The following is a 57,671-nucleotide window of genomic DNA, read 5'->3' as shown; positions in this document are numbered from 1 at the left end:
ATTTCCTGAAATCTTTCCAACTGATATTGCAGGGTTGCTATATTGATAAAACAGGCTGCATACCGCCGTATGGTTAGGTGGATTTCGGGGATTTGACTTAACACTTCCCCTTTTTTGATGGGAAGCCTTAATCCATTTACCCTAAGCTGATAGTAGCCTTCCAACACCTGTTCATCCGTAGTGATGGAGAAGGGGGGTAATTGAATGCCTAATTGGTAGGAGATGGTTTGTTCCACCCTTTGCTTGAGTTCTTCTCTGATCTTACCCTTGGCGGAGTTTTTAGTTACTTTAGGGATGATTATCTCTAAGTTCAATTCTTCCTTTTTCCCAACACAGGTTTCAAATATCCCCAATAGGTCAAAAATTGCACTGTCCCGTTGCTGATAGAGTTTTTTTATGGGATGACCATGCTTTATGCAAAATATTGCCAAACTCTTGAATTCCCAAAAGGAAAAGTGGGTCTTGGATTGCCAATCGGTATATAAAAGTCCCAGCAAGCCTGGTGTCAAAAAAGATTCCCTTTGTCTATGTATAGCCTCTGGAATCATTTCCTCCAGTCCTTCCAAGGTGAAGGTTTTTTGTTGGAGAAACCAATAAGGGAATTCCAATTCCGTCTCTTCCAATATGAGAGAAATTGGTGTTAGGGTATCCATTTTGGATTTTTGTTTGCTGTAGAAACCAACTTTTGGAATAGGCTTAATCGGCAGGGCCAGGTCTTTTGCCATGGATTCCAGAGTAGATGAAATCAAGGACTTAATGGCTTCCAGTTGTGTTTCTGATAACCCACTGCAAAGGGATCTGTCTAAAATTAATGAGACTTTAAGGGCAAGGCTCCCATTACTTTGATCCGGTTTGGGTGCTATTTTGGCTTTTACGGTACTCATGGGCTTCCTTTAATGATGGATTGGGGCAACATATCATTAGGCAAATCTGCCTGGGAATAGACCTTTACTTGGGGGAATTCGTTCAGCAATAGGCTCTTCACCAGAGGTCTGAGACCTTCCTCTTTCACGACAATGGAAGGGGAGTCCTTTCCATGAAGGGACTCCCTGACAGGTAGTATTACTGGTTCGTATTCAATCAGTGGCAGCGATAAGGCTTGTACTTGACTTTGAGTAGTTGTCATATTTAAAAGAGCAGTTTCCAACTCTTCAGAGAGGAGAAATCCTTCTTGAGGAAGAAAAACTTCCATCAAATGCTTTTGGATACTGGGGGACCTTCGCAATTTGTTTATAATTAGGGATAAATCAGCGTGGGAGTGGTGGGAAAGAAATATCTCAGAAAGCTCTTCCAGGTTGTTGATGGGGATATTCTCTGCCAAAAGTGCCCTACAGCATTCCCAGAATCTGTGCAGCATGGCAGGCTCGTCTGCAATCACCTTACAGGCACCTTTGGTAAATTGCCTGCATTTTCCAGCCAGGTCTTGAAAGGAGAAAACCTCAAGGAGATGCTGGCTTAAAAAGTGCTCAAGGTTGATCCTTAGATGGTCAAAGAGATTCATTAGCTGAAACCCTTTTTGGAAAAAGGCCTCTTCGTTTTCCTCAGGTATCCATAAGATGTTTTTCCCTCCGCAAGATTGTGGCTGAAGAGGCATATTCTTGATTTCTTCATGAGGAAGTTGGCTGTTGTTTTCCAGGAAGATGAATTTTTGTTGGGGGTATACTTGATAGAACCCCTCACGGATTTCATTTAACACCAGAAAATACCCGGTAGGATCTGCATGTTGAGAACCTGAATATCGAAAAAGGACGGAGGGGTAAGTGATACCCCAAAATTTATTAAAGTCTTCCCTGGATTTCCACAGCCCATCCGTCACTTCCTTTTTTAGGTTTTGGGAGTTTTCCTCTAGAATGAAGGCTTCCATGACAGGGTCAAACTCCACTACAAGGGGCGCAAACCGCTGACTTGAGCTCCATGTGTCCGCATTTTTGAGCAGGGTTAGCTGTTGCAACTCCCGATGAAAGGCTGCTGAGTCATATTTGGTATCCAAGCTCATGGCCTTTGAAAGTGACATTGCTGCCTTCTCCAAATAGGAATCATCTTCCTTTGCTTTCAATCGATAAGTTTCATAAAGACGAAAATGTAGCTCTGCATCATTACCGCAATAATCAACGGCCTGATTTAGGTAAAAAGCGGTATTTTCGATTTCATTCTTGTTTTTATAGTCAAGTCCAATTTCGAGAAGCACATTTGCCAGAAATCCGTTGAGGATAGGATTTAGATGTTCCTTGATTGCAATAGCATCCAAGATGGATTTTCTGGCCTTTGTCCATTTTCTCTTGTGGATATGCCAATAATAGCTGGCCATATGTAGGTTGAAGGGGTCTTTGTTTTCTTTTTTCTCAGGTTGGTTTACCTTGGTAAAATAGGCGATGGATTGTTCTAGAAATTGCTCCTGTCTGCTAATGACATAAAACCCTTTCAGGAGGTTTCCAAAACAATTGTCGGCCTTGTCCCGGTCAAGGGTAAAAAACCTTTCCCTAATGCTTTCCAGGAGCTTAGGTTCAAATCGCCTTTTTTCAAAAAAGTACCAATATAAGCTCAAAAAACCACCGTGGTCTACTTGGAGCCAGTAGTTTGTCAGTTGCTCAAACTGTTTTCTATAGGAGTGGAATTGCTCAAAATAATTACCTAAGGTGGGGCCTTCATGGTTCAGTGGCAAAAGCAGATAGTGTAAAACCTCCAGAGACTCGATTAAAAAAGTATCAACTTCAAGTAGTTGACTTCCCAAATTGGTTTCATGGTAAATTTCTATTATAGATTCCCATAGAACAGAAACATGTTTTGGGAGCGGGAATTGCTGGGTGTTATAATGGCTGATTAAAACCGGTATAAAGGTCATGTTGGCTTCCAGTAACCTGAATTTTTGGTTGCTGAGGTCTTTAATGGCCACTTCTATCCAAGTAGTTAAGAAAAGGTCAAAAGCTTTCTGGTCCTCTAATTGCTCTCGGATTTGACTGTGATTTTCTACCAAACCGGTGAAAAGGCGATAAAAGACACATTTAGAAAGAAGGTTGATTTGAGTGCTCAACAAAGGGTGTTCCTGAGGTATAACTTTTAGAAGGTGATCTCCTAGCGCCATTGCTTGGGAAAGAAGTTTCGGTTTATTGGAATAAGAAATTACTTTTAGCAATTCTACTATCACCTGAACGTCTTCCACATCCATTTTTTTCCAGGGGATTTGCTGAACTTTCCTCAATAGGTTTATCAAAGCAGGCCCATAGGCAATATTTTCCTCATAAAGTGCTGCGTTTTTACTATAGGCATAAATCTTTCGAAGGGGAAGAAGGAATTTTTGGTCAAACGCATGTTGATAGTCTCCCAAGCCAGAACACCAGGAGTCCAATTGTGCATCATATTCGGGGGTGAGGATATTTGGGTTTTGCCTTCGTAATTCCAAATACCGACCATATGCCCAATCCAATTCCGCTTGGATATTCCCCTCCTCTGTCTTGAACCATTCGTCTGCGGATTGGATGGCGGCCAGGGACCAGTTGGGAGCGAATTTTCTGGCTTTTTCCATGCATTGCCCTATTTCCTCCCATTGCCCTTTCCATCCCAAGGCATTTTGAAGGTTGTACCATGTTACTGCCATTTCGGGATGTAGTGCCCCCGCTTCCCTGTAGGATTGAATGGCGTAAAGCAGGAATTCCTCATCCCCATGAAAATGGAAATATCTAAGACAGGCATTTCCAAAATCGTTTAAGGCAAATGCGAGTGCAAAATTTCTTGTCTTTTCGGAAAAAACCCTGCCATTTTCTTCGGCTTTGGTGTTTGCAAATTTACGTACCCTGTCCTTATAGGCCTCGAACCTTTTGATCATTGCCCTATTGATATGGTCATAGTCGGACTGAAAGCTCCTGGATGCAACTGGAGGCATAAAGCTTCCCACCGAAGGGTCTATACCGGCCGCCTCAAGGTATCTTTCCCTGCAAAGATGAAATTCACCACGCTCCGCGGATATCCTTGCCAACCGAAAGTTCAGGTCTCCTATATAAGTTTCAGAATTTAAGGATTTTATCTCCGTGCCACTTATGAGTTTTTCCTCTACACTTTTCAATTTCCCATCGGGGTTTATCAACCAATTCAAATGCCCAATGACACCTATGGCTGCGATGTTACCTGCATTAAGATGCAATACCCTTTCATAGGCCTGGATAACCGTAGAGGCCCTATTGGTATCCAATTCATCTTTGCGACGAAATTCTTTTTCAAGCTCCTGGGCCAAAAACCACTGGGCCATCTGAAAGTCTGGGGCCAAGTCCACCACATGGTGGAAATGAACCAAGGACTTATGGGTATCCGGTTCCATCAGTCCCTTTGCCATCAAGTATAAAGGGTGCTGCCATAAAGAGGTGGGCATGGTAGCGGCAGCCCATGACAGCATTTCTGAGGATTTGTCGATAGCCCCTAAAAATCTATGGGCCAATGCGCAAACCACATAGGTCTCAAATAAGGTTTTTCGAGTGGCTTCCTGTTTTTTCTTGGGTGCTAATTGGTTTTTTTTATTTTTGGTGTCTGCTATCCCTTGTGCATTTTTCAGAAAACTTCTTTTGGACTTTTCCTTTATTCTGCTTGCCCTCATATGTACCTTTTCCATTACCTCTCTCACCCTATCCAAAAGTTCTGGTAAATCATAAAGAGGATTGGCAGATTGTCCGCTCAAGCTTGCCATTTGATTCCTGAAAATCCTATATTTGGCAAATCCCAAAACGGCATTGGACCAGGCTTGCAAGTGGGGCCGGGAATTGAAAAAGGTAAACCATTTCCCCCTTACTACCCTTGAGTGCCAGGGTAAATGGATTCCCATTTCCTGGTAGTGCAAAAGTGATTTTTGATATAGGCCTATGGATCTTTCATAGCCGTCTATGGTATTTGATCTTGCAAAATCCTCTGCCTCATGACAAAGAGCCATTGCCCTTAAATAGTGGGTGGGAAAGAGGTTGATCTTGTTGTTGATGTCCTCCTCGATTTGTACATAAATCATGGAAGCCACGGCAGAAAAAACCCGCTCCAGTAAGTGTTGGTAACCTGTTGGGGACAGTTGACCTTGATCTTCTAATGGAAACCTTATAGGTGCTACCAAACTTGCTGGTTTGCCCTCTGGTCCTATTCTCACCTTGGCCATTATTTGTAGATAATGCTGTTCATTTTCTCCTATTTTTAAGGCGTAATGACCGGAAATATGAATATGGGAAAATGCCCTTTTGGAAAATGCCGATTCTTTTTCTTCCTGTGCAGTTTCTAACAGGCTGAAGCGTCTTATGCGGTCATTGAGCATTTGCATAAGGTCGAAACGAAGCAACTCCTTGCAGTTTTTTAATCCCTCCGAGGCCAGGGTTTCTTCCATGTCCTCATTTAAGCAGTGGAAATCACCTATCCAAAAGGTATATCTAAAGGGTTCCTTGGATGCGCTTAGGGCTATACCCGTGTAATTGAGGCCTATATAGGTCAGTACCGCCCCTAGCATAAGCACCCATACCAGAATTTGTCCAGGCTGATTAAACCAAGTGGCCCATTCACCAAGTTCCACCCAGTTCAGGTCCCTGCCTTTTTCAACCACCATAAAAATCACCTGGAAAAATGCGGAAATCACCATAAGATAACCTGCCAGGTTGCCCTTTTCCCGGCGTTGTAGCAGCACCCTTTCCATTTCGGCAAGGGGTTCAAAGCTGTCACGGTCCCTTAAAAATTCCTTTAACTTTTTCACGTAAGCAAACAGGTTGCCCTGGCAGTGGCCTATTCTGGAAACCTTGCTAACCCTTTGTCTTCATCACCAATCCAAAAATGGTATTGTCAGGTGGTTTAAATTCTCCTAAAATTTAACAAAAAAATATGTTGTTCCAAATAATAGTAGGGAAAAACAGGAAAATAAAGAATAGATGGAACATCTATTTTCTTTCCCATTTGCAAATGCCCTTAAATCCAAATTCATCGTAATGGTTGAAGTATCCCCCGAAATAAATGGTGTCCTCATAAGGAAAAATGACTTCTACCCTGCTGTTTAACCCTTCCACAGTGCCATGCCACCGAGTTCCATCCCAAATGGCAATGTTTTGGGTGGCTTCGCCCCCTGCAGATGAAAAGCTTCCCCCCACCCAAAGTTCATCTTCATAGACAGCCAATGTTCTTCCAGCCACAGGGTGACCAGATGCTATTGGTAGAGTTGCCTCTAAGCCGTCTTTTATGGCCAGCCATTCGCTTCCATTCCATTTGGCAATATGGTTTACGGCTATGCCCCCAGCCTGTGTAAATATTCCTGTGGCATATAACTCATCCTTAAAAACCACCAGGTCATAAACCTTCCCTTGAATGCCATTTCCAAAAGAATCCCATCTGTAACCGTTCCAGGTAGCAATGTTATTGGCACTTTCTCCTCCTGCTTTTGAAAAGTTTCCTGCCACTACCAATTCACCTCTGTAAATCGTCATAGCCTGTGGGGGGCCATTAAGGCCTTGATCCAGCCTACGCCATCTTTTCCCATCCCAGCTAGCAATACGTTGGACCGGAAGATCCTGAGCACCTATCCCGGCGATGGTAAATGTTCCACCAGCGACCAGTTCTCCCTGATATATGCCCAGACATAATACAGACATATCTAGCCCATTTCCCACTTCATCCCAACTTGTCCCATTCCACTTGGCAAGGTTCAGAACCTGTTGATTAAAGAGTGATTGCATAAAATGACCTCCTACATATAAAGCCCCTTCATGTAAGAGCATTTGAGTGGTTTTATAATTAAATCCCGCCCCCAAGCCTCTCCATCTATTACTGTCATAAACTCCGATGTTATTTGCAAACTGTCCGTTTATAGAGGAAAATTCCCCAGACACCACAAATAGATTGTCCAAAACCTGCATGTCCCTGACTACGTGATTTACCACTCCCTTACCTAAATCCTCCAAAACCAGTTCATCAAAGGGGTTAATTATGGGTGCCTCAAGTTCTTCCTCCTCTTTGGGCTGCTCTAACACAGGTGTAATGGATGAAAAATCACCCTCCTCGCAACCCAAAAGGACCATCAAGACAAAGCCCGTCAGCGCGTTTTTTTTCATAGTTTTAAAAGTTGTAATAAAAATCAACCAGAAACATAATACATCAAAAAAGCAATAGGCGGATGCGGCGGAAAAACAGGTTAAGTGCTCTACGACAAGTTGCCAAAACCGACCCCTTTCCTAAAATGCCTTTTGGGGAATTAAAATAATCCGCATCAAATTTATCAAAAATAGTAATAAAAACACCTAGGTGTGAGTAAGAATTCTTAGTTTATCCGAGTTGGTTTGCTCCTTATTATTTAAACTAGTAACTTAATAGTTCTTGTTTGATTATTTTTGGGTGCAAGGCATTATCTCGCAATATTCTAAACTATTCGCTATGAATCCATATCCATTAATTAATCAACTCTGTACCTCAGCTTCAGTACTAAGTGTAATATGTATTGGATTTGCATGTGGAACCCGGGATGGGTCAGAAGTTGCTGGGCAAAAGGAATTTGTTTTGGAAAAGGTGGATTCCATCACCGTGCATAGGGAGACCGAACTAAGAATATTGGACTACCATTCCGATAAGCAGCAGTTTTTGGCAGTCGATATAGTGACAGAGGAGTTTTTGGTGATGGATGAGAGTGGGGAGGTGGTGGAAGAGGTCTACAGAAGGGGGGAAGGCCCCAATGAATACAACTCCGGGCTTTTGGCGGTAGGGTTTAACCAAGAAAATGATGGGTACCTCGCCCAAAGCTCCATAGAGCAAATCCGATTTGATGAAACCTGGGCGGTGAAGGAAAGAATCAGGTTCGCCTCTTATTCTAATATTGTCTTTTATAGTGGACCGAAGATGAAAGTACCATATTACCGGCTATCAAAGGACTCAGAACTGTATTTTTTTACCAATTTTTTCTCCGGTATTCCCAATGGGGTTGGAGGAGAGTTGGATGCTGACATTGCTGCAAATTTGATAGAACAATATAACCCTGATAAAGAGGATCTGGAATGGGTGATGCCCTATGATTTGGAACTACTTCCGGAACTCGAAGTGGATGAGAAACAAAAGGAAAGAAGGCCCACGCCTATTTTTGCCATGAATCAGGAAGAGGGAAAACTGCACCTTACTTTTGACCGCTCCAGGGAAGTGGGGATTTATGATCTAAATGAGGATTTTGCCTTAATCGAAAAGTTGAGCTTTTCCCACGATAGTTTTTCACCTTCCCAAAATGCCCAAAATATCGCTTTGTTTGAATTTGAAACAGAGACCTTTGGCATATTGTATTATAGTGGGCTTTCTGAGGCCGCCACCGCTACACGTAAGGATACCGATCCTGACTACTTCCCCTTTATGGATGCCACGCTTTATAGCCTCATCCTGCTTCATAAAGGCAATATGCAAGGGGAGGAAATCCCCTTTCCCCAAATCTGCGATCCCAGGGCAGAGATGCTGCCTTTGCCGGGAAAACGCTTATTGCTTCGGGAAAAATACAGGGGAGGTGTAGAGCCTGAACATTACAAGTACTTTATTTATGAATTGAAATCCAAGGGTTAAGATAGTCAAATTTAGCTTTGTGGCCGCACCAGACCAATTTTGTGAATTTCCTTTCTCGAGCATCAATTAAGAAGGATTTTTGCCAATTTTACCTGGGTTGGGGTTTGGCGGAAGGTTTATGGGATAACAAGATTTGCCACTGCCAAAACAACACGAAAATATTCAGTCATAACCAGGGGCTTCGCTATCACTACACCACTGCTTATTGTTGTTACGCCCTTTCAGGGCAGGGAAGGGCCTCAGGATGGATTTTCTATCCAATTCAACAGTCGTGTATCAGGATGTCTTATCGAAATACGGAGACCTTATAATTACGGTTTTTCGTATTGACGTATTCAAATCGATACATTTATTTATTACCTTTATACAGTGATATTCAACGGGTCAGCCTATGGAAAAGCAACCAGATAAAGATCAGGTAAAGGAGCCCTTCACGGATTATGGCACCTACACCTATGCGGATTACCTTTCTTGGGAGATAGATGAAATGGTAGAACTGATCCGCGGAAAGGTATTTCGGCAGGCAGCCGCACCCCGTGTGATCCATCGGCGGATTTCCGGGAAAATTTTCAATTCCTTGTACAATTTCCTGGAGGGTAAGCCATGTGAAGTATTCGCTGCACCCTTTGACGTTCGCCTACCCGTGGCTTCAAAGCGGCATGAGGACATTGACACCGTTGTTCAACCCGACCTTTGTGTGGTATGTGATCCTGAAAAGTTGGACGAATTGGGCTGCATGGGTTCGCCGGACTTAATTGTAGAAATACTTTCTCCCGGCAACAATAAAAAGGAACTAAAATTGAAATACGAGGTGTATGAGGCTTCCGGGGTAAGGGAATACTGGGTCATCCATCCCGATGAGCGAACGCTTTTAATCTATTTTTTGGATCAGGGACAATTCCGTGCGTCCCGTTTGTATACCCTGGGTGATAGAGTAAGTTCGCAAGCTGTACCGGGGTTTGAATTGGAGTTGGATAGTGTATTTGTTGGGTTATAATCTTTTTTCACGTTGGTAAATATGGAGACCTCTTAATTACGGTTTTTCGTATTGCCGTACTTAAATCGAGGTAGTTTCCTTATCTTTATACATTGATAATCAACGGTTCAACCTATGGAAAAAAACAAGGATAAAGAACAGGTAAAAGAGCCCTTCACGGATTATGGCACCTATACCTATGCAGATTACCTTAGCTGGCAAATAGATGAAATGGTGGAGTTGATCCGAGGAAAAGTGTTTAGACAGGCGGCCGCTGCGCCGAGACGTATTCATCAGGAAGTCTCGATGATATTGGCAAACAGGTTTTATGAATTTTTAAGAGGGAAACCTTGCAAAGTATATCCGGCACCCTTCGATGTCCGTCTTCCGGTAGCGTCAAGACGACATGAGGATATTGACACCGTCGTGCAGCCGGATCTTTGCGTGGTCTGTGACCCGGATAAGCTGGATGAGTTGGGTTGTGTAGGTGCGCCGGATTTGATTGTAGAAATCCTCTCCCCAGGAAACAATAAAAAAGAACTGCAGTTAAAATATGAGGTATATGAGGCGTCGGGAGTGAAGGAATACTGGGTTATCCATCCTGATGAGCGTACGTTACTTATTTATACCCTGGATGGGGGCAAATACCGTTCCTCTCGATTGTTCACCTTAGGGGATAGGGTAAGTTCCCAGGCCGTTCCGGGCTTTGAGCTGGAATTGGATGATGTTTTTGGGGAATATAGTTGACCCCGGTCTTATATCTCAAATTCTATTACCTCCTAAATACCCATACACGCTTTACTCCTTGAGATAATGGACCACGAGCACATGTCCCTCGTCCGCAAGATGCTCCTGTATGTTTTGTGGAATATCCGAAAGGTTTTTTTCCATCGCTAATACCTCAGGCATCATATGGGATACTATCCCCTTTTCATGCAGAACAGTAAGCGGGCGATAGATGTTTTTAAATGTGTAGTTGTCCATATCCAGGATTATGCTATTCAGCTTTCCTGATTTACGGGCAAACAGCCAAACTACTCCCTCGTTAAAAGTCGTAGAATACATACCAACAATGTAGTCTTCGGTAATTACTGGCCTTGAAAGGAGATAGCTATACCGCACCTTGTTTTGATAAGCCGACATTTTTTGAAAATCATAAAGTGCCTCAACGGGAGGTGACTCCTTTCCAAAGTCCAACTTAACCTGTTGCGTTAGATTACCCGTCTCTGAGAAAATGGAAAGGGTATCGCTAAAAGGTCTGTGATATAGGATTTCCGGGCCTTCGACATGAAAGTTACCGTAGGATAGCATAATTTGTTTTTCTTCCTCCGCGTAGGGAAAATGGTATTCAATAGGAAGAAATTCCGCATGGGTTTTGACCACTTTGTAAGAGGTAGTGTCTTGGATATTAGCTGAAAATAGCCAACCTCCATCTTTTAAGTGGACAAACGATATGGCAGGAAAGGAAAGATCGGACGTTTTCTGGAATTCCCCTTCGGAACTATAAAAAAAGAGGCGGCGTAAATCCCGGTCTAAAAAAACAACACTTCCATCTGAAAAAATATCAAAGTCAGTTGGCCTTCGCATCTTCCCTGGACCTTCTCCGATTTCTCCGATGCTTCGGATAAAGTTGCCTTCTCCGTCAAAAACAAGCAGTCCCTTGGTTTGGGAAAAAGTTTCCATCAGGTAAAAGTGTCCGTTTTTGGCAGATAGTTTTGCTATATCCGTGAAGTAAGCCTCAGGGTTATTGTCCAGTGCAATGAACCCGATGCTGTCGGTCAGTGCAGCGATATCTGCATTTTCCGCTTCCTCGAAGCGGAGCGGAAGTATAGGTTCTAAAGTGTCAATAGCGGTATTTTGACCGCAAGAAGTTAACAATCCAATAACGAGTAGGTATAAAAAAGCTTTCATAAAAATGAAGTTGGTAAATAGGATCTTATAGAAGTAAAGATGTGGTTTTTAACAATTTAAACCAAAGGATTCCTCTCGTTTGAGGATGCCATTTTTATCTAATAGCATATTACATGACAGTTTATTCATTAAAGATTATAGAGGTAGATTGACAATTGTCATTTTTAAATGACAATTTACACTTATATTTGTAATTTCAAAATGACAAAAATATGGATGTTTTGTATGCATTTCATGACAATTTACTTAAGCAGGTCGATGATCGCTTTTTTAGGTTTCTAATGCAATCGATCCATTGGGAGCAGCGAATGCTGGCTATTAAGGGGCCCAGAGGTGCAGGGAAAACTACCCTCATGTTACAATATATACGCTACCATCTCAAAAAGCCAAGGGAAAGGGTTTTGTATGTTACAGCAGACCACTATTGGTTTTATACCCACAATTTAGTCGAAACTGCGGATGAATTCTATAAAAATGGGGGGAGGTATTTATTTATCGATGAGGTGCATAAATATCCTAATTGGTCCAGAGAGCTGAAGAATATCTACGACGGATATCCTGATTTACGGGTGGTATTCTCATCATCTTCCGCACTGGACATTTACCGGGGTGAATCGGATCTAAGTAGACGGGTTATTGTCTATGAATTGCCGGGACTATCCTTCAGGGAATATTTGAATTTGGAGAAGGGCATGAAGATTACCGCTATTTCATGGAGCGAACTAGTAGATAGTCCCAACGATATTGCTTCGGAAATTGTACGACAGGTTCAGCCCTTGCCTATATTTAAGGACTATCTAAAATATGGCTACTTTCCTTTTTTCAGGGAGGGTAATCCTGATGATATACCTGTTCGTTTGAGTCAGACTATAAATACAGTGGTGGATACAGACTTGGCATTAATCCAAGGCTATAGCCCGGGTATGGCGTTTAAGGTAAAAAAGCTATTGGGTGTGTTGGCGGAATCTGTGCCGTTTAAGCCCAATATCTCGGCCTTGGCAAGAAAGCTGGATGTAAGTAGAGAAATTGTATATGCTTGGCTTGTACACCTTGAACAAGCAAGAATGCTCAATTTACTCTTGGCGCAGGGAAAAGGAGTATCCACCTTACAGAAACCTGAGAAGGTCTATTTGGAGAATACCAACCTGTCCTTTGCCCTTAAGCAACTTCCTGACATAGGGACGATCCGGGAGACCTTTTTGCTTAGCCAGCTTAAGAATGCAAAATTAAACGTCACCTTGCCTCAATCCGGCGATTTTTTTGTATCCGACGTATATATTGAAGTTGGGGGCAAAAATAAAAATGCCTCCCAAGTAAAGGCAAAACCGAGGTACTTGGTGGCCGCGGACGATATAGAGATTGGGTTTGGATCGAAGGTGCCATTGTGGCTGTTTGGGTTTTTGTATTAGTGAGGGTATAAAGATTACCTTGCTAAGCCTAGGTGAATGAAATCGTGATTTTATAAATGAGTTGGAAGAATAAACTTGAACTAGTAAATTAGGAGTTTATAATTGGAACCAAAGAGAATGAACAATCGAACTTAAACTGCTCACCTTACCAACATCTCACATGAAAACTATCATAAGACATTTTCTTTTTTATAGTTGGTTTGTATTCTTTTTTTCTTCCTGTAATTCAGAAAATAATCAATCAGAATTAAAACGGGATGCCTCATCTAACTCAACAGTTGTGTTACTGTTTCGTGTAGGGTTAAAGAAGAGAGATTAATTTGTATCTAAAATACTCCTGCAATCCGCAATTCGTAATTCAACACATCAACCCATCAAAACCATTCCGGAAATTATTCAGCTAAGATCTACATAATCAGTTGCTTTTTCGACTTTAAACTATTAAATTAGTAAGAAGAAAAGAGGATTAATAGCTTTGGTTGCCATCTGACGCCTGGAATTTTATCTAAATCCTTCGTCCATGACTAAGAAATCAACCAACAAACGCTTCTGTAGAAACGAACAATGTAATACCATACCGTATAATTATGAACGCTACATTGAGCAGCTTGACGCCTGTTTCGGACAGAGCGATTTGTAAACCACCGATATCGAGCTTCATCAGCCATTCGAGGTGGTATTGTTTGCTGTTTATTTTGTTGGGATGGACGTCGGTCTCCTGCCAAAGAGGGAATAACGAGCAGCACACAGAAGTCATGAGTTATTCAGTCGATACAATCCTTATTGACGCAAAAGATCGGATTTTGGATATAGGGGGGTATATGAACGTATCTGATCTGGATAATGATGGAAAGTCTTTTTTTCTGTATAATCATCATGATCATTTCATTGACGAAATCAACCTCGATACGAAAGAGTTCGTCAAAGCCTTTCCATTGGAAGCTGAGGGACCCAATGGGGTAGGACAGTATGTCTTTGGATTGCAGTGTTTGGAGGACAACCTACTGTTTCTAAAAACAGGACCATCCTCTGCGGTGATTGATAATAACGGGCGTGTAGTTCAAAAGGTCAATTGGCTTACTGCAAAGGATTCAGTAGGAGACGCATTTGGTGAAGTACCTCCAAGAATGGAAGTAGTAGTAGACACCAAGGATTGGCTGGTGATGGGAACCAATCTTGACTTCTTAAAATCGACAGCTTTTCTCGGTGTTCTTTCAGTGGAGGAAAACTTGGTAAAAAATATCGATGTAGATACAGAGAAATCTTTTTCCAATTATTTCCTGAAGTTTGAAAACAACTTCCGTCCTCCTTGGGTATTTTTGCGGGCTGACGAAAACTATGCGTACTTAAGCCACGAATATTCGAACGAAATATTCTTATTCCATTCCAAGGGTGAGCTTGTGAAAGTAGTCCATTATGAACCAAAACTGACACCTGCCCGGGCAAAAGCACCAGAGATATTAACCAGCACCCGGGAAAAAGTCCGTCGGGAAAGTCGGAAGCTTATGGAACAAGTCCGTTTTGAAGCCCCGGTTTGGGACAAAGTAAACCGACGTTATTTCCGATTGTCCGCAAAACGGATCTTTGAGGACGGACCGGAGGATGAAATTTTACCGATCAAGAGGACGCATATATTTTTGTCGGTGTTCGATGCAGAGTTTAACCTCGTTTCGGAGATTGAACTTAAGGAGTTGTTTGCCGAGCAGTTTAAGTATTTTGCCAAAGACGGAAAGCTATGGGTATGTCAGAATTTTTCGGATGAACTTGGGTTTTTGGTGTTTGAATTTTGAAAAGTAAAACGAAGGCAATAGACTTTGGTCGACTGAATCCCAAAAAAATAAGTAAATTCACTTCAGTATAATTTCCAACCTGAGTAACAGTAAACTGGATGAATAGGGCTGATATAAAATGTGAAAACCTGATTTTCAGTGATCATGCCATCAATCAAATGTTTAAGCGGGATATCGCGGTTGTCAATGTAAAATCTATCATTAGATTTGGTATAATAATTAATGATTACCCGAACGATAGTCCATTTCCAAGTTGTTTAATGTTAGGATATATATCGGAAAGACCAATTCATTTAGTCATCGGCATTAATAAAAAAGATTGTGTAATTATTACTGCGTATGAACCGGATCCAAAATTGTGGGATAAAGATTTCAGAATTAAAATCAAATAGCCATGGAATGCACATTATGTAAAAACGGAAATACTGAGAAGGGAAATGTAACCGTTACGCTAGAAAAAGGAGAGACCATTGTTTTAATTAAAAATGTGCCTGCGGAGGTCTGCACTAACTGCGGACATTATTACCTTTCAACTGAAATGACGCAACTTGTCTTGGAAAAAGGGAAAGAGGCCTACGAGAAAGGTACTGAATTGGAAGTGGTGAAGTTACAAGTTGCATGACCCGAGATGTAGTCTCAAAAATGAAAGTTTGTCCCAAAAAACTGGGAAAAGGCTACCTGAACAGGACCGGCAGCCTTTTCCAATAAAATTTGAAGGAGCAGAGCGAATTTATCCCATCAGACTCCTACTACGCTTTTCAGCTTATCAAATGCCATGGTGTACAAGTCATGTAGTAAGCTTTTTACATCCTTTACATTGTAATCCAACTTCCAATCATGGGGATGATCCAAAACCCTGGCTTTGATTTCAGCGTCAAAAAGGTTTTCCTTTTCCAACGCTTTCAAACTTCCACTGAAGGTGAAAGAGGTAATATTAATCAGGTCACCTGCATGGGAGCTGATGTAATGACTGATTTTCAGTATATCCTCTGCACCGACTTTTGCCGCCGTCAGACTGGCTTTTGCCGCTGCCAGTGCTGTGGCTTCGGTGCCGGTTTGGACGGCCTTCAGCACCTTTTGGGCTGCTGCCAATGCAACATAAGCGGAGGTTTCCCCTATTTTGTCGAGGGCTTGTTGGGCAGTGGCTATTGCTGAATTCCCCTCTGATTGAACGGTGCCCAGTGCTTTTTGGGCCGTTTGCCAGGCTGTATATTCAGCACCGTGCTGAACAGTTGCCAGGGCACTTTTGGCTGTTTGCCAGGCGGTATATTCAGTCCCTGTTTTTGCAAGGGTTAAGGTTTTCTTTGCTGCCTGGAAGGCTGTATAGTTGGCACCCGTCTTGGCTGCACTCAGGGCTTTTTGTGCGGATTGCCACGCAGTGTACTCACTGCCATGCTGAATGCCTTCCAGTACTTTTTTAGCAGCTTCGAGAGCGAGCTTAGCACCTTCATAAGCAGGCTTGGAATACCAGTGATCCAGTTTTTTCACTTTTTTCTTCAGACTCTCTAATTTTTTCTCGGCACTATTGAATGCATGATCATAGGCGTTCTTTGCTGCATTAAGCTTTCTTTGGGCATCCTCTACACCTTTATTATAAACCTCCTGGGCATCATTGAGCTTGTTTTGCGCATCTGCGATAGCGTGGTTGTAGGTTTGTTCTGCCTGGTTTACTTTTGTTTGGGCATTGCTCAAAGCCGTATTGTACTTTTGTCTGGCAATGCTGACATCAGTCTGGGCTTGGTCTATTTTACCTTTCCATTTGGTTTGGGCCACTTTTAAATCCGACGTCAATTGAGCCAGTTTCTGATCTGCCTTTTCTTTGGCTGCCTGTAAGTCTGTATTGGCCTTGTTGAAAACCTGATCATAAGCCTGCTGTGCCTTATCCACCTTTTTTGTTGCGGAGTCAATTTCGGAATCGGTATCGGAAATGGTCTGTCGGATTTGGGCGGTTACACTGGTTTCCAGGTAATTTAATATATCATTTTCCATGGATCCAGAGAGTTGAAAATCCAGATCTGAAGGTTTGCTGATTTGCCCGCTGCTCTGCCCCTTTATTTCAAAAGAAAATTTATCAAGAAAATGTTGTTCAAAGTGAAAATCAATGCCATGATCTGAGACACTGAGGTAGATTCCTGCATCCAATCCCAGAAACGCAAAGTATCCGTCAATACTGAGGGCCTGTTTGCCTGCCGACAGTTCTAGGGCAGCAGTGGCATCCTTACCATTCTCTCCCCTAACTTGCAATGGACCTGCTGTAAAACCGCTGATCAGCCCGGAACCCTGAATGCCTGATTCTGATACCCGGCAATACAATGCCAGTTCCTCCCCAGCTATCACCAAATCGCCCGAAAAGCTGAATCCAGGCTGATACGCAATGGTACCAATCATTCCTCCGGCAGGAGCACAATAAAGTTCGAGTTTTTTAAGTTCAAAAAAGTCGGGAGCCTTCGGGATTTTAAGGTCAATGATTTGAGAAGCAAAATTGATCAGTTGGGAGGGATTCATTTCATCCAGTTTTCCGTAAAGGATTTCCTCCATGGGATTTTCGGATATACTTACGGCCATATCCACTGTGGTTTCGGCAATCTCCAACCCACCGGCAATGCCGAATTCAGATGGTATCCCTGTTTCGACAAACTGCTCATAGATGATCCCTAGCTGAAGCGCTACAGCCGGACCGATTTTGAGTCCATCCACTCCAAAGGGATGTTTCCAGTACCCCTTCATGGTCACTGCTCCTTTCGCTTCCAGCTCATCCAGCGAAAGGGACATATCAAAGTGTAATGGGTTGTCTTGATTCGGTACTTTTACCTCCATGCCGAAGATGACCATCAGGGCCGGCTCTGGACTGATATTGATCTGGATTTGAATGGGATCTGTGGTGACTGAATGCCCCAGGTTAAGGCGGGTATCCGGTATAGCAATGGCGATATCGGTTGGAGTACCGAAATGGGCCGAAAAAATCAGACCAACATGCTTTTCTCCGGTCAGACCTGATAGGGCTGGGATTTCATTGAGCGTGCCCATCAACTGCAAACCCTCCTGCACATTGAAGTCAAAGCCTTCGTTTTTGGTCTGTGTTGCAGCGGACGCATAGATAAAACCCAACTTGGAAAAACTAAGGTCATTGACAAAAGTGCCGTTTACAGAAGGGAATACTTGGCCAAGACGGAAATCAGCTGCCTCAATATCTGCATACAGGACGGTCGTAGTAGTGGTAGTTTTTTCAAAATAAACTCCACAATCGAGATCCAACCCTTCAATATGGGCCTTCCCCCGAATCATAAATTTGGCTGGTTTTTGAAGGGATTTTTTGTAAAACTGAAAATCCACATCCGTTTTTTTAAGATCTACCGGACCGAATTTCAAATCCCCCAATTCCCCTTTAAATACCACACCTGAACTCGCAATCTGTGCATGGGTCTGAAAACTGTATTGGTATACCTTCACTTCACTCATCAGGGAAAGCCCCTTTTTCAAATTGCTGCCATTCACTTTGCAGTCTGCCGTAGCCAGAGACAAAGAAGAATTTTTAAATTGAACCTCAAATTCAGGAAGTTGCAGACCAGACGGCGAAACCTCAACAAAAATGGTGGACAGATCATTCAGGGCAAAGGCATCTGCACTGGCGACGATTCCTAGGTAATCTGCAGTCACCTCTCCGGAAAATTCGAAATCGCTACTTCCCAAGGTAAGTTTGGCGCTTAAGCTTAAAGAAGAAGTAGAAGAGGACAGGGTTCCTTTGATATTCAGGTTTTCCAATGTCAGCGAATGGATCCCGAAAACCCCTTTTATCGAATTGGCTTTGGCGTCCAGGGTTAGGATTCGGTTGTTTTCACTGACTTCCAATTGAAGAGATCCAGGATTTTGATCCGTAAGCCCATCCACGTCAAATTCACCGGTAAGTTTTGGAATAATACTCCATTTATCATCCTTTTTCCTGATATCCAGTTGAAGAAAAGCTTGGGTTAAACTGACCCCCGGGAAGACTTGCTTGAAAAAGGGGGTTTGGGCAGATAGACTAAAATCCGTCGGTTTGATCTTTTCTTTCAGGGATTTGGTGTTGTTCGGGATTTTTCCAGTGAGCATGATGGACTCCCCCGAAGCAAGGTATTCCTTAAAAGGGGTAAGTGGACCATCCATACGCAGCTTTCCCGCAAAGTTGACACCGGTGCCATCCAGCGAAAGTGTGACATCATCAAAGATAAAAACAGAAATGTCAGGGCCGTTAAAAGACTCGAAAAGATCCGAAAGCTTAAAATCGTTTAGTGGGGTGCCGACATCACCCTTCAAAAGAGTTTCCATTTTATTATTTGTTTAATTTTACATAGGGTTCTATTTAAAATAGGTCATGACTGGCTATATGGTGCACATGAGATATTGAAACCGGATTCTGATAAAAGTTGATGATGAAAATGGTTTGTTTTTTTGAATAAGCCCAAATATCCTTGCGGTAAAGATAAGTGACAAGGTAAAAAAAAAATACCCGAAATCCATTAATAATCTGTGAGTTACGAATATTCAACGGAAGCGTGCATTAGTACTGTATAGAAGGAAAGACATTGGGAAATACTTTTTTTGACAGAAGGAGCCAAAAAATGAGCTTGCCTTTTTAGGTAAAATACCCGGTGAAAAGTACGTCGACTATTTATCCAAGTATTCTAAGGATCTCCTGAAAACCGATGAGTCTAATGGATTTGCGATATCAATAGATGAACACTCTTTTTTGACAGCGTTTAGGTCCTTTGTTGGTACTGACCCAGGAAAAAAAGCTGTTAAGGCTTCAGGACAGGGTTTCTGAAGAGTTGATGGCTCATCATCAACAATGGGCTAAAACCAAAGCATATGTTAAGTTAAGTGATCAAGTCACCAACCCATCAGCTTCACCCATTCCATGTCTTAATTTTTCTTGTTGCCTGTCTTTCCTGTGGAAAATCGGGAGATCATTCTGCGACTTCAGACCAACTAATCCCCTGTCGTGTTGATACCGTTTCCGTGGATGCCAAGGGGCATGTTTTTTACCTAAAGTATTCATTGCTTCAGTCGGATTACTGCCAACAAGATGGATTTCTCTATGTCTACAATGGATTTGGTCACAGCATGGATAGGGTTGACTTGGATCAGCTGGAATTTGCTGGTAACTATCCGCTTCAACAAGAAGGCCCTGATGGAACTGGTTCAAGGGTTTACACCGTCAAAAGTATGGGCAGGGGTAAGCTATTCCTGGCAGGACAATTAGCTGGTGTTTTTAACCTAGAAGGCAAGTTGGTCATGAAGCTTAAGTGGAATAACATATCCAGTGCACACGGGGGCATTTCTGGCGGGGAATATTTATACCAACATATGGCAATCCCATCATTTGACCACTTGTCATTTGCGTTGGTCACCGACCATATTGCTAATAAGGTATCCCTTAAAAGGCTAAACCCAACAGACAAGCTGATTTTCACCTACGAAATTGACCCTAACCGCAATTACAAAACATACACTCTAGGGGATCTTACAAATTTCAATAACTGGACTCCTAGTATATTTTTAATCAGTCAACTCGATAAGCTTATCGTATCCCATGAGTTTGCGAATGATTTTTATGTCTACTCTCCAGAAAGCGATCAACTTCAGTAGGTGACTTATTCTTCCTTTCACACTCCGAGTAAAGTGACAAGCACCTCCGAGGGTGACCTTGTTAATTCCACCGAGGATAGGATCAATGCCCTTCAATCTTACCACGAAAAAGTGAGGTTTGGACCTTTGGTTTGGGATCCGCAAAATAGCAGATAGTATAGGCTTTCCTCTTCCAGTACTTTTGGCGAAGAAAAGCCGGAGGATAGAATCCTTCCTAAAACGGTAAATATTGACGTGTTTCTCAGTGTGTTTGATGTTCAGTTTAATTTGCTTGGAGAAATACCCATACCTGAGCTAAAAAGTGTTTCATCGACAAAATATTTTGTCAAAGACGGGATGTTGTGGGTGTTTGAGAATGTGGAGGATGAAATGGGCTTTATCCGGGTAATTTTTGGGTCCTGAATTGATTCCCAATAATTGTTCTGTTTATTTACTCGGATTAACATGTTGAATAAGGCTTTTTTATACCATAGTTCTCGCTGGGGTTCCAATTCCTGAAATTTTCAACTAAAATTCTCACCATCAGTTGTTTTTCTAGTTTTAAACTATCAAATTAGTATGTAAGCAAGATGCATTCGCAGCCTTTGTTGGCATCTGATGGTGGAAATTACCGCCAAATTCTCCAACTGAGAAATGAATCAGGCTAAGAGCCACGTCCTGTGAAACGAAAATAGTGATGCCTAACCAAAAAAAATATGAGCCCTAAACCATCCAGCTTGATGCCTGTTTCTGATTTAGCCATTTATAAACTAACCCTTCCGGGTTCCATCATCCATTTGCGGGGATTTTTTTTACTGTTTATTTTATTTGTGTGGACGTGCGTCTCCTGTCAAAAGATGCACAGCGGCGGGGTTTTTTGGTTACTTTTTTGACCTGCAACAAAAAAGTAACAAAGTATATCGATGCCATAACTGCTATGGACCTCCGCAACAGACTCGAATTAAATTAAAATAGTGTCTAAGTGAACAGCATTAACTGGGATAAAATAATTGAATTAAGCATAGGATAAATATTACAATCTATGTCTATTGAACAACAATTGTGTTTTAGATCTGGAAATTTTAACTTATAAAAATGCATAACCAATTAATCTAAAGTGTTTATATGCTTATTTATCAAGTGCCTAATTCTATGGGCTATTTAACTTATTCCGGACATTGATAGGTATTCTAAATATTAACTAGTTAATTAATAGTATGAATTCTGAATCAATTAAAATCAACTAAGCATCTGATCCTATGTTGAATAAGAAGAATATTCGAATCCTGATTTTTTATTTTTCTTTGTCCGTTGTGATCTTGGGTTGTGGGGAAATCCCAACATCGGAATTGAAGACCATACTTGTCCCAAATAAAACCGATGGTCCGGTACTTATGTCTGAAATGGCCATCACAGATAAGAAAATAAAATTAGAGACCAGGGATGAGGCTTTTCTTGGGCATATCAAAGGAGTGAAATTACATCGGGACAGGTTATTCGTTACGGATTCCAGGATTTCAATTTTTGATATGGAGGGGAATTTTATTCAACTTTTGGGTAAGCAAGGTGAGGGCCCAGGAGAGTATCAAAGGGTTAATGCTATGGATATAGATGAGGTCTCAGGATGTATTTTTGTTTCAGCATATAATAAGTTATTAGTTTATGGACCTGATTATGAGCTTATAGAGGAAAGAAAGTTAGGCTATCCAATTGGCTATGTGAAAATTTTGGATGGAGATTTATGGATAGTTTCTGAGGAGATAGGAAAGAAGATCGGGGATGATATTGCCAATCAGACCAGCATTTACAAACTGGATAAGGCTTTCGAAATTTCAGATACCATTCCCTTTAGGACGATTATCCTAGACAAAAAACGTATTGGAGGTTATCCGTTTAGATATTGGCTTTCCGATATTGAAGAAGGGCTATTTATGTTCATGCCGGTACTTACCCCTGAAAACCTGCTTCGGGATACTTTGTATCGTGTGTCTGACAAAATAATAAAACCAGCTTTCAAGTTCAGCTTTGAACGTGCCCAATCCCTTGATGAGCGAGAATACCAAACCCTTTTGTTGTACAACATAGTGAATAGTTCCTCTTATTATGTGTTGGAATATGACCAAGACTGGAAGCGATTTATGTTTTTGTATGACAAGAAAAACAAAACGGGACATAACCTCAGTGAGGGCCTGACTGATGGTGATGGTGAACCGGTGTTTTTAAGACCTTTGGATTTGGACCAGGATGTTTTTTACTACATCAAAAAGGCAGCCTATATTGACAGTTCCATCGAAGAGCAAAATCCTGAAATTGGAATTGTCAAATTAAAATAATCGTTCCGATTGTTTACAAAATTAACTATGAAGTATATCCCTCTGATTTTACATGTTTTTTTCGTTCTCCTGTTGCAAAATTGTGGGGATAAGGACTACGCGGATACCCTAGAGGGCACCACTACTATAGAGATCCAGAAGGATTTTTTGTTGGGCGAAGCATCGGAATTACAGTTTGAAATACTTGACACCATAAACCTTGAGGCCCCGGGAAATCCTCCAATTACTGCAATCCAGGATATAGCATTCTCAAAGGATTTTTTTCTCTTGGTGGACATTAAACAGGGACTCTTGAAATTTGACAACAGTGGTGGTTATCTCCGTACAATCGGGGAGTTGGGAGAAGGCCCCGAAGAATATACAGTACCCTACGCAATTCACCTGGATGAAAAGGGAAAAATTGTCCTTGTCGCCGATTGGCAAAAAAGGGAAGTGATTTCCTATGATCTTGAGGGAAACGTTAACTCCTCAAGCGAAAGACTGCCAGGGCATCCGATCTCCTTTTACATGGAGAATGACACCGTGCTGGTAGTCCAAGAATCACTTGTTGGTACCAAGGAAAAGCCCAGTCAGGTGTTGTTAAGTGCAATAGAACCAAATACGCTTGCAGTCAAACACCGAGAAAGCCCGCTTTACGGCTATAATTCTAACTTCACCATATTCCATTCCATCCCCAGGATACTAAGTCGGGTAAAGGGCGAAAGTTTGTTTTATTTGCCGATTATTCGCGGAGATATAAAATCGCATACTGACACCGATACGATCTATAGAAAGGAGGAGGATCGCCTGGTTCCGGAATACCTACTTTGTTTCACCGGATTTGACAATTCACACCAGTTGAGGATAGGCCAAATGGTGATGTCTGATAGGTATGTCTTTTTAAGAGTCATTTACGAAAATCAATCCCATTACTTGGTAATTGATTTGGAGAATAAGCGTCCCCTGCTTCCATTCAATCAACTATTTAACCATACGGTGACAGAAGGAATCATGCCCAGGCCCTTCGAGGAGGACGTGTTTTACTCCATTTTAAGGGATGAGGAAGGTTTTGAGGAAAAAAACCCACTGATCGTGTTATTTCGGATAATTTCGGAGGGTTAGCGGATTACTTTAAGCTTGGGGCTGATGTGACTAAATAGCCCCAGCTCACCACAGAAACCATTAAGATGTTATAGTCATCCTGGTCAATAGGTTTTATGAATTTTAAATGGTGGGCTAAAGGGTAGGTTAGGCAGTTCTTATTTTTCAGCAGATTGTAAAGGCTTCAAATGAGACGTGGGTGCTCAGTATGATAGGATGTTACCAATTCAAATCGTGCTATTTTCACCCTAAGGACCCCAACAGGCCTTGACCCAGGCAGCAACCATGAAAACACCCTGGTTACAAAAAAGGGAAAACTCTCTGAGATTTCCCTTTTGAACAAAGTTTTGCGGAAGAGGTTACGCTATCAAGTTTCCCTCATCATCCCACTGGGCGATGGTTCCTCTCGTGCTTACGTCAAGGTATACATCTTTGTATTTAGGGTCGTTTTCCAAGCCGTGCTTGGCCAAGACTTCCTCAGGCACTCCATCCCAAGCGTTGGGTCGGTTTCCTACGTATCCTAAGTCCTTAAAGCCCTCCTCACTGGTGAAAAACCCTGTGGCAGTAAGGTTTCTTAGGAGGTTGAAGAACCTCACCCCATTGGCCACTTCAGGTGCTGCCTTATCCGGATAGGCGATCAGGTCTATAATGGCGATTCTTTGTGCCTCACTGATATCTAGAAATTTTTCCCCGTACATTTCATCCGCTTTGTGGTCCAACCAAAGCAACCCACCGCGCATAGGGGTTTGATAAGCAGGGATGTCCTTCATCATAAATTCGATAAAATCAGGTACACCAGCATCAGTGGCACTTCCGGAGCTGTCGTCGGCAGGGATAATGATGTCCACGAGGATGTCCAGTTTCTTCATTTCCTCTTCGGTAAAGAAAGTTTGCGACATCAACAGCTCGTTTATCTTCATTTCTTCCGGGGTACGGCCATAACTCCCCCAGTCCCCAATTTCGGGCTCATGGGGGATATCTTTCGTCTCGGGGCTACATCCGGACCAGATAAACCCCGTGGCCAGGGAGCCTGTCAGCAACAGTTTTAGGTTTTCTCTTCTATTCATCTGTTTATAATTGTTTTTCAGTGGTCAGATAGCCTGCCCCGAACTCGTTTCGGGGGAATCTCGCAATCTTAATCATCCCTCCGTGCGTCGCTTGCGTCATGCTCGATTTCATATGTTATATATTTTTCTTTTTCAACTGGTCGGCTATATATTCCGAAGTCCTCCAAGAGAGCGCAAGTATGGTCCAAGTAGGGTTTTTATCTGCCTGGGACACAAAGGAGCCACCATCCACCACGAAAAGGTTCTTACAGTCATGGGCTTGAGCGTATTGATTCAACACCGAGGTGTTTGGGTCGTTCCCCATTCGGGTTGTGCCCACCTCGTGGATGATCCTGCCCGGCTTATGCAGACCATAATTACTTTCTTTGCCTGGTTTGTCCCCCATTATTTTCGCACCCATATTAGTCAAAATTTCCTCAAAGGTCTCGTGCATGTGTTTTGCCTGGTTTAATTCTTGGTCAGTCCATTTATAATGGAATTTGAGGACGGGAATCCCGTATTTGTCCACCACGCTGTTGTCAATTTCGCAGTAGTTGTTGTATTGGGGTATGCTTTCCCCACGTCCGGACATGCCTACGGTAGCACCGTAGAACCTCCTGATATCCTTCTTCAAACCCTCACCATATCCTCCTGCAGCACTAGGCTTTCCAAATTCATCCACAATATAGCGGCGCATGTTGTCCATACCTTGACCGAAGCCATAAGAAGGCATGCCCATCCCGCCCCAATATTCGATATGGTAGCCCCGCGCAAAATCCAGGTTTTTTTCATTGAGCCACCAGGGGGTGTACATATGCATTCCACCTACTCCATCTTCATTATACCGGTCCCTGCCAAACATTTCCGGCAGTATCCCCATCCTATCTGCACCAGTGGAATCATGCAGGTACCTACCCACATACCCACTGCTATTCCCCAATCCATTTGGGTGGGACTTGGAAGTGGAATTTAACATGATCCTGGCGGATTCACAAGCTGAAGCGCCCAAAACCACCACCCTGGACTTAAGTTTGTACTCTTTCATGTCCACCTTGCTCACGTAGGAAACACCTGTGGCTTCACCCTGGTCATTGGAAGTTACTTTTCTTACCATTGCGTGGGTATAGAGATCCACCGTGCCTTTCTTCAGGGCAGGCTTTACCAAGCAGGTACCAGCCGAAAAGTCGCCGTATACCTGGCAACCTCGGTTACACTGGCTACAGAAGAAGCATGCCCCTCTTTCATTGTTGACTGGTCTGGTAAGTATAGAAAGTCGAGAAGGGATCATGGGTATATTGGCTTTATCCGCCCCCTTTTTTATATAAAGTTCATGGAGTCTAGGCTTTGGCGGGGGTAGGAAAAAGCCGTCCGGCTCATTGTGTATACCCTCTTTGGAACCAAATACCCCTATGAGTTTGTCCACTTTGTCATAATATGGCTTTACATCCTCATAGCCTATTGGCCAGTTTTCACCTAGGCCATCAAAATCTTTTCTCTTGAAATCCAGGGGGCCAAAACGTAGGGATATCCTTCCCCAGTGGTTGGTACGGCCTCCTAGCATGCGGGATCGGAACCAGTCGAACTCACTCCCAGTTCCTCGGGTATAGGGCTCTCCATCGATTTCCCAACCTCCTATAGCAGCATCAAAATCCCCAAACGGCCTTACCGTGCTGGCACCTCGCCTGGGGGATTCCCAGGGAAAACGAAGTTGTGTGCGGTGGGAATCTTTTGCAGGATCCCAATCCGCTCCCGCCTCTACCACAGCCACAGAAAGCCCAGCTTCTGAAAGGATTTTGGATGCCATACCACCCCCAGCACCAGACCCTACGATGATTACATCATATTCTTCCGATGCCGATATTATCTGAATACTCATGTTGATTAAATTTTTTTAAAATTTCCGAAAAATTAACATAAATTTTTCAGAAAATAAAAGGATTTCTCCTTCATCCATCCCTGTCTAAAGGGCATCATCCCCTTAATATACTAGTTTTAGGGACATTCAGGCCATAAGCAATGGTTTTGGTTTATAATTTTTGAATTTTCAGGGGTTTTCCATTCACCCACCACTTTTCCAAGTTTGGAACTTTGGAAAAGTTACCGACTCAAAGAAGTGGAAAAAGGTATTCCCAAACCGTCTCCGCCACTATTTTATGACCTTCTTCTGTGGGGTGTATGCCGTCGGGTAGGTTAAGGTTCCGGTCTCCCGCTACCCCTTCCAACAAGAAGGGGATCAATTCCACTTCTTCTTCTTGGGCTATTTCTTCATACATAAACCGGAAGGACTCGGTATATTCCGCCCCCATATTTGGAGGGATCTGCATGCCGGCCAATACTATTTTTGTGGAAGGATGCTCCTCCCTCACATGAGCTATCATGGCCTTGAGGTTTTTCCTTGTCTCCTGCACAGAAATACCCCTAAGTCCATCATTACCTCCTAATTCCAACACGAAAATTGTTGGTTCTACTTCCAGAAACCAATCCAATCGATTGAGGCCACTAGCAGTGGTTTCCCCGCTAAGTCCCCCGTTTATCACCCTATATCCTAATTCTAGACTGTCTATTTTCTCCTGTATAAGTGCAGGATAGGCATCCTCTTCTTCTATCCCATATCCTGCGGTAAGGCTGTTGCCAAAAAACAGGATCAGTTGTTCTTCATTCGCGGACTGTTCCTCATACTCCTCTTCCCTGATAGAGTCTTGCTGAGTATCTGTTTTGCCGCAATGAAAAAGCAAGAGTGCTAGGAAGAGGAAAAGGTTGGAGAACCCAATTTGATATTTTTGCATAGGTATCAAGTGTTGAAATTTTATAAGCCTGTGTTAAACTAAATACAGGTGATATTTTGTTAGATGGGGAACGAAGATTTTTATCCGTCAAAGATGAACATATTACAAGTCCAAAATTTAACGAAAACCTACCAAAGCGGCAATAGAAAGTTGACCGTGTTGGATGGGGTGACTTTTGAAGTGATGCCGGGGGAAACCCTTTCCATCGTAGGCCCTTCTGGGAGCGGTAAAACCACTCTACTTGGGTTGTGCGCAGGGCTGGACACAGCCAGTGCCGGTTCGGTGCTGTTGGACGGGGAGCCCTTGGAAAAAATGAGTGAAGACCAAAGGGCCCTGCTGAGAAATCGATCCGTTGGCTTTATTTTTCAGAACTTTCAACTTTTACCTACCCTTACCGCACTGGAAAACGTCATGGTGCCACTAGAACTTAAGGGCAGAAAAGATGCCCAGAAGGTGGCTCTGAACCTGTTAGATCAGGTGGGATTGGCAGACCGGGCCACTCATTATCCTACCCAGCTTTCGGGAGGAGAGCAGCAGCGGGTGTCCATTGCCAGAGCCTTTGCCAATGAACCGAAAATCCTATTTGCAGATGAACCCACAGGAAATCTGGACACCGAAACTGGAGAAATGATAGAGGGACTTATTTTCAAGCTAAACGAAGAGAAGGGTACCACGCTGATTTTGGTCACCCACGACCTTGAGCTCGCCCAAAAGACCCAACAGATTATAAATATAAAAGGCGGAAAACTACAGGAGGTTACCCATGGCTGATGCTAAATGGATGCTGAAAATGGCCGCCCGAGACTTCCGAAAGACGGGAACCAAGCTGGTGCTTTTTGTGTCGGCCATAGTTACTGGCATTGCTGCATTGGTGGCGATCAGTTCCTTCGGTGACAATTTAAGAAAGGATATTGATAGGCAGGCCAAGGAGCTATTGGGTGCCGACCTGGTCCTCAGCAATAACGCGGATTTCGGGATTGATGATTTGGATACCCTTTCGGCGGAAAGGGCCAGGGAAATCAATTTTGCTTCCATGGTTGCTTTTCCGGGAAAAGGGGAAAGCAGGCTTACCCAGGTGAGGGCTCTGGAAGGGGATTTCCCATTTTATGGAAGTTTTGAGGCTGAACCTGAGCAGAGTGAATCCGATTTTAGGGCTGGGGGAAAGAAAGCCCTGGTGGAGCAGTTGCTGCTCAAACAATTTGACGCAAAGGTAGGGGATTCCATAAAGGTGGGGGAAGTGGTGTTCGAAATAGCCGGGGCACTTACAAAAGTCCCCGGACAGACGGGTATCACCGCTACCGTGGCTCCGGCGGTTTACATTCCCATGGAATACCTGGAGGAAACGGGATTGGTACAATTCGGTAGCCGGGTAAATTACCTTCGATATTTTGCCTTGACGGGTCAGGAAGATGCTCCGGAAATCATTGAGGCTTACAAGGAGCATTGGGAAGAGGAGGGTATACGGTACGAAGATGTGGAGGCCAGAAAGCAGTCCACGGGCCGTTCTTTCGGCAACCTTTCCAACTTTCTCAGTCTGGTTGCCTTTATTGCGGTGCTGTTGGGGTGTGTAGGCGTGGCATCAGCCATTAACGTTTTCGTAAAGGAAAAGCTGCCTTCAGTGGCAGTGTTAAGATGCCTAGGTGTGACAGCTGCGAAGATCTTTGGTATTTATCTTATGCAGATTTTTATCATGGGTGGTATTGGATCCTTGGTAGGAGCGGGTTTGGGAACGGCATTGCAATACGTTTTGCCTTTAGTTTTTAGCGATTTCTTACCAGTGGAAGTTACCGTGGAGTTGTCCTGGAGTGCCATAATGCTGGGAACCGGAACCGGAATTCTTATCAGTTTGCTATTCGCGTTGATACCCTTGCTCAAGATTCGTACGGTATCGCCCATGATGACGCTTCGCCCAGAGGCAGCCACTATCCGATTTGGCAAGGATCCCCTGCGTTGGGCGGTGGTTGGTCTCATTGTACTGTTTATGGTGGGGTTTAGTTATTACCTGCTCCGCAATTGGGAGCAGACGTTTTGGTTTACCGGGTATGTTTTTTTTGCTTTTGGATTGCTATGGATGATTGCTCTTGGGATTATGAAGTTGGTAAAGCGCTTTCTTCCCTTGTGGATGGCCTACCCTTTCAGACAGGCTTTGGCGAACCTTTATAGGCCCAACAACCAAACAGTGGCCCTTATTGCCACAATAGGATTGGGTACTGCCATGATTTCCACCTTGTTTTTTGTGCAATACCAGCTTCTGGACGAGGTACGCTTTGCCGATAAGGAAGACCAGCCCAATATGCTGTTTTTTGATATTCAGACCTCCCAGGTGGAGGCGGTTAGCCAAAAACTCACCGATGCGGATCTGCCCATTTTGCAGGAGGTTCCTATTGTCACCATGCGCCTAAATGCGGTAAATGGGATCAATAAAAGAGTAAATGAGCAACTTCCGGAAGAGGAAAAAAGATCGGGTGGCCTATACAACAGGGAGTTCAGGGTCACCTATAGGGATGAGCTTATCTCTTCCGAACGCATTGTGAAAGGGGAGTTGGTTCCCTACCTTGAGCCTGGGGATTCCATTTTTGTCTCGCTGGAAAAGGGTTATGCGGAACGGAATCGGCTGGAGATAGGGGATGAAATAGTATTCAACGTGCAGGGGAGACCCATGACCACCTATGTGGGCAGCTATAGGGACGTGAATTTTCGGCAGGTGTCCACCAATTTCTTGGTGGTGTTTCCCGAAAAGGTACTGGAGAATGCCCCAAAGTTCCATGTGCTTATTACCAAAACCGGTTCGGACCAAGAAGCCGCTAACCTGCAAAACGAGATAGTCAGGGATTTCCCCAATGTGTCGGTAATCAATTTGGCGACCATAGTGGACACCTTGGAGGAGATTTTGGGAAAAATCAGTTTTGTTATTCAATTTATGGCCTTGTTCAGTATCATCACTGGAGTTTTGGTACTCATTTCCTCTTTGATCATCAGCAAGTTTCAGCGAATCAAAGAGAACATCCTTTTGCGCACGATAGGGGCTGGGACAAAGGTCTTGGTGAAAATAAACACCCTGGAATACCTTTTTCTAGGTAGTCTCGCAGCCTTGAGCGGTATATTGCTTTCCATCATTGCCGCAGCCCTGTTGAGCATCTATACCTTTGAGATCCCGTTTAGGATGGAATGGGCCTTGTTGGGTGCGGTCTATTTGGGGATCACTGCGCTTACCGTTTTTCTTGGGTGGTGGAACAGCCGGGATATATTAAAAACCTCTACCATGGAGGTTTTGAGGGATTGAAATTGAGGGGTGCTCACAAAGACTTGGCACCCTAATGAGCTCGTATAGGATTTAGGAACATCGAAAAAGCGCAAAACCCAAGAATATCAATGTATTCGGCTGGTGTTGATCTGTGTCGTCAAGCATCAAATATGGGTAGCCGGAAAAATGGTGTCACTAGGATGCCAGTCCCGCTAGGGGCGGGATGTACTCCTACTCCCATGAAATGGAATAACCGTATTTGCAATTACATTTTACAAGAACTGCTTTTAATATGCGTGAAGCTTTCCAAATTAGATTAATCGGGTTGATTGCGATAAATAGGTTTTCCATCCTTACTACCTGGATTATGTGGGCTGTTAACATTTACCTTTTCAAATCCGCTTACATCTTTTAGCCAAATCCCGTGTGTGAAAAAACTTGGGAGGTCTTCACCCCATTCCAAATGAAAATGATCCAGGTACAGCCCATTCACATTTTGGGCATACAGCCCAGGGATGTCGTGTTTGAAAAGCCTTAGTTGGGGATCGGCCACCGGCCGGAGGTCAAAGTTACCTCCATAGCTTTCTGTTTCTACCCCTTTGGTGATAAGAAGTTTCATCCTGCTCATATGGATGTTTTCCAGTGGACTGTCTTCCAATCCATATAGGTTGATTCCATGCTCACCTACCATAGTAATCTGATGGAAGTAAACGTCTTTGATGCTCCCGGCACTTAGACCCGGGAACCTGGACACTGCCGATAGATGAATGGGTTCGGCATTCCCCCACCACTGCCCATTGTGCAAGCGGGTTTCTATGCTGATATTGGAAAAGTGTAATTCTTCAATGTGGCTTTTATCATGGGCAAAGATACCAATGCCCCTGTTCGACCCATAAATTTGAATGTTGGAAAAAGTACACCTCCGGATGGGGTGCTGCCCATATCCCACCCTTATTCCAGCAGACCTGGATTGGAGTTGACAGTTAGTGACAATCAGGTTTTCCGCATACTCGGATTTGTTGCCATATTTGGTGGCTTTTTGAACCTCAGGGTCAAAGTCCGGGACATCCTCTTCTATTGCAAAACCCGTCATCACAATTGCATCATCCCCTCCTCGGATATGGCAGTTGTTGATCCTCACGTTTCTAGAGGCGGTTAAGTGTATGCCGTCACTGTTCGGTATCATCAAGTTATTGAAGATCCTAATATTATCCACTGAAGCTTCTTCCACATAGGCCATACGAATGGCCCAGGATGGGGAATCCAATAAGGTGAAATCCTTTAGGGTCAACTGGCTACAATGAAAAAAGGAGAGTGTCATCCCTGGCTTGGGAAGCCTTTTATAGGGCCCGTCCGAATAAAACTCTCCTTCGGGCATATAATCTAGCCCTTGTCGGGTGAGTTTCCTGTCAAATTCTTCATAGGTATGGTTTGCAGTAGTGTCATAAAAATGAATACCGTTGGCCTGGATGGTTCCTGAGCCGGTAATGCCGATGTTAGTGGCATCTTCTGCGAAAACCATTCCATGCAGCCTGAATGTTTGTAGGTAGTCCTCTCTGTCCAGGCTTCCTTCTAAGATGGCTCCCTGCTCCAAATGGAGAAGCACAAAATCTTTTAAGACCAAGGTACCAGTGATAAAGCGACCTTGGGGAACAATCACCCTGCCTCCCCCTTCTGAGTGGCAGAGGTCAATAGCGTCTTGGATGGCCTCCGTGGACTTCTTCCCATCTTCGGCACCATAATCCAGGATGTCATAATCTTTGGAATAGCCGTTTAGTGCAAAGACCAAAAGGAGGGTAATGAGGCAAATAGTTCGCCTATGGTAGGTTACACTTGTGAAACTTACTAGCATATTGGTTATAAAGGTTTATCCAAAGTCAATATTCAAACTTTTTAAATCCCCTCCAAAGGTATTTTGGTAAAAAGGCAACCCCATATTTGGAACGGGTGCTACAGGGTTGCTAGGTGTATTAGGAATGATTTCATTGCCGTCGGTAGCAATCGGGATTATTACCGTGGGGTATTACTGAGATGAATTTAGGTTTTGGCCGAGGATAAACAAACCTCCACATAGCCACCTACATCGAGGCGGTATCCTGTCACTCATCCTGTTCCATCCCCTGGTTGATGCATTGGGGATATCGGTCGTGGGGCCCTATGCTCTTTATCTTTTGTTGTTATATCTCCGAATTTATTGGGTAAACACCGTAGTTACAAGACCGGTCACACCTAACAGTGCTTTTTGAGTTTTGATATTTTTTTTGATGATTAATGTGGGTCTAGGTCTTGTGAAGGAACATTACCAAAGGGTGAGAAACGAACAATCCCCCAGTGCAGTTAGGTATGAACGATATTATGGCCCCCAGTTTTAAATAGGGGATAGGGAATGAGTTCTTGGCCTTCAGGCCCAAAGGGATGGCCAAAGATTCCGGGGATTAGCTAAACCTCCGGAATATGCACCTTAGTTTTGCCCAATTCCGGTCTTAAAGTAACTACAAATCAAACTCAGTTTTAACCGAAAAGGAATAGGGTTATTTCCCCAACAATTTCAGGACAGATACAGGGGGAAACCATTAAAGTCAAGCAGACATTTGGATCCATGGAGTATTCTAATAACATATGATCAAAAAAAGTAAGGGTATTAAACAAAAAAAAACGACCCATTTAAAGGGTCGTTTCAATTTACTGATGTTAAATGTTATGTTATAGATTTACTACCTTCACATTAACAGCATTCAGACCTTTTCTGCCTTCTTTCAAATCGAAAGAAACGTCATCGTCCTCTCTGATCTCATCGATCAAGCCAGAGACATGCACAAAATACTCTTTAGACGACTCATCGTCAATAATAAAACCGAATCCTTTGGATTCATTAAAAAATTTTACTTTTCCTGTGTTCATAATTGTAATTGTAATTGATGTATTAATGGGTGTAAAGGTAAGGAATCTTTTTGCAAATAAAACATCTGCCCAAAAATATTTTCGGAAAAGTCAATTTAATTTACATCAATTTGATACCTGCTTCCAGGCAGGATTTTATTTCCGCTTCAGGCCATATACCAGCCTGAACCTCACCAATATGAATCTTTCTCAGCAGATACATACAGGTTCTGGACTGTCCAATCCCACCACCTATACTTTCAGGAAGTTCTCCATTGAGAAGTTTATGGTGAAAGAATAGGCCTTTCCTGTTTGTCGCATTTGCGATTTTCAGTTGCTTTTCCAGGCATTGGGCATCTACCCGTATACCCATGGAGGACAATTCAAAGGATCTTTGCAGGACGGGATTCCAAACCAACAAATCTCCGTTTAGTCCGCGAAATCCTTCCCCAGTAAGGGTACTCCAATCATCATAATCGGGAGCCCTTCCGTCATGGGGCTCGTTATTGCTGAGATTTCCCCCTATCCCCATCAAGAAGACAGCACCATACTTTTCCGCTATTTTGTCTTCCCTTTGTTTGGGACTTAGGTCAGGGTAAGCTTGCAAAAGGGTTTCTGTATCCAAAAAGGTGACCTCTTCAGGTAAAACTGGGGTAATCTCAGGAAATTCATCGTAAAGGATCGCCTCCATTTCTTTGTAGGCGGCATAGATCGATTCCACGCTGCTTTTGAGCTGATCTAAGTTGCGTTGACTGGCCTGGATCCGTTTTTCCCAGTCCCACTGATCTACATAGAGAGAGTGTATGGGGCTGTAGTCCTCATCGGGGCGCAGGGCCCTCATGTCGGTAATGATCCCTTCTCCGGGTTCCACCTCGAGCTCTGCGAGTTGCCAACGTTTCCACTTGGCAAGTGATTGTACCACCACAGCTTGGGCATCCTGCTGGTTTTTGATTGGAAATCGCACAGGACGCTCTACCCCGTTTAGGTCATCATTGATCCCCGTGCCATCAGTGATGGCCAGGGGGCAGGAAACTTTGAACAAATTCAGCCTTTCGGATAAAAGCAACGGGAAGGTGCTTTTGACCATGTCGATGGCTTTCTCGGTGGCCCTACGATCCAAGAGGGTTTTATACCCCAACTCACTGGTAAGCATTGTATACAGAAATTTTTCGTGTAGGAGTCGTAACTCCAAGTATGATTTTAACCTTCAATAATAAGTAAATCTGACTGTTTCTGTGATTTTTTTTTCAATTGGAAGACTACAGAATCAAAGAAATTTGATATAAACGGGCTTATTGATGTTTAAGCTTATATCCATTGGACTGAGCTCGCCTGTTTCCTCATTTCTTTCAAAAGCCAAGAGGGTGTTACTGCCCTGGTGGCCTACCAACATGTATTTTCCATCTGGAGTGATGTTGAAATTTCTTGGGGCTTCCCCTCCAGAGGAGATGGTCTGGACATGGCTTAGTTTGCCCTCGTCCTGTATTTTGTATGCTATGATCTCATTGGCCTCCCCCCGGTTGGATACATACAAGAACTTGCCATCCGGAGAAAGCCTCACCTCTGCAGCACCTACTTTTCCATCGAACCCCTCCCTTAATAGGCTATGCGTTTCCAAGTGGCTCAATTTTCCATCCTCATAGGAATAAACTCCTATTTCAGCGGTGATTTCATGTACTAGGTAAAGGCGGTCCCCATCGTCATTAAAAACCATGTGCCTGGGGCCTGCGCCGGGCTCAACCTTAAGCCTGAAGCTGGCCTTTTCATTCAAAGGTTTTTCCTTTGCGCCGTCAAAATCATAGACGACCACCTCATCAGTGCCTAAGTCCGCAATCAGCATTTTATCCTCAGAAGGGTGAAACAACACCGAATGTACATGCGGCTGTTTCTGCCGGTTTGGGTTGGCGCTGCTTCCTTCATGTTTCACTGCATGCACTGCTTCTTCCAGCTTACCGTCTTCCCCTATGGGAAGTACGGCAAAACTGCCTGCCGAGTAGTTGCCGGCCACCACAAAGTTGCCCTTAGGATCCATGGCCACGTAGCAAGGCCCGTTTCCTTTAGCGGATACGGTATTGATTTTTTCAAAGCGTCCATCTTCCAGTTTAAAGGAACTTACTTTTCCCCCATCTGGTCCCCCGGTTTCTTCCACATTATAGACCCTGTCTTGGTTTTCATTGACAGTTAGAAAGGAGGGGTTTTCAGGTTCACTGGCAGTGGCCAGCACGTTGAAGGCTGAGGAAGAGGGGCTAAACTCCACCAAATAGATGCCCTGTGATGGTTCGTCGGTGTAGGACCCCAATAGAAATTGATAGCTTTTTTCTTCCATGGTTGTAACTTGGGTTTCCTCTTTGTTTTCAGTTGGGCCTCCACAGGCAAATGCCAGGCTGGCCAAAGTACTTAGCAATAGGTTTTTTTTCATGTTTTGGGTATTTTTTTGGGTGTGTCTTCGCTGGAAAGTTTGTGCGTTTTAGGATCATACTTACCCTTTAAGTCATCGTGCCTGCTTTTTATCCACATTTTCACTCCTGTGAAATAAGAGGCCCTTCCAATCATATGCGCTCCTACAGGTGCGGTGAGTAGCATAAACAGGATGATGGCCAATACCCTAGAGGTAATGGCAGTATCCTGAAAATATACCGCTGCTGCCACCAAAATCAAGCCAATTCCTAAGGTTGCGGCTTTAGTAGTCACAGAAATCCTCAGGAAAAGGTCCGGCATTCGTACTACTCCTATGGCAGCGAGCAAGATAAACACGGCTCCTGCGGTAGACAATATAAAGATGATAATCTCATTCATTTTTCTCTCTTTTTTCCAGGTAATAAGAAAAGGCCACGGTTCCCAAAAAGGCAATAAGGGCCAAGATCATGGCAATATCCAAAAATGTGGGCTGATCGGTATGAATACTGTAAACAGCGATGATCCCTATTCCTGTGGTAAGCAGCAAGTCAAGTGCAACGACCCGGTCTGAAAGGGTAGGTCCCATAAGGAAGCGTGCAAAGATGATAATGGTACAGATGGCAAGTACCGGCAAAATCACATAATATAGGTAGTCGTATAAATTCATCTCAGTATCTCCAGTAATTTTCTTTCAAATCCATTTTTGATGCTTGCAATAAACTCCTCCTTGTCCTTCACATACATAGCATGTACGTAGAGGACTTTCCGGTCATCGGATACGTCGAGGCTTAAGGTGCCTGGTGTAAGGGTGATGAGGTTTGCCAGAAGGGTGATTTCCAGGTTAGTTTTGGCAGTCAAGGGGATTCTAATGATGCCTGGCTCCATGTAATAACTGGGCGTGATCACATCATAGGCTACCTGGAGGTTGGCCTTTACCAGTTCATAGAGAAAGAAGAAGACGAAACCGATAAGTTTGGGGCCTCGGGAATAGTATTTTTCCTCTCTTCTATTCGTGGTAATTAACCACATCAAAATAAAACTCAATAGGAAACCGAAAACAAAATTCTGGAAGGTAAAGGTACCGGTAATTGCCAACCAGATGAAGGAAAGCAGGAGGTTGCTGAGAAAGCGGGTCTTTATCATGGTTGAAAATAGCTTATAATTTTCCTAAAACGGCTTCAATATAGGACTGCGGGTTCATCAATTCCTCTGCAACCCGGCTGGCGACCTGTATTACGTATTCTGCACCCAAACCAATTCCTAGAGAGATAAAGGCAAGGAATAATATGGAAACCACCATGGCTTTCTGCTTTAGCGGTTTGAGTTCATGGTAGTATTTTACTTTAAGTTTTTTCGGCAGCTCCTCTCCGGTTTTCCAGAATGCCTCTGACCAAAATCTTGCGATGATAAACAAGGTAAGGAAACTTCCCAATATGATAAAGCCCACCAGCACCAAATTATCCACCTCCAAGCCTCCCCGGATTAAATAGAACTTAGCCCAAAACCCAGAAAGCGGGGGGATTCCCACTAAACTGAACAAGGGTATGGCCATCAGCAGGGACAGCTTGGGGTAATCTTTGTAAAAGCCACCCAATAACCTCAGGCTGTAGGTGCCCTTGATTTTGAATATCAGTCCGCTCACCATGAAGAGGTTGGTCTTTACGATAATGTCATGAACCAGATAAAACACGGTTCCCAGAATGGCCAATTCTGTGTACATGCCCAACCCAGCGAGCATAAAACCTATATGGCAAATAATCAGGTAACTGAATATTTTCCGGATATTGTTCTGTATCATTGCCCCGATGCCTCCGGAAAGTATAGTCAAAGCCGCCATAATACTGATGAGGGTGATCATAAAGGCATCCGGTATAAAGATCAGCGTGAAAACGCGTAAAAGTGCATAGATGCCCACCTTTGTCAAGAGTCCACCAAAAATGGCAGAAATAGCTGGAGGGGGGGTATGGTAGGAGGCAGGTAGCCAAAAATACAAGGGAAAGACGGCTGATTTTATGCCAAAACCGACAAGGAACAAAATTGCAGTTACATTCACCAGCCCCCGGTTCTCAATTTCCGCCACTTTAAGGGAAAGGTCAGCCATATTGAGACTTCCGGTGAGCCCATAAAGTACTGCAATGGCGGTGAGAAACACCACCGATGCCAGCAAGTTCATGGTGACGTACTTGATGGAGCCCTCCAATTGGGCTTTTTCCCCCCCAATGGTAATCAACACAAAAGAGGAAATAATAATAATTTCAAACCAAACGTAAAGGTTGAAAATGTCACCCGCCAGGAAAGCACCACAAAGGCCCATTATCAGGAAGTGAAGAATGGGGAAATACCCAAATTTTACCCGTGCATTTCTTACTGCTCCGACGGAAAAAACACTAACGGCCAACCCTGAAAGTGTGGTAAGAAGCACCATGAGTACACTGAAGGTGTCTGCTACGAAGGTGATGCCAAAGGGGGCTCCCCAATTTCCTGCTTGTGTGACCAAGGTACCAGATTTCCACACCTGCGCAAACATGATCACGGCAATGGCCACGGCAATTAATGAACCTACTGTGCTGACCAACTTTTGCAGGTTTTTTTGTGTCCAGCAAAACATCAGCAAAATGGCCAAGAAAAGCTGGAAAATAATAGGTAAAACTATATAGGGATTACTCATAGGTCTTCGTCGGTTGCATTCATCTCGTCCAGGTCGTCGGTTTTCACCACTTTATAGGCCATTTTCACCAGTATGATGGCAAAAGCCTGTAAACCAAAGCTAATCACAATGGCTGTAAGAATAAGGGCTTGTGGCAAAGGGTCCGCATACATGTCCGCAAGGATTTTTTCTGTGGGACCTATAATTGGTGGGTGGCCCTTTACCACTCTTCCCAATAGAAAAATCAACATGTTGGCACCGTTGCCCAGTAGTATCAGGCCTATGATCAGCTTCACTAGACTACGCCTTAAGATCATATATATGCCAGCGGCATAAAGAAGGCCAATAATTATGACGAGTAAAATTTCCATGCTATAAGGTCTCTGAAATGGTGAAAATAATGGTGAGGGAGACCCCAATCACGACCAAAAATACCCCTGTATCAAAAAACAAAGCAGAACCTACCATACCTATTACAGGAATGGGGTCTTCAAACCAAAGCCCTGTCATAAAAGGCTGTCCTACAAACCAGGGTGCGGCTCCTGCACCAATGGCAAAAACCAATCCAACGGGCATAAGGAATCCAGGGTGAAACTTGATGATGCTCCTTGTTTTTTCCAGTCCGTTGGCAAAGGAGTGAATCACAAAGGCGATACTGGCGATAAGCCCCCCCACAAAGCCACCCCCGGGAAGGTAATGTCCCCGGAGTAAAATAAACACCGAAAACAGCAACAGCAGAGGAAGCAGGTAATTGGATGCGGTTTGAAATATGATGGTCTTCATAATTTACTCTTTTTCAATGCTTTTAAGCCGTAGTTTCAACAAACTAAATACTCCTAATGCTGCAATGGCCAATACGGTGATTTCTACCATGGTGTCAAATCCCCTGAAGTCCACCAGAATTACATTGACCACGTTTTTCCCTTTTCCCAGCAGATAGGCATTTTCCGCATAATAGGTCGAGATGTCTTTTTGAACAGATTCGTTCAGCACTTCCAGGGTAAGGATACTGATCATTGCCCCGAATATAAGGGAAAGCAACCCATCCCTAATTCTGTCCCGGTTGTCGGATAGCTTAAGGTATTTCGGCAGGTTGTAGATCACCAACACAAACAAAATTACCGTAAGTGTATCTATGGAAAACTGGGTCATGGCCAGGTCCGGAGCAGAATAAAACAGAAATATCAAACAAAAAGAGTAACCCACTACCCCCATAGATGCCACCGCGGCAAGCCTTGACTTGGTAAATACTGTGAAGAAAATCGCAGAGGCCATAATGAGAACAATTATGGCTTCATAAATGGTAATTTCTGATAGTACGCTGGTGTCCACATAAATCTCTACTCCCAAAAAGAGCCTATAAGCAAGCAAAAAGGTAAGAAAGGAAAGTATGGTGATCAGGTAGTAGCGGAGATAGCCATTTTGCAGAAAATTGGTCCACTTGGCCGAAAACCAGGTAAAGCCCCTTCCAAGCCCTTTTACCATACTATGCGGGGAAATGGATTCGAAACGTGTGGCTTTTCCAAGTAGTGCCTCAGAGGGCTTTATAATAAAATACAAGGCGATACCCGTAGCAATGGTTGCTACACTGAGGGCAAGTATCACGTTAAACCCATGCCAGAGGTGCAAATAGAAATCCGGATCCTGCAATGTGAGGGCCGCCACTATTGGCTTAATCAGTGGACCATCCACTAAGGGAGGAATCAGCCCAAAAAGAATACCCAAAACAGCAAGAATCAGGGGAGGCACCCACATAGCTGGCCCAGGTAAATGTAGCTTGGAGAATTTTTCTGGCAATTTTCCAACAAAAGGTTTAATACCCGCCAAAAACCCGGCAAATAGTAAGGCTACATTGGTCACAATGGCTGCTCCGGTCAACACCCAGGCTAGGTCTCCAAAATGTAGGGTAGCCTCATAGATCAGGTCCTTGCCTACAAACCCAAAGGAAGGAGGAATTCCCGCATTGGATACTGCGGCCAATAATCCGGCGATGCCCACTGGAAGCATAATTTTATTCAGACCTCCTAGCTGGGATACGTCCCTAGTACCCGTCTCGTGGTCTATGATGCCTGTGATAAGAAATAGTGTGGCTTTGTAAAGCGCATGTACCAGTATAAATACCGCTGCGGCGGTAAGGGCCTCTTCCGTACCCAAGCCTATAAGGAAGGTAAGTATGCCTAGAGCTGAAATTGTAGAATAGGCCAAAATGCCCTTAAGGTCTAACCGAAAGATGGCATGGAGGGCCGCATATAACATGGTTATGCTCCCCACAATAATGAGCGTGGTATTCCACATGACATGATTTCCCAGGATCGGAGTGAATCGCGCCAATAAATAGATGCCCGCTTTTACCATAGTGGCAGAGTGTAGGTAGGTGGATACTGGAGTGGGTGCTTTCATGGCTCCCGGCAACCAGAAATGAAAGGGGAATTGGGCAGATTTGGTAAATGCACCTATGAACACCAGACCGATAACCCAGGGATAGAGATCGTGGCCATGTATTTCGCCGGACATGGCAGCAAGGGAGGAAATTTGGAATTCATCTGTAATGTATCCTAAGGTCACCATGCCCGCAAGTAAAAATAGCCCTCCAAAACCGGTAACTCCTAATGCGGTAAGGGCAGACTTGCGCGAGGGTTCGCTGTCGTTGTTAAAGCCAATTAGGAAAAAGGAGCTAATACTGGTAAGCTCCCAAAAGATAAACAAGGTAATGATGTTGTCTGCCATCACCACTCCCAGCATGGAAGCCATGAACATGGATAAATAGGCATAGAACCTATCCAGGTACTGGTGGCCTTTCAGGTAGGAGGAGGTATAAACAAATACTAAGGTTCCTATGCCGGTGATGAGAAGGGTAAACAACAAACTAAGCCCGTCTAGGTAAAAATCCAAGCCCACCCCTAGGCTAGGCACCCAAGACCAATTGAAATGCAAAGTTTCTCCCGAGCTGATCCTAGGGAGAAAGCTGATAAAATAGGAAAACAGGGAAAAAGGAAGCAAAGCTATCCCTATGGAAGACTTGCCTTTCAGTCCCCTAATAACATTAGGCATAAACAGGGCTAATAAAAACCCCGCCAGAATGGCTATCAGCATTTTAAAATGGTTAAAGGTTGGTTTCTTTGTGCTAAAAATACAAAAATAATTGTTGTAACATGAAATTTGATTTTTTAGATGGTGATAATGAAATTACACTCATCTGATTAAGAGCATAATAGAATCCTCTTTCCAATACGGAATTTTCCAATTAGGAAAATTAAAAAGGAGGAAATTAAGGGATAAAGCAAAAAATTGTTCATTTTTGAGTAATTCGAAACGTATAACGCAAACCAATCAGACCATGCCTAATGTATATGAGACTGAGGTGGCCAAAAGGTTTACCATCTATAACAGTCTTTTTTTGGACTTGCCTTTTGACCATATTTACCGAACAGGCACCTTGCTGCCTATATTGACAAGTGCTTGCCAAACGGGTTTTGAAAAAAACAGGACACCTAAACAAATCATTAATCAGTTTTTTGAGGAACTGATGTCGGACAAAACCGAAAAAGAAAGAAACGACTTGCTCTTCAAAATGGTGCAATACATCGAACGCCAAGTTGTTTTGTTCGACTCCATAGAAGATGCTGCTTTCGAAAAGGTGAATGACCTAAAGGGCAAGGGTACGATGTCAGCTCTAATTTCAAGAGTGGAAAATGACAACAAAAAAGAGGAGCTGATTGATAAGCTAAAAAAATTCTCCATTCGGCTTACCCTTACCGCCCACCCCACCCAGTTCTATCCCGGAAACGTTTTGGCCATTATTACCGATCTTGAAGCCGCTATCAGGAACAATGATCTCGGGATGATCAACCTACTTCTTCAGCAATTGGGGAAAACCGGTTTTATCAATAAAGAAAAACCCACTCCCTACGATGAAGCAGTAAGCCTTTCCTGGTTTTTAGAATATGTATTTTATCCTAGTATTAGCGAAGTTGTGGTTAGGATGTTGAACAGGTTGGAAATTCCCTTGCACAATTGGGAAAACCCTAATTTGCTTAAGGTTGGATTTTGGCCGGGTGGAGACAGGGACGGAAATCCTTACGTCACGCATAATATTACCGAAAAGGTTGCAGATAAACTTCAAAATTCTATCCTGAAATGTTATTACAGAGATATTCGAAAAGTGAGAAGGAGACTTACTTTTCACCATGTAGAACCCTTTCTGATAAAGGCTGAAAATCGCCTTTATGCCACATTGTTTGGGGGTGAGGACAAATTTACTTCCAAGGATGAGTTGCTAGAGGTTCTGTATGAGGCAAGAAATGGAATCATTGAGCATCATGGGGGGCTGTTTTTGGATCTCCTTGATGAGTTTATTCTCAAAGTTAGGATTTTCGGCTTCCATTTTGCCAGTATGGACGTGCGGCAGGACAGTAGGAAGCACGACGACCTCTGGAACCATATCCTACTGAAAAAGGAAGGAAAAAAAGCACTGGAAAATTACCAAAGCGCCAAAGAAACGGAGAAAATCGAGAAAATACTCAACTTCAACGAGCTGCCCGCAATCGCAGACATGGAGGATGATTTTCACAAGGAGATGATGAACAGTTTTAAGGTCATCAACTATATCCAAAAAAACAATGGCCCTATGGGTTGTCATCGTTACATCATTTCCAACAACCAGTCAGCTCTGCATATTTTGGAAGTGTTTCAGTTGGCAAGGATGTTATTGGAGAAAGAGAAGGAAATGGATGTGGACATTGTCCCGCTCTTTGAGACCATTGACGACCTTGCCGCGGCTCCGGGAATAATGAAACAGCTCTATCAAAACAAGGTGTATAGAGAACACTTGACCTACAGGAAAAACAAACAAACCATCATGTTGGGATTCTCTGACGGTACTAAGGACGGTGGGTATATCAGGGCTAACTGGTCCATTTTGAGGGCCAAGGAGGAGCTGACACAAGCTGCAAAGTCTGAGGGTATAGACGTGGTCTTCTTTGATGGTAGGGGAGGACCTCCTGCACGTGGAGGAGGGAATACCCACAACTTCTACGCATCCCTAGGCCCCAACGTGGCCAATGAGGAAATTCAAGTGACGGTGCAGGGACAGACCATTTCAGCAAATTACGGAAAGCAAGTAAGCTGTACCTACAACCTTGAACAGCTGCTTAGCGCTGGGATGATCAGCCACCTTTATCCTTCCGGAGAGAACAGTCTAAGTGATGCACAGAAGGCTGTAATTGAAGAAATGGCGGATTATAGCTATCAGGCATACAAGGGTCTGAAAAGCCACCCACAGTTTGTGCCTTATTTGGAAAAGGTGACACCACTTAAGTTTTTCGGAATGACAAATATCGGATCCAGACCGGTAAAGCGTTCGAATGGGGGTGGAATGAAATTTGAAGACCTGAGGGCTATTCCATTTGTAGGTGCCTGGGCTCAAATGAAACAAAATATTCCAGGCTTTTTCGGGGTAGGTGTAGCAATAGAGGAGATGGAAAAAAGAGGAAAACTGGATGAAGTGAAAAAGCTTTACAAGGAATCTCTTTTCTTCAGGAGTTTGCTGGGCAACTCCATGCAGTCCCTGGCCAAGTCCTTTTACTCCGGCACCGCCTACCTTAAAGATAATGAAACCTATGGTGGTTTCTGGGAAATGCTATTCGAAGAATACCAGAGATCCCTCAAAAATATCCTTAAAGTGGCAGAAATGGACAACCTCTTACAGGACAATCAGGTGAGCAAAGAGTCCATTGCCATCCGGGAACGTATTGTACTTCCCCTGATTACTATTCAACAATATGCCATACAGGAAATTCTGGAAAAAGGCAAAGAGGATGCGGACTTGCAAAAGCTGATTTTAAGGACAATGTTCGGTATTATCAATGCAGCCCGAAACGCTGCTTAAATAAAGTCAATCCTTGGTATTAACAAATGGCACCGATGCTTTTAGAGTATCGGTGCTTTTTTATTTTTCAATCTCACCATTAACAGTTAATTTTATCCACAACCTTACTTTCCTGTTTTTAGTCTTAAAATTTTACCACTCCCTACCATGAATCACAAACAGATTTATTCCTTTTCCTTTCCCACTACTATAAGGTTTGGCCCAGGGGCAATTTTAGAACTTCCCGATTACCTAAGTTCCAAGGGTGTCAAAAAGCCACTTCTGGTAACCGATCCGAATGTGGCACATCTTGAATTCTTTTCCGCCATTACAGGCATGCTTCAAAAAAGGGGCCTTGCTTTTCAAGTGTTTAAGGATATGGGAAAAAACCCGGTGAAATCAGAGGTGTTAAATGGGAAGTCAAACTACCTGAATGCCCAATGTGATGCCATTGTGGGTATTGGTGGGGGAGTGCCATTAGATGTGGCAAGAGCCATCGCTTTAAGCATCAATCATAAAAGGGACTTGTTTGACTACGATGATCTTATAGGAGGGGACAAGTACGTGACCGAACCCATCCCGCTTTTTGTAGCAGTTCCCACCACCGCAGGAACTGGCAGTGAGGTGGGTAGAAGTGCTATCATTGCAGAGGACGATACGAAAAAGAAAAGGATACTGTTTTCTCCTTCTCTATTGGCCAAAATGGTCTTTGCTGATCCCGAACTGACCATGGAACTACCCCCATTTATAACTGCGGCTACCGGAATGGACGCTCTCACCCATTTGATGGAGGCTTTTCTGGCAAAAAATTGGCACCCCATGTGCAGCGGAATAGCCCTTGAGGGCATGCGCTTGCTCAGTGGAGCCTTGGTCAAGGCCACCAAAAACCCTGACCTTTCCTCAAGATCAGATATGCTGATGGCTTCAATGATGGGTGCTGTGGCTTTCCAGAAGGGACTGGGGGTCGTGCATAGCCTTGCCCACCCCCTTTCCGGGCTTCTAGATACCCACCATGGTCTGGCAAATGCCGTTAATTTGCCTTATGGTATGTCCTTTAACTACGAAGGGTTCGAGCAGCAGTTTGACCAAATGGCTTCCTGCCTAGGAGTAGATAAGGGTAATGAAGTCGTTGATTATATTTTTCAGTTAAATGAGGAGCTGGAGCTGCCCTCCAAGCTGAGAGATGTTGGGGTAAAGGAAGAACACCTGGAAACCCTGTCTGACTTGGCGTATGCTGATTTTTGCCATCCCAATAACCCCAAACCGGTACTAAGGGATGATTTCTTGACACTTTATAAAAAGGCCTTTTAGAAAATGCTAAAAATTGGAGTTAGCGCTTGCTTCATGTATCCGGATAAGGAAAGGCTGGTATTTGGCCCGAAGACCCTGACCTACATAGAAAACGATATGGCTGGGTACATCAGCCAGGAAGGGGTACTCCCCCTGCTTCTTCCCAACTTGGGATTGGATAAAATAAAGCCTATAATCGATCAAATGGATGGTTTCGTATTTCAGGGTGGCACCGACCTCGCCCCCAAGTTTTATGGTGAGAAACCAATAATTCCCGGAAAATGGCTTGGAGACAGCTATAGGGACGAATACGAGTTGAGGTTAATGGAATTGGCTTTTCAGTCCGGGAAACCCATTTTGGCTATTTGCAGGGGGATACAAGTATTGAATGTATTTTGTGGAGGTACCCTTTATCAAGACATCGCCACCCAAGTGCCGGAAGCTATTATTCATAGAGACGCAGAACGTTATGATACCTTACACCACGGTGTACATTTGGCAAATGGTAAAATTTTGGATCAGACCTATGCAGAAGAAACACTGAAAAGGGTTAATTCTGTACACCACCAAGCGATCAAAGACTTGGGCAGTGACCTTGAGGTGTTGGCTACCTGCAAAGAGGACGGACTGATAGAGGCAGTGGGGTATACACGGGCCGCACCAGGAAAAATACTAGGTGTGCAGTGGCATCCAGAGTTTACTTATCACAAACCCGGCGAGGCACTTGACCCCAAAGCCTTATATGGATTATTTCTTTCACATGTAAAAAAACAAACCTTATGCAATTGATCAATCCCGCAAATGGACAGGTGTTCCGTGAGGTGGATGAGGATACCACTGAAACCATTTCCGAAAAAATCCATCATCTCAAGAGAGTCCAGGAAGAGTGGGCGGCTGTACCGGTAAAGGAACGCCTGGGAATAATCTCAACATTTGGCAAATTGGTGAAAGCACAGCGGGAAACCCTGGCCCAATGGTTGACCCAAGAAACAGGTAAGCCTATACAGCAGGCAAGAAATGAGGTGACAGGAGCACACAATCGGATAGCACATCTTCAGAAGCATGCAGAAAAATGGCTTGCAGAAGAGCTGTTGGAGAAGGAAGGAAGTACCCAAGAACTGATCCGATATGAACCTCTGGGAGTCATCGCAAATATATCGGCATGGAACTTTCCTTATAATATAGGTTACAATGTTTTTTTATACGCATTGGTAGCGGGCAATGCAGTTGCTTATAAACCTTCAGAGCATGCCTTGCTAACGGGCTTCGGGTTTAAATCCTTGCTTGAGGAGGCCGGTCTTCCAAAAGGTTTATTTGAAGTAATAGTAGGTAAAGGGGAGGTAGGGGAAACGTTATTGAAAGCCGATATTGACGGTTGTTTTTTTACGGGCTCCTATGCGACAGGAAAGAAAATCGCCACCCAATTGGCAGGCAGGATGATACCTTTGCAGTTGGAATTGGGAGGTAAAGATCCCCTTTATGTCATGGAGGATGTCAGGGATATTAAGCAGGCAGCCAAGAATGCAGCGGAAGGTGCATTTTATAATAACGGTCAAAGCTGCTGTGCCGTGGAAAGGATTTATGTTCATGCCTCTATCTATGAGGAATTCTTGGACCAATTTCTGGAGGAGGTGAGATCCTACACCCTCGGGGATCCCTTAGATGAAACCACCTTTATAGGCCCCCTCACCCGGAAAGACCAACCTTCCTTCCTGTTTGGCCAAGTGAAAGATGCCTTGGAAAAGGGGGCAACACTGCATTGCGGTGGAAAAATACCCAACAGGCCAGGGTTTTATTTTGAGCCGGCCGTTTTGAGCGAGGTAAATCATGAAATGGAACTGATGAGGGAGGAATCCTTTGGCCCTATTATAGGGATCCAACGGGTTGAAGGGGACAAAGAGGCCGCAAAACTGATGGCTGACACCAATTATGGCCTTACCGCAGCTGTGTTTTCGCAAGACAAGAATAGGGCATTGCAACTATTGGATAGGCTGAATGTGGGTACCGTATATTGGAATTGCTGCGACCGGGTCAGTCCCAACCTTCCCTGGTCAGGCCGCAAGCAATCAGGAGTTGGCAGCACCTTGTCCTATCAGGGCATCCGGGTATTTACCCAACCTAAGGCTTATCAGTTAAGAGAGGGGTAGAAGGAGGGTGAAGTGGCATACTTCAACCAGCAGAGGAAAACCTTAGAGGGCAAAAAGAGACCTCTAAAGTTAAGGTCTAGACTAAGTTTCCCGCTCCAAGCAATAGATAAATTCCCGCGGCAAATGCTGCACCCAAAAGTGGACCCAGGATAGGCACCCAACTGTAGGCCCAATCCGAGGAGCCTTTTCCTTTAATGGGAAGAATTTGATGCATGATTCTGGGACCCAGGTCTCTGGCAGGGTTGATGGCATAGCCGGTAGTCCCTCCTAAAGACAGACCTATAACCCAAACCAAAAATGCGACAGGCAATGCCCCCAGGGATCCCAATCCTATAGGTGTTCCTGTTCCGTCCTCAATTACTGCCGGAGTGGAATAGAGGATGACGATGATAAGTACTGAAGTGCCTACCGCTTCAGAGATAAGGTTGGAGGGAAGGTTTCTGATAGCAGGGGTGGTGGCGAAAGGTGCGAATTTTAGCCCAGGATCCTGGGTAATAGCAAAATGATCCTTATACACCAGCCATGCCATTCCTGAACCAAACATTGCTCCCAGGATTTGGGCACTCACATATTTGGGCACCATGGCCCATTCAAAATCACCGGCAATTGCCAGTCCAACGCTTACGGCCGGGTTCAGGTGGGCGCCACTGTAGGGACCGGCGACTACCACCCCGATAAAAACCCCCAAGGCCCATGCGGTTGTGATCACAATCCATCCGGAATTGTTTCCCTTGGTACCATTCAGCACCACGTTTGCCACTACCCCCGAGCCCATGGCCAGTAGAAGTGAGGTGCCTACGAATTCTGCTACGAATATATTCATGGTCTAATCCTCTATCCAGCCTTTAGAACGTTCTACGGCTTTATGCCAAAAGTGCAGATATCCCTTGACCTTTTCCTCCTCCATTTGAGGGTCAAAGGTCTTATCAGATGCCCAAAGGGATTTTAGTTCATCCTTTTCCCAAAAACCTACTGCCAAGCCTGCCAAGTAAGCGGCACCCAGGGCGGTGGTTTCGGTGATCTTCGGCCGGTTAATGGTAGTACGGACCAGGTCGGCCTGAAATTGCATCAGGAAATTATTGGCCGAGGCCCCACCATCCACACGCATTTCCTTGGTTTTTTCCCCACTGTCCTTTTCCATGGCTTGCAAAACGTCGTTGACTTGGTAGGCGATGGCCTCCAAGGCTGCACGTGTCATATGTGCAATGGTGGTGCCCCGGGTGATGCCAAAAAAGGATCCTCTTGCATCCTGATCCCAATGGGGAGCGCCTAATCCTGTCAGGGCAGGCACGAAGTAGACCCCATCGTTGTCCGATAGACTTTCTGCAAGTGCCTCGGTTTCCTGGGCATGTTGAAAAAGGGAAATGCCATCTCTGAGCCACTGTATCGCTGCTCCACCGATAAAAACCGAACCCTCAAGGGCATAGTTGACTTCATCCCCAATCTTCCATGCCACAGTGGTTAATAGACGGTTATTTGATTTCACTGGTTTTTCCCCCGTGTTCATTACCAGGAAGCATCCAGTTCCATAGGTGGTTTTTGCCATTCCTGGTTGGATGCAAAGCTGCCCAAAAAGTGCAGCTTGCTGATCTCCTGCAATTCCGGCTATCGGGATTTTGGTGGAAAATATGTCTCCTGCTGTGGTACAATATACCTCTGAGCTGGACTTCACCTCCGGCAATAGGGATTTGGGAATATCCAGCAGCTCCAACAATTCATCGTCCCATTTTTGTTCATGGATATTGAACAGTAAGGTCCTGCTGGCATTAGTGATATCGGTGATATGCTCTGCTCCACTGGTTAGTTTCCATATCAACCAGGAGTCCACTGTCCCGAAGCACAATTCTCCCTTATTTGCCTTTTCCCTAGCACCCTTAACGTTATCCAGTAACCACTTGATTTTGGTACCGGAAAAATAAGCGTCTATGATCAAACCTGTTTTTTCGTTGATTTTGTCAGACAGCCCCTTCTGCTTTAGCTCATTGCAGTATGCGGAGGTCCTTCTGTCCTGCCAAACGATGGCATTATGAATGGGCTCCCCGGTCTTTCTGTCCCAAATAATGGTTGTTTCCCTTTGATTGGTGATGCCAATACCGGCAATTTGCTTGGCTTTGATATTGGCTTTGGTAATGGCTTCAGTGGCTACTGCTGCCTGTGAAGTCCATATTTCATTGGGGTCATGTTCCACCCATCCGGCTTTTGGGAAATGCTGCTTAAAGTCTTTTTGGGCCATTGCGGCAATTTGGCCTTTGGGATCGAAAATAATGGCACGAGAGCTTGTAGTGCCCTGATCCAAGGCCAAAATGTACTTTTTGGGTTTATTCATATGTTTATAATTGTCTTTTCAGCGGTCATATAGCCTGCCCCGAACTTGTTTCGGGGGAATCTCACAACGATAATCATCCCGGTGTGTGACGTGCTCGTCATGCCCTGACTGCCGTCAGGACAGGCTCGATTTCATCTGTTTATATTTGTATTTCAATGGTCAGATGGAATGCCCAGATTAATCATCCCCCTGTGTGAGAATTCTTTCTCATGGGCATTTCAAGTGTTTATATTTTCATTTCAACGGTCAGATAGCCTGCCCCTGCCTGCCCCGTCCCGGATAGCTACGGGATCGGGGAACTCGATTCGGGGGAATGCCTAGAATAATGATCTCCCTTTGCGAGAATTCTTTCTCATGGGCACTTCATGGGTTTATATTAAGTATTTATCTGCTAATTTATTAAAATCTTCTAATTCTTTTTTGATCCAGTCTTCGTCCTTTCCAAGTTCTTCCGCCATCAACATGGCCACCTTGGGAGCACAGTCTTTTGCCGCCTGTGCATCCAGGATGAGAAGCCTAATTCTTCTGGAAAGGATGTCCTCCAGCTTCATGGCCATTTCCTCCCTTACTGCCCATATCACTTCTGCAGCCAGATGGGGGTAGTCCGGGTGAAGTTGCTCATTCCAGGCCTGGTTTCCTGATGCGAGCTTTTTTATCCTTTTCGCGTCACTTCCATAGCTTTTCCAGTGGCCTTCCTCGGACGTTTTTGTGAAACCATGTAGCTTGATGTCTGAGGAATCACTCTCGACGGGCTGCTGTTGGTGGAGCTTGTAAAATTTGTCCACCGTATCTTCGCCCATTTTTCTGAAAGTGGTCCACTTGCCCCCTGTAAGGGTGATCAACCCGCTTTTTGAAATGACCACCTTATGGCTTCTTGATATTTCCTTGGTTTTGGCCCCACTTTCCTTGGGTGCAGCAAGTGGCCTCATCCCCGCAAATACCGATAGGACATCCTTTTTGGTAGGGGCTTTTACAAGGTAATGCTCGGCAGTTTCTAGGATAAATTGAATCTCGCTTTCTAAGGGTTTAGGTTCCATTTTTGCTTTCTCCCTCAAAGTATCGGTGGTGCCTAGCACCAACTTGCCCTTCCAGGGCACGGCAAATAACACCCTGCCGTCAGAGGTTTGGGGTATCATCAAGGCATCCTTGCCCCCCAAAAAGGAGCGATCTATCACCAGGTGAATTCCTTGACTAGGCTGTATCATTTTGCCAATGTCCGGCTCATCCATCTTTAGGATTTTGTTTGCAAATACGCCAGTGGCATTGATGACAGACTTTGCTTTTACTACGTGTTTTTCCCCACTGAGTTCGTCTTTCACCTGCACAGCATAAATTTTTCCATTTATGTCTTTTAGGATTTTATTTACTCCGCAATAGTTCACCAGACAACCCCCCATGCTGTTGCAGGTCTTAGCCACCATTAAGGCCAGCCTTGCATCGTCAAACTGACCGTCATGATAGACAATCCCACCCTTAAGGCCCTCCGTCTTGATCATGGGCAGTCGGTCTATGGTGTCCTTCCTGGAAATATACCTGGATTTACCCAGTCTTAATTTTCCAGCCATCCAGTCGTAAATTTTGAGTCCAATGCTGTATTTCCACCTGTCCAGAAAACCGTACAAGGGGATAATAAAGGGCTGGTTACTGGTCAGGTGTGGGGCATTTTTAAGCAAGCGCCCTCTTTCCTTCAGTGCTTCCAACACCAGGCCTATCTCTCCCTGTGCCAAATACCTCACCCCACCATGAACCAATTTGGTGCTGCGGCTTGAGGTGCCCTTTGCAAAGTCCGCCTTTTCAAAAAGCGCAACATCCAAGCTCCTGGAAAGCGCATCCAATGCCACCCCAAGTCCTGATGCTCCTCCACCTATGACTACCATGTCCCAGACCTTGTCTTTTTTTGCAAGCTCTATTAGGTTTTTATTTCTATCCATTACTACCGATTTGAAAACAAAAATACTACAAAAAATCATAAAAAGAAATAAATTGGTTTGTTTTAGAGTCTGTATAGTTTCTTTTTATTTCTTTTTGTGGTACCTTAATGGTGATTTATGAGAATGGAAACACAAAAGGATAATTTGTAAGGGTTATGACCATCGCAGAAAGACATAAATATATTTTGGAAAAACTGCAGCAGGCCGGTTATGTGAGTGTTGCGGAGCTAAGCAAAGAGATGACCGTCACCATGGTGACGGTACGAAAAGATTTAAAGGTACTGGAGGATAAGGGGCTGCTCTTTAGGACCCATGGCAGTGCCACCCCGATCTACCCTTATGTAAAAGACAGGTCTGTAAGTGAGAAAAAGAATTTACACGCCAAGGAAAAGCAAGCAATTGCTCAGAGAGCCGTGGAATTGCTTCATGAAAATGATGCCATAATAGTGGGGTCTGGAACCACCGTGGTTTCCTTCGCCCAGGCCATCCCCAAGTACCTTCCGCTCACAGTGCTTACCGGGGCGATGAACGTGACAATGGCATTGATGGAGCACAGTTCTATTGAATTGGTTCAACTTGGGGGGATAGTTAGAAAGAGCAGCAGTTCAGTTGTTGGGAATTATGCAGAAACCATGATCAGGGATTTCGCTTGTAATATGTTGTTTTTGAGTGTGGATGGAATTGACCTGGAATTTGGGCTAACCACCTCGAATATGATGGAAGCCCACCTCAATGCTCAAATGATACAGGCTGTACAGCGGACTATAGTTCTGGCAGATTCCAGTAAATTCGGCAAGAAGAGTTTTGGCAAAATTGGTGCTCTGGAAGATGTGGATATTATCATTTCTGACAAAGGCCTATCTACTCACTACGTGAATAAGTTGGAGGAAAAAGGCATAGAAGTTATCCTCATATAGTGATCATAAAGCCTATCCTTTCCCTAGGGGTAGAAACTCCACATCCAGGAACCCACCCATGGCATTTGGGGGTGCTAAAAACTGTGGAATGCCATTGACTATATCAATGGTTTGTTTATGTACATGCCCCGCAAATACTGCTACTACTTTACCTCCCTGGAAAACTTCCTTATGAAAATCAAAGGTAATAGGGGAATGCCCTTTCTCGGGCCACCTCTCCCTTCCCTCAATTTTAAATCCCGTGTCTGTTTTTGCTCCCCATTCCGGGTGGCCACATCCATAACCAACCGATCTACCAGGTGCGTATAAAGGGATGTGTACTAATAGGACTACTTTGGCATCCGTATTGGATTCCTTTCTGAAATAGGCTAGTTGCTCTTCCGTGATTTCGTAAAGTGAGTTGTCCATGCTGATAAATTTGATACCATTGATACTCTGGCTATTCATCAGAGGATGACCACCTTGATAGAGGGGTTTCAGTCTTTTTTCAATCCAGGTTTCCCTCAATTCATGCAAGCTGCCTTTCATTCCCTCATAGTGCCAGTCATGGTTGCCTGCTGTATAGAGATAGTTTATACCGCTATCGGTTAATAGTTCCATGACCCATTCGATCGCGGATTCTGAGGGAAAGCTAAATATATCCCCGGAAAGGCCCAGTAAATCCACTTTTTGTTCCTTGGCCAAGGAGATGGTTTCTAGGAATGATTTTTCGGGGTTGGTGCTTTCCCCTGTTTCAAAATGTATGGTTTCGTTATAGGCTTTTGCCATTCGCCCACTATAAGGCTGGTAGAGCTTACCCCTTTCATCATCCATGAAGAGGTGCGTGTCGGTGACATGTAATAACCTTGTAGGTGCAGGGATTCCTCTTAGGTAGCACTTCACCTCATTGCCTTCGGTACTAAAAGTAACCTCACTTTGTTCCATTGGTAGGGTGAGAGGGGCTTTGGCACGGAGGAGAGCATTGGGAAATGTCAAACCTAACGCGGACATTAATAACCGGGGTATAAATTTTCTTCTATTCATATGCAATCCATCTCTTTTCAATACCAATCCGTAAATTCCTCAAAGCTAGCAGCTCAAATCAATAAGCCTGCACATCCACCTCTTCAAGATAGTGATAATTCCCCAACATCTGAATCAGAAAAACCCTTACGGGTGTCCCTCGATAATGGATGGTCAGTGTTTCTTCATGAAGAAGGTTTTCAAAGGCTTCTTGGACTGGGGGCATGCTATCTTCCCCCCATTTCACAAAGATGCCTGCATAATTCTTGTTTTCGAATTGTTCCAAGCCAGGCCAAAGGTCAAATTGGTTTTTTCTCCTTCCCAAGTTGGGGTTGTAGGTTTGCGGGTGTCCTTCGAGGTAAAAGCTCAAGGAGGAGGCCACATGGTAGGTATCACTAAATACAAAATGCTGCTTGAGGTTTAGAGAATCCTTTAGGAAATCCACCCTTTGTCCCAGTTCCTTGTACCCTGCAAGACGGGCAAAAGGGTCCTTATCCGGCCGCAAGACCTTTTTGAACCCGATAGCATCTATAGGCGCAGGGTACATGATCAATATGAGTAAAATGCCAGAAATAATTGTGGCTATCCTGGTATAGCTTAGCCAGCGCTTATTTTGTTGAATGGCATATGCAAATGCAATTGGCAAAGACACATAAACGAAAGCTGGCCAATTAACCTCAACCCTTTTTACCAGGGAAACCCCCAAAAACAACATCCAAGTTAGGACAACCGGCAAAAGCAGGAAAAGTAACCTGTCGTCCATTGTACTCCGCCATTTTTTTATCGCCAAAACAAAAAGGGGTGCCAAAAAAACCGAGATCACCGCAATTTGGCCTCCAATATATTCCCCCATGAACTTGGCGGCGTCAGTCCATTGAAAGCCCTGCCCGGTACCGCTTACACCACCCAAAGTGCCAACATGACGGAAGGTTACCCAATCGTTTTGCAAATTCCAAATCAATATAGGGATAAAGGACATGGAAGCTATTAGTATAAAAACCAGAAACCTACCGCTGATTATTTGCCTGTAATCCTTAATAAGGAGAAAAAGGAGGGTGTAAGGAAGAATGAGTACCATTACATTTTTTGATAAGATACCCAGGGCGGTAGCTATACCGGCAAGGAGCCAGTAGGTCAATCGATGAGAATGGGTGGCTTTCCAGATCAATAGTATGGACAAAGCCCAGAAAAAAACCAAGGAGGAATCCGTGGTGTGAAAAAGGGAAGCCAAATGGTAAAAAGGCATCACCAAAAGCAAAATGGAAGACCAATAAGCAAGTTTGGCATTTTTAAACATGCTTATTGCAAGCTCGAACAGTACCCATGCGGTACCGGCCGCGAAAAATACAGCATTAATTCGAACGGCAAATTCCTTATGGCCAAAGAGGAAGGTGCTGAACCTGTTATAAAGGGCGATCATCAGTGGTTTACTGTAGTAATTCCAATCCAGGTTTCTGGACCATAACCAATATTGGGCCTCTTCTGTGAAAAGGCTCAACGGGGTAAACAGGGTGAACTGTATTTTGAAAAACGAAACGACTGCCAGGGAAATAAAAAGGTAGTTTCGGTATTGCTGCGTTTGGCCCATGGTGGAAATTTTAGGGCAAATATGGTTAAAAATGTTGGAAAAGAGCCAAAAAAAAGGCTGCCCTTTCGGACAGCCCCCAGGGGCGAGCTCCACCCCCATTTAGAACCTTATTGTTTGGCGAGAACCATTTTTTCCTTGTACTTTTTTATTTGCCTTCTCAGGGCTTCAACGGATTCGTCGGCTGCTGCTTCAAAGGAATCGTTTCGGCTCTTGGCAAAAAATTGCCTTCCAGGGACATTCAATTTTATTTCTACGATTTTGTTTTCGCTTTTGTCATTTTTATCCAATCTCATGAAAACTTCCCCATCAATGATCTGATCAAAGTAGGTTTCCAGTTTATCCGATTTTTTTTGGATAAAGTTAATCAATTTGACATCAGCGTCGAAATGAATGGAATGCATTTGTAATTTCATGGTGTTTACAATTAAAAGTTAAACTTTTATTTAAGCTTTAGGATGTGCCTGTTCAAACACAGCCTTAAGTTTCTCTATGGAATTGTGGGTGTAAACCTGAGTAGCCGCCAAACTGGAATGGCCTAAAAGGTCTTTAACGGCATTGAGGTCTGCCCCTTTATTCAGCAAATGGGTGGCAAAAGTGTGCCGGAGTACATGAGGACTTCTTTTGGAAGATTGGACAAAAAGATCGAGATTTTTCCTAACTACACGGTATATCATCATGGGGTATGCTTGCTCCTTACTTTTTCTAACGATAAAATAGTCACTTGTATTGAGAATTGAAAACGTTTCTTCAAATACTTTTTTATAAAGAATAATATTTTTTTTAACCCTGACCGACAGGGGAATAATTCTGTTTTTATTTCCTTTTCCAACAACCTTTACTTGGCTTTCATAAAGGTCGATTTCAGACCATTTCAAGCCTATCAATTCGGATAGTCGCATGCCGGTAAGATATAGAACCTCAAGAATGATCCTGTCCCTTTGCCCTTCGAAATTTTCCTCAAACCTCATTTCTTGCAATATTTCCTCCATAGTAGGTTCCGGGACAAAAGTGGGTAAGACTCTACCTTTTTTCAGGGCTTGGATTTTGTAGGTAGGGTCTTTGGAAATCACCCCACTGCGAAGCAAAAACTTGTAAAAGGAGCGAAGAGTGGCGATTTTCCGATTAATACTGCTGGGTGCAAGAGATTGTTCGATCAAATCGATTACCCAGGCCCTGATATGAGGGTGTTCTGCTATGGAAAACTCTTCGAACTCGAAGGAGGATTTCAAAAAATGCTGAAACTGTTCCAGGTCTTTTTGATAAGCCAAAACAGTATGTGGACTTACCCTTTTTTCGTGCTGTAGGTAGTTGATAAAAGAAAAAAGCATATCGGTTACTTAATTCACCAATATGCCTATTCTTTTCCGAAAAGAAAAGTTAACTGAATTTAATTGTTCTCTTGATCCCGCATTTTTTGGCGGTAAGCAGCACGAATTACTTCAGACCTCCTGGTTATAGAAGGTTTTTCGAAGTGCTGACGGCTCCTCAGTTCCCTGATTACACCTGTTTTGTCAAACTTCTTCTTGAAGCGTTTCAATGCCTTTTCTATACTTTCGTTTTCTTTTACGTTTACTACTATCATATTGTACACCCCCTTTCAAGCTTGCAAAGGTATAAGATATTTTCTTCAATAAAAACCTTTTGTGAAAAAAGGAATTAGGATGAGTATAGCCTACCTTTTTTTACGGATTTGATGTCTCAGGGTAAACCTGAGGTTCTCGTAGTCAAATAAGGTGTCAAATTCGTATTCTCTTTCAATGGATTTAAGAAACCCAAGTTGGATTTGCAGGTTTTCGCTTAGGAAGTATTTTACACCAAAATAATACCGGAGCGTATTTAGCCATTCATCTATGGAGTCATTGACCATGATTTCAGCGTTGGTTTCAAAATTTAGGTGCCCTCCTTTTTCCTCTTTGTCCAAAAGGTTGATGTCCATAGCCATCATGTACCTGGACCTGAGGGTGAA

The 57,671-nt window shown here is 43.8% G+C and carries 44 protein-coding genes and 1 pseudogene (2 of these 45 cut by a window edge); 17 read left to right on the top strand and 28 right to left on the bottom strand.

What is annotated here, in order from left to right; translation table 11 throughout:
- From DB520_RS20025 to DB520_RS20015, 3 genes are all read right to left on the bottom strand, one after another.
- Nucleotides 1–884 carry the 5' portion of an FHIPEP family type III secretion protein gene (locus DB520_RS20025; RefSeq protein WP_114751548.1) on the bottom strand. 583 nt of this gene lie to the left of the window's left edge, so the window shows 884 of its 1,467 coding nt (coding positions 1–884); the start codon lies at nucleotides 882–884; the stop codon falls past the left edge of the window.
- A complete protein-coding gene (locus DB520_RS20020) occupies nucleotides 881–5,710 on the bottom strand; it encodes an FHIPEP family type III secretion protein (protein ID WP_114751547.1) in 4,830 nt (1,609 codons plus the stop codon). Before DB520_RS20020 ends, DB520_RS20025 begins: the two co-directional genes overlap by 4 nt.
- Before the next feature lie 181 nt (nucleotides 5,711–5,891).
- Nucleotides 5,892–7,055: a hypothetical protein gene (locus tag DB520_RS20015; protein ID WP_114751546.1), complete on the bottom strand. Its 1,164-nt coding sequence runs from the start codon at nucleotides 7,053–7,055 to the stop codon at nucleotides 5,892–5,894.
- 319 nt (nucleotides 7,056–7,374) lie between these two features.
- Between DB520_RS20015 and DB520_RS20010 the strand changes: the two genes are divergently transcribed.
- From DB520_RS20010 to DB520_RS20000, 3 genes are all read left to right on the top strand, one after another.
- Nucleotides 7,375–8,535, top strand: a complete 1,161-nt coding sequence (locus tag DB520_RS20010) for a hypothetical protein (protein ID WP_114751545.1) — start codon at nucleotides 7,375–7,377, stop codon at nucleotides 8,533–8,535.
- A gap of 391 nt (nucleotides 8,536–8,926) precedes the next feature.
- A complete protein-coding gene (locus tag DB520_RS20005) occupies nucleotides 8,927–9,532 on the top strand; it encodes a Uma2 family endonuclease (RefSeq protein ID WP_114751544.1) in 606 nt (201 codons plus the stop codon).
- A 114-nt stretch (nucleotides 9,533–9,646) separates the two neighbouring features.
- Nucleotides 9,647–10,258, top strand: coding sequence for a Uma2 family endonuclease (locus DB520_RS20000; protein WP_114751543.1), 612 nt, complete (start codon nucleotides 9,647–9,649; stop codon nucleotides 10,256–10,258).
- A 51-nt stretch (nucleotides 10,259–10,309) separates the two neighbouring features.
- Here DB520_RS20000 and DB520_RS19995 read toward each other — a convergent pair whose 3' ends face one another.
- Nucleotides 10,310–11,422: a 6-bladed beta-propeller gene (locus tag DB520_RS19995; RefSeq protein ID WP_114751542.1), complete on the bottom strand. Its 1,113-nt coding sequence runs from the start codon at nucleotides 11,420–11,422 to the stop codon at nucleotides 10,310–10,312.
- A 212-nt stretch (nucleotides 11,423–11,634) separates the two neighbouring features.
- Here DB520_RS19995 and DB520_RS19990 point away from each other — a divergent pair, with 212 nt between their 5' ends.
- The 4 genes from DB520_RS19990 to DB520_RS19975 all read left to right on the top strand — a co-directional run bounded on the left by DB520_RS19990 (nucleotide 11,635) and on the right by DB520_RS19975 (nucleotide 15,243).
- Nucleotides 11,635–12,831 carry an ATP-binding protein gene (locus DB520_RS19990; protein WP_114751541.1) on the top strand — a complete coding sequence of 399 codons (1,197 nt, stop codon included), beginning with the start codon at nucleotides 11,635–11,637 and terminating at the stop codon, nucleotides 12,829–12,831.
- A gap of 587 nt (nucleotides 12,832–13,418) precedes the next feature.
- Nucleotides 13,419–14,621: a DUF4221 family protein gene (locus DB520_RS19985; protein WP_114751540.1), complete on the top strand. Its 1,203-nt coding sequence runs from the start codon at nucleotides 13,419–13,421 to the stop codon at nucleotides 14,619–14,621.
- Between the two features lie 98 nt (nucleotides 14,622–14,719).
- Nucleotides 14,720–15,013: a DUF4258 domain-containing protein gene (locus DB520_RS27700; protein WP_114751539.1), complete on the top strand. Its 294-nt coding sequence runs from the start codon at nucleotides 14,720–14,722 to the stop codon at nucleotides 15,011–15,013.
- A gap of 2 nt (nucleotides 15,014–15,015) precedes the next feature.
- Complete coding sequence (locus tag DB520_RS19975; RefSeq protein WP_114751538.1) at nucleotides 15,016–15,243, top strand: type II toxin-antitoxin system MqsA family antitoxin; 228 nt, start codon at nucleotides 15,016–15,018, stop codon at nucleotides 15,241–15,243.
- 116 nt (nucleotides 15,244–15,359) lie between these two features.
- Here DB520_RS19975 and DB520_RS19970 read toward each other — a convergent pair whose 3' ends face one another.
- Entirely contained in the window at nucleotides 15,360–18,926 is a 3,567-nt protein-coding gene (locus DB520_RS19970) for a hypothetical protein (protein WP_114751537.1), read from the bottom strand.
- A 552-nt stretch (nucleotides 18,927–19,478) separates the two neighbouring features.
- Between DB520_RS19970 and DB520_RS19965 the strand changes: the two are divergent.
- The 3 genes and pseudogenes from DB520_RS19965 (at nucleotide 19,479) to DB520_RS19955 (ending at nucleotide 23,659) form a co-directional block, all read left to right on the top strand.
- Nucleotides 19,479–20,402, top strand: a pseudogene (locus DB520_RS19965) (DUF4221 family protein).
- A 1,082-nt stretch (nucleotides 20,403–21,484) separates the two neighbouring features.
- Nucleotides 21,485–22,558, top strand: a complete 1,074-nt coding sequence (locus tag DB520_RS19960; RefSeq protein WP_114751535.1) for a 6-bladed beta-propeller — start codon at nucleotides 21,485–21,487, stop codon at nucleotides 22,556–22,558.
- 27 nt (nucleotides 22,559–22,585) lie between these two features.
- Nucleotides 22,586–23,659, top strand: a complete 1,074-nt coding sequence (locus tag DB520_RS19955; protein WP_114751534.1) for a 6-bladed beta-propeller — start codon at nucleotides 22,586–22,588, stop codon at nucleotides 23,657–23,659.
- 338 nt (nucleotides 23,660–23,997) lie between these two features.
- On the opposite strand, the gene DB520_RS19950 is transcribed toward DB520_RS19955, so the two are convergent.
- The 3 genes from DB520_RS19950 to DB520_RS19940 form a co-directional block, all read right to left on the bottom strand.
- Nucleotides 23,998–24,705, bottom strand: coding sequence for a gluconate 2-dehydrogenase subunit 3 family protein (locus DB520_RS19950; RefSeq protein WP_114751533.1), 708 nt, complete (start codon nucleotides 24,703–24,705; stop codon nucleotides 23,998–24,000).
- Nucleotides 24,706–24,820: 115 nt separating this feature from the next.
- Complete coding sequence (locus tag DB520_RS19945; RefSeq protein ID WP_114751532.1) at nucleotides 24,821–26,560, bottom strand: GMC oxidoreductase; 1,740 nt, start codon at nucleotides 26,558–26,560, stop codon at nucleotides 24,821–24,823.
- Nucleotides 26,561–26,789: 229 nt separating this feature from the next.
- Nucleotides 26,790–27,470 carry an arylesterase gene (locus DB520_RS19940; RefSeq protein ID WP_114751531.1) on the bottom strand — a complete coding sequence of 227 codons (681 nt, stop codon included), beginning with the start codon at nucleotides 27,468–27,470 and terminating at the stop codon, nucleotides 26,790–26,792.
- A 93-nt stretch (nucleotides 27,471–27,563) separates the two neighbouring features.
- On the opposite strand from DB520_RS19940, the gene DB520_RS19935 reads away from it, so the two are divergent.
- Nucleotides 27,564–28,241: an ABC transporter ATP-binding protein gene (locus DB520_RS19935; protein ID WP_114751605.1), complete on the top strand. Its 678-nt coding sequence runs from the start codon at nucleotides 27,564–27,566 to the stop codon at nucleotides 28,239–28,241.
- Nucleotides 28,234–30,753, top strand: a complete 2,520-nt coding sequence (locus DB520_RS19930) for an ABC transporter permease (RefSeq protein WP_114751530.1) — start codon at nucleotides 28,234–28,236, stop codon at nucleotides 30,751–30,753. The genes DB520_RS19935 and DB520_RS19930 overlap by 8 nt, the downstream gene beginning before the upstream one ends.
- Before the next feature lie 277 nt (nucleotides 30,754–31,030).
- On the opposite strand, the gene DB520_RS19925 is transcribed toward DB520_RS19930, so the two are convergent.
- The 11 genes from DB520_RS19925 to DB520_RS19875 all read right to left on the bottom strand — a co-directional run bounded on the left by DB520_RS19925 (nucleotide 31,031) and on the right by DB520_RS19875 (nucleotide 41,731).
- Entirely contained in the window at nucleotides 31,031–32,566 is a 1,536-nt protein-coding gene (locus DB520_RS19925; protein ID WP_114751529.1) for a glycoside hydrolase family 28 protein, read from the bottom strand.
- 851 nt (nucleotides 32,567–33,417) lie between these two features.
- A complete protein-coding gene (locus tag DB520_RS19920; RefSeq protein ID WP_114751528.1) occupies nucleotides 33,418–33,615 on the bottom strand; it encodes a cold-shock protein in 198 nt (65 codons plus the stop codon).
- A 100-nt stretch (nucleotides 33,616–33,715) separates the two neighbouring features.
- On the bottom strand, nucleotides 33,716–34,747 hold the full coding sequence (gene asnA / locus DB520_RS19915; RefSeq protein WP_114751527.1) for an aspartate--ammonia ligase: 1,032 nt from the start codon (nucleotides 34,745–34,747) through the stop codon (nucleotides 33,716–33,718).
- A gap of 114 nt (nucleotides 34,748–34,861) precedes the next feature.
- Nucleotides 34,862–36,013 carry a lactonase family protein gene (locus DB520_RS19910; protein WP_114751526.1) on the bottom strand — a complete coding sequence of 384 codons (1,152 nt, stop codon included), beginning with the start codon at nucleotides 36,011–36,013 and terminating at the stop codon, nucleotides 34,862–34,864.
- A complete protein-coding gene (gene mnhG, locus DB520_RS19905; RefSeq protein WP_114751525.1) occupies nucleotides 36,010–36,390 on the bottom strand; it encodes a monovalent cation/H(+) antiporter subunit G in 381 nt (126 codons plus the stop codon). Before mnhG ends, DB520_RS19910 begins: the two co-directional genes overlap by 4 nt.
- A complete protein-coding gene (locus tag DB520_RS19900; RefSeq protein ID WP_114751524.1) occupies nucleotides 36,383–36,658 on the bottom strand; it encodes a cation:proton antiporter in 276 nt (91 codons plus the stop codon). The genes mnhG and DB520_RS19900 overlap by 8 nt, the downstream gene beginning before the upstream one ends.
- Nucleotides 36,655–37,134 carry a Na+/H+ antiporter subunit E gene (locus DB520_RS19895; protein WP_198675397.1) on the bottom strand — a complete coding sequence of 160 codons (480 nt, stop codon included), beginning with the start codon at nucleotides 37,132–37,134 and terminating at the stop codon, nucleotides 36,655–36,657. Before DB520_RS19895 ends, DB520_RS19900 begins: the two co-directional genes overlap by 4 nt.
- Nucleotides 37,135–37,147: 13 nt before the next feature.
- A complete protein-coding gene (locus DB520_RS19890; RefSeq protein WP_114751523.1) occupies nucleotides 37,148–38,659 on the bottom strand; it encodes a proton-conducting transporter transmembrane domain-containing protein in 1,512 nt (503 codons plus the stop codon).
- On the bottom strand, nucleotides 38,656–39,009 hold the full coding sequence (locus tag DB520_RS19885; protein WP_114751522.1) for a Na+/H+ antiporter subunit C: 354 nt from the start codon (nucleotides 39,007–39,009) through the stop codon (nucleotides 38,656–38,658). The genes DB520_RS19890 and DB520_RS19885 overlap by 4 nt, the downstream gene beginning before the upstream one ends.
- A gap of 1 nt (nucleotide 39,010) precedes the next feature.
- Nucleotides 39,011–39,421: a Na+/H+ antiporter subunit B gene (locus DB520_RS19880; protein WP_114751521.1), complete on the bottom strand. Its 411-nt coding sequence runs from the start codon at nucleotides 39,419–39,421 to the stop codon at nucleotides 39,011–39,013.
- A gap of 3 nt (nucleotides 39,422–39,424) precedes the next feature.
- Entirely contained in the window at nucleotides 39,425–41,731 is a 2,307-nt protein-coding gene (locus DB520_RS19875) for a putative monovalent cation/H+ antiporter subunit A (protein WP_114751520.1), read from the bottom strand.
- Between the two features lie 244 nt (nucleotides 41,732–41,975).
- Between DB520_RS19875 and DB520_RS19870 the strand changes: the two genes are divergently transcribed.
- The 4 genes from DB520_RS19870 (at nucleotide 41,976) to DB520_RS19855 (ending at nucleotide 47,941) form a co-directional block, all read left to right on the top strand.
- Nucleotides 41,976–44,525 carry a phosphoenolpyruvate carboxylase gene (locus tag DB520_RS19870; protein WP_114751519.1) on the top strand — a complete coding sequence of 850 codons (2,550 nt, stop codon included), beginning with the start codon at nucleotides 41,976–41,978 and terminating at the stop codon, nucleotides 44,523–44,525.
- 147 nt (nucleotides 44,526–44,672) lie between these two features.
- A complete protein-coding gene (locus tag DB520_RS19865; protein ID WP_114751518.1) occupies nucleotides 44,673–45,815 on the top strand; it encodes an iron-containing alcohol dehydrogenase in 1,143 nt (380 codons plus the stop codon).
- 3 nt (nucleotides 45,816–45,818) lie between these two features.
- A complete protein-coding gene (locus tag DB520_RS19860; protein ID WP_114751517.1) occupies nucleotides 45,819–46,583 on the top strand; it encodes a gamma-glutamyl-gamma-aminobutyrate hydrolase family protein in 765 nt (254 codons plus the stop codon).
- Entirely contained in the window at nucleotides 46,574–47,941 is a 1,368-nt protein-coding gene (locus DB520_RS19855; RefSeq protein WP_114751516.1) for an aldehyde dehydrogenase family protein, read from the top strand. Before DB520_RS19860 ends, DB520_RS19855 begins: the two co-directional genes overlap by 10 nt.
- Nucleotides 47,942–48,017: 76 nt before the next feature.
- Here DB520_RS19855 and DB520_RS19850 read toward each other — a convergent pair whose 3' ends face one another.
- From DB520_RS19850 to DB520_RS19840, 3 genes are all read right to left on the bottom strand, one after another.
- Complete coding sequence (locus DB520_RS19850) at nucleotides 48,018–48,764, bottom strand: MIP/aquaporin family protein (protein WP_114751515.1); 747 nt, start codon at nucleotides 48,762–48,764, stop codon at nucleotides 48,018–48,020.
- A 3-nt stretch (nucleotides 48,765–48,767) separates the two neighbouring features.
- A complete protein-coding gene (gene glpK, locus DB520_RS19845; protein WP_114751514.1) occupies nucleotides 48,768–50,267 on the bottom strand; it encodes a glycerol kinase GlpK in 1,500 nt (499 codons plus the stop codon).
- Nucleotides 50,268–50,638: 371 nt separating this feature from the next.
- The gene (locus DB520_RS19840; RefSeq protein WP_114751603.1) at nucleotides 50,639–52,198 is read right to left on the bottom strand and encodes a glycerol-3-phosphate dehydrogenase/oxidase; all 1,560 of its coding nucleotides are present in this window, start codon (nucleotides 52,196–52,198) and stop codon (nucleotides 50,639–50,641) included.
- A 155-nt stretch (nucleotides 52,199–52,353) separates the two neighbouring features.
- On the opposite strand from DB520_RS19840, the gene DB520_RS19835 reads away from it, so the two are divergent.
- Nucleotides 52,354–53,115, top strand: a complete 762-nt coding sequence (locus DB520_RS19835; protein WP_114751513.1) for a DeoR/GlpR family DNA-binding transcription regulator — start codon at nucleotides 52,354–52,356, stop codon at nucleotides 53,113–53,115.
- 12 nt (nucleotides 53,116–53,127) lie between these two features.
- Here the strand turns inward: DB520_RS19835 and DB520_RS19830 are convergent, their stop codons facing one another.
- From DB520_RS19830 to DB520_RS19805, 6 genes are all read right to left on the bottom strand, one after another.
- On the bottom strand, nucleotides 53,128–54,105 hold the full coding sequence (locus DB520_RS19830) for a metallophosphoesterase family protein (protein ID WP_232835069.1): 978 nt from the start codon (nucleotides 54,103–54,105) through the stop codon (nucleotides 53,128–53,130).
- 91 nt (nucleotides 54,106–54,196) lie between these two features.
- Nucleotides 54,197–55,705 carry an ArnT family glycosyltransferase gene (locus DB520_RS19825; protein WP_114751602.1) on the bottom strand — a complete coding sequence of 503 codons (1,509 nt, stop codon included), beginning with the start codon at nucleotides 55,703–55,705 and terminating at the stop codon, nucleotides 54,197–54,199.
- A gap of 107 nt (nucleotides 55,706–55,812) precedes the next feature.
- Complete coding sequence (gene hpf / locus DB520_RS19820; RefSeq protein ID WP_114751511.1) at nucleotides 55,813–56,118, bottom strand: ribosome hibernation-promoting factor, HPF/YfiA family; 306 nt, start codon at nucleotides 56,116–56,118, stop codon at nucleotides 55,813–55,815.
- Between the two features lie 30 nt (nucleotides 56,119–56,148).
- On the bottom strand, nucleotides 56,149–57,033 hold the full coding sequence (locus DB520_RS19815; protein WP_114751510.1) for a tyrosine-type recombinase/integrase: 885 nt from the start codon (nucleotides 57,031–57,033) through the stop codon (nucleotides 56,149–56,151).
- 59 nt (nucleotides 57,034–57,092) lie between these two features.
- Nucleotides 57,093–57,287: a 30S ribosomal protein S21 gene (gene rpsU, locus DB520_RS19810; RefSeq protein WP_114751509.1), complete on the bottom strand. Its 195-nt coding sequence runs from the start codon at nucleotides 57,285–57,287 to the stop codon at nucleotides 57,093–57,095.
- A 90-nt stretch (nucleotides 57,288–57,377) separates the two neighbouring features.
- Nucleotides 57,378–57,671, bottom strand: the 3' end of a protein-coding gene (locus DB520_RS19805; protein WP_198675396.1) for a DUF2490 domain-containing protein. It continues 483 nt past the right edge of the window; only the last 294 of its 777 coding nucleotides appear in the window; its start codon lies off the right edge, out of view; the stop codon is at nucleotides 57,378–57,380.

The organism is Pleomorphovibrio marinus, assembly GCF_003347495.1.
Taxonomy (GTDB): domain Bacteria; phylum Bacteroidota; class Bacteroidia; order Cytophagales; family Cyclobacteriaceae; genus Pleomorphovibrio; species Pleomorphovibrio marinus.
Note: the sequence above shows the minus strand (reverse complement) of the source record. Positions and strands in the feature narration are given on the sequence as shown.

Coding starts and splice junctions, on each gene's coding strand:
- DB520_RS19895 (WP_198675397.1), bottom strand. CDS start 37,134: ATGATAAAGACCCGCTTTCTCAGCAACCTCCTGCTTTCCTTCATCTGG.
- DB520_RS19995 (WP_114751542.1), bottom strand. CDS start 11,422: ATGAAAGCTTTTTTATACCTACTCGTTATTGGATTGTTAACTTCTTGC.
- DB520_RS19970 (WP_114751537.1), bottom strand. CDS start 18,926: ATGGAAACTCTTTTGAAGGGTGATGTCGGCACCCCACTAAACGATTTT.
- DB520_RS19950 (WP_114751533.1), bottom strand. CDS start 24,705: ATGAATAGAAGAGAAAACCTAAAACTGTTGCTGACAGGCTCCCTGGCC.
- asnA (WP_114751527.1), bottom strand. CDS start 34,747: ATGCTTACCAGTGAGTTGGGGTATAAAACCCTCTTGGATCGTAGGGCC.
- DB520_RS19830 (WP_232835069.1), bottom strand. CDS start 54,105: ATGTCCGCGTTAGGTTTGACATTTCCCAATGCTCTCCTCCGTGCCAAA.
- DB520_RS19940 (WP_114751531.1), bottom strand. CDS start 27,470: ATGCAAAAATATCAAATTGGGTTCTCCAACCTTTTCCTCTTCCTAGCA.
- DB520_RS19990 (WP_114751541.1), top strand. CDS start 11,635: ATGGATGTTTTGTATGCATTTCATGACAATTTACTTAAGCAGGTCGAT.
- DB520_RS20000 (WP_114751543.1), top strand. CDS start 9,647: ATGGAAAAAAACAAGGATAAAGAACAGGTAAAAGAGCCCTTCACGGAT.
- DB520_RS19985 (WP_114751540.1), top strand. CDS start 13,419: ATGAACGCTACATTGAGCAGCTTGACGCCTGTTTCGGACAGAGCGATT.
- DB520_RS19835 (WP_114751513.1), top strand. CDS start 52,354: ATGACCATCGCAGAAAGACATAAATATATTTTGGAAAAACTGCAGCAG.
- DB520_RS19840 (WP_114751603.1), bottom strand. CDS start 52,198: ATGGATAGAAATAAAAACCTAATAGAGCTTGCAAAAAAAGACAAGGTC.
- rpsU (WP_114751509.1), bottom strand. CDS start 57,287: ATGATAGTAGTAAACGTAAAAGAAAACGAAAGTATAGAAAAGGCATTG.
- DB520_RS19925 (WP_114751529.1), bottom strand. CDS start 32,566: ATGCTAGTAAGTTTCACAAGTGTAACCTACCATAGGCGAACTATTTGC.
- DB520_RS19825 (WP_114751602.1), bottom strand. CDS start 55,705: ATGGGCCAAACGCAGCAATACCGAAACTACCTTTTTATTTCCCTGGCA.
- mnhG (WP_114751525.1), bottom strand. CDS start 36,390: ATGAATGAGATTATCATCTTTATATTGTCTACCGCAGGAGCCGTGTTT.
- DB520_RS20005 (WP_114751544.1), top strand. CDS start 8,927: ATGGAAAAGCAACCAGATAAAGATCAGGTAAAGGAGCCCTTCACGGAT.
- DB520_RS20015 (WP_114751546.1), bottom strand. CDS start 7,055: ATGAAAAAAAACGCGCTGACGGGCTTTGTCTTGATGGTCCTTTTGGGT.
- DB520_RS19875 (WP_114751520.1), bottom strand. CDS start 41,731: ATGCTGATAGCCATTCTGGCGGGGTTTTTATTAGCCCTGTTTATGCCT.
- DB520_RS19855 (WP_114751516.1), top strand. CDS start 46,574: ATGCAATTGATCAATCCCGCAAATGGACAGGTGTTCCGTGAGGTGGAT.
- DB520_RS19910 (WP_114751526.1), bottom strand. CDS start 36,013: ATGAAAAAAAACCTATTGCTAAGTACTTTGGCCAGCCTGGCATTTGCC.
- DB520_RS19945 (WP_114751532.1), bottom strand. CDS start 26,560: ATGAGTATTCAGATAATATCGGCATCGGAAGAATATGATGTAATCATC.
- DB520_RS19935 (WP_114751605.1), top strand. CDS start 27,564: ATGAACATATTACAAGTCCAAAATTTAACGAAAACCTACCAAAGCGGC.
- DB520_RS19960 (WP_114751535.1), top strand. CDS start 21,485: ATGTTGAATAAGAAGAATATTCGAATCCTGATTTTTTATTTTTCTTTG.
- DB520_RS19955 (WP_114751534.1), top strand. CDS start 22,586: ATGAAGTATATCCCTCTGATTTTACATGTTTTTTTCGTTCTCCTGTTG.
- DB520_RS27700 (WP_114751539.1), top strand. CDS start 14,720: ATGAATAGGGCTGATATAAAATGTGAAAACCTGATTTTCAGTGATCAT.
- DB520_RS19930 (WP_114751530.1), top strand. CDS start 28,234: ATGGCTGATGCTAAATGGATGCTGAAAATGGCCGCCCGAGACTTCCGA.
- DB520_RS19975 (WP_114751538.1), top strand. CDS start 15,016: ATGGAATGCACATTATGTAAAAACGGAAATACTGAGAAGGGAAATGTA.
- DB520_RS19920 (WP_114751528.1), bottom strand. CDS start 33,615: ATGAACACAGGAAAAGTAAAATTTTTTAATGAATCCAAAGGATTCGGT.
- DB520_RS19890 (WP_114751523.1), bottom strand. CDS start 38,659: ATGAGTAATCCCTATATAGTTTTACCTATTATTTTCCAGCTTTTCTTG.
- DB520_RS19860 (WP_114751517.1), top strand. CDS start 45,819: ATGCTAAAAATTGGAGTTAGCGCTTGCTTCATGTATCCGGATAAGGAA.
- DB520_RS19815 (WP_114751510.1), bottom strand. CDS start 57,033: ATGCTTTTTTCTTTTATCAACTACCTACAGCACGAAAAAAGGGTAAGT.
- DB520_RS19870 (WP_114751519.1), top strand. CDS start 41,976: ATGCCTAATGTATATGAGACTGAGGTGGCCAAAAGGTTTACCATCTAT.
- DB520_RS19850 (WP_114751515.1), bottom strand. CDS start 48,764: ATGAATATATTCGTAGCAGAATTCGTAGGCACCTCACTTCTACTGGCC.
- glpK (WP_114751514.1), bottom strand. CDS start 50,267: ATGAATAAACCCAAAAAGTACATTTTGGCCTTGGATCAGGGCACTACA.
- DB520_RS20010 (WP_114751545.1), top strand. CDS start 7,375: ATGAATCCATATCCATTAATTAATCAACTCTGTACCTCAGCTTCAGTA.
- hpf (WP_114751511.1), bottom strand. CDS start 56,118: ATGAAATTACAAATGCATTCCATTCATTTCGACGCTGATGTCAAATTG.
- DB520_RS19880 (WP_114751521.1), bottom strand. CDS start 39,421: ATGAAGACCATCATATTTCAAACCGCATCCAATTACCTGCTTCCTCTG.
- DB520_RS19885 (WP_114751522.1), bottom strand. CDS start 39,009: ATGGAAATTTTACTCGTCATAATTATTGGCCTTCTTTATGCCGCTGGC.
- DB520_RS19865 (WP_114751518.1), top strand. CDS start 44,673: ATGAATCACAAACAGATTTATTCCTTTTCCTTTCCCACTACTATAAGG.
- DB520_RS19900 (WP_114751524.1), bottom strand. CDS start 36,658: ATGAATTTATACGACTACCTATATTATGTGATTTTGCCGGTACTTGCC.